The sequence below is a fragment of the Mycolicibacter sinensis genome (assembly GCF_001667375.1).
Lineage (GTDB): Bacteria > Actinomycetota > Actinomycetes > Mycobacteriales > Mycobacteriaceae > Mycobacterium > Mycobacterium sinense_A.
The window spans coordinates 1-57,671 of sequence record NZ_LZIN01000013.1; the positions used below are offsets into that span (position 1 = coordinate 1).

The 57,671-nt window shown below is 69.5% G+C and carries 50 protein-coding genes and 2 riboswitches (1 of these 52 running past the window's edge); of the genes, 20 read left to right on the forward strand and 30 right to left on the reverse strand.

Annotated elements, in window-relative coordinates; translation table 11 throughout:
• The 3 genes from A5771_RS01880 to A5771_RS01890 form a co-directional block, all read right to left on the reverse strand.
• Positions 1-1,173, reverse strand: a 1,173-nt coding sequence (locus A5771_RS01880; protein WP_109400991.1) for a PPE family protein, incomplete at its 3' end; no start/stop codon positions are given.
• A gap of 33 nt (positions 1,174-1,206) precedes the next feature.
• Positions 1,207-1,390: riboswitch (cobalamin riboswitch) on the reverse strand.
• The gene (locus A5771_RS01885; RefSeq protein ID WP_064853509.1) at positions 1,385-2,998 is read right to left on the reverse strand and encodes a PPE domain-containing protein; all 1,614 of its coding nucleotides are present in this window, start codon (positions 2,996-2,998) and stop codon (positions 1,385-1,387) included. It overlaps the preceding riboswitch by 6 nt.
• 159 nt (positions 2,999-3,157) lie before the next feature.
• A complete protein-coding gene (locus A5771_RS01890; RefSeq protein ID WP_064853510.1) occupies positions 3,158-5,392 on the reverse strand; it encodes an NADP-dependent isocitrate dehydrogenase in 2,235 nt (744 codons plus the stop codon).
• A 142-nt stretch (positions 5,393-5,534) separates the two neighbouring features.
• Positions 5,535-5,655, forward strand: a riboswitch (SAM riboswitch).
• Positions 5,656-5,786: 131 nt separating this feature from the next.
• Between A5771_RS01890 and A5771_RS01895 the strand changes: the two genes are divergently transcribed.
• The 4 genes from A5771_RS01895 (at position 5,787) to A5771_RS01910 (ending at position 9,613) form a co-directional block, all read left to right on the forward strand.
• A complete protein-coding gene (locus tag A5771_RS01895) occupies positions 5,787-7,109 on the forward strand; it encodes a bifunctional o-acetylhomoserine/o-acetylserine sulfhydrylase (RefSeq protein WP_064853511.1) in 1,323 nt (440 codons plus the stop codon).
• Between the two features lie 11 nt (positions 7,110-7,120).
• Positions 7,121-8,260: a homoserine O-acetyltransferase MetX gene (metX, locus tag A5771_RS01900; RefSeq protein WP_064853512.1), complete on the forward strand. Its 1,140-nt coding sequence runs from the start codon at positions 7,121-7,123 to the stop codon at positions 8,258-8,260.
• Positions 8,257-9,003 carry a class I SAM-dependent methyltransferase gene (locus A5771_RS01905; RefSeq protein WP_064853513.1) on the forward strand — a complete coding sequence of 249 codons (747 nt, stop codon included), beginning with the start codon at positions 8,257-8,259 and terminating at the stop codon, positions 9,001-9,003. The genes metX and A5771_RS01905 overlap by 4 nt, the downstream gene beginning before the upstream one ends.
• Before the next feature lie 130 nt (positions 9,004-9,133).
• A complete protein-coding gene (locus A5771_RS01910; RefSeq protein ID WP_165606135.1) occupies positions 9,134-9,613 on the forward strand; it encodes a DUF732 domain-containing protein in 480 nt (159 codons plus the stop codon).
• 58 nt (positions 9,614-9,671) lie between these two features.
• Here A5771_RS01910 and A5771_RS01915 read toward each other — a convergent pair whose 3' ends face one another.
• Together A5771_RS01915 and A5771_RS01920 are read right to left on the reverse strand one after the other, a co-directional pair.
• Positions 9,672-9,956: a DUF3017 domain-containing protein gene (locus A5771_RS01915; RefSeq protein WP_064853515.1), complete on the reverse strand. Its 285-nt coding sequence runs from the start codon at positions 9,954-9,956 to the stop codon at positions 9,672-9,674.
• A complete protein-coding gene (locus A5771_RS01920) occupies positions 9,953-10,801 on the reverse strand; it encodes a bifunctional methylenetetrahydrofolate dehydrogenase/methenyltetrahydrofolate cyclohydrolase (protein ID WP_064853516.1) in 849 nt (282 codons plus the stop codon). The genes A5771_RS01915 and A5771_RS01920 overlap by 4 nt, the downstream gene beginning before the upstream one ends.
• A gap of 39 nt (positions 10,802-10,840) precedes the next feature.
• On the opposite strand from A5771_RS01920, the gene A5771_RS01925 reads away from it, so the two are divergent.
• Together A5771_RS01925 and A5771_RS01930 are read left to right on the forward strand one after the other, a co-directional pair.
• Entirely contained in the window at positions 10,841-12,025 is a 1,185-nt protein-coding gene (locus tag A5771_RS01925; RefSeq protein ID WP_064853517.1) for an NADH:flavin oxidoreductase, read from the forward strand.
• Between the two features lie 63 nt (positions 12,026-12,088).
• Positions 12,089-14,761, forward strand: coding sequence for an ATP-binding cassette domain-containing protein (locus A5771_RS01930; protein ID WP_064853518.1), 2,673 nt, complete (start codon positions 12,089-12,091; stop codon positions 14,759-14,761).
• Between the two features lie 2 nt (positions 14,762-14,763).
• Here the strand turns inward: A5771_RS01930 and A5771_RS01935 are convergent, their stop codons facing one another.
• From A5771_RS01935 to A5771_RS01955, 5 genes are read right to left on the reverse strand one after another with little or no spacing between them, the layout of a single operon-like run.
• Positions 14,764-15,336, reverse strand: a complete 573-nt coding sequence (locus tag A5771_RS01935) for a pentapeptide repeat-containing protein (RefSeq protein ID WP_064853519.1) — start codon at positions 15,334-15,336, stop codon at positions 14,764-14,766.
• Complete coding sequence (locus A5771_RS01940) at positions 15,333-15,911, reverse strand: GTP-binding protein (RefSeq protein ID WP_064853520.1); 579 nt, start codon at positions 15,909-15,911, stop codon at positions 15,333-15,335. Before A5771_RS01940 ends, A5771_RS01935 begins: the two co-directional genes overlap by 4 nt.
• Positions 15,889-16,269, reverse strand: coding sequence for a DUF742 domain-containing protein (locus A5771_RS01945; RefSeq protein ID WP_064853521.1), 381 nt, complete (start codon positions 16,267-16,269; stop codon positions 15,889-15,891). The genes A5771_RS01940 and A5771_RS01945 overlap by 23 nt, the downstream gene beginning before the upstream one ends.
• Before the next feature lie 12 nt (positions 16,270-16,281).
• Positions 16,282-16,728, reverse strand: a complete 447-nt coding sequence (locus tag A5771_RS01950) for a roadblock/LC7 domain-containing protein (protein WP_064853522.1) — start codon at positions 16,726-16,728, stop codon at positions 16,282-16,284.
• Positions 16,725-19,517, reverse strand: a complete 2,793-nt coding sequence (locus A5771_RS01955) for an ATP-binding protein (protein WP_064853523.1) — start codon at positions 19,515-19,517, stop codon at positions 16,725-16,727. The genes A5771_RS01950 and A5771_RS01955 overlap by 4 nt, the downstream gene beginning before the upstream one ends.
• A 268-nt stretch (positions 19,518-19,785) precedes the next feature.
• Between A5771_RS01955 and A5771_RS01960 the strand changes: the two genes are divergently transcribed.
• On the forward strand, positions 19,786-20,250 hold the full coding sequence (locus A5771_RS01960; protein ID WP_064853562.1) for a tRNA (cytidine(34)-2'-O)-methyltransferase: 465 nt from the start codon (positions 19,786-19,788) through the stop codon (positions 20,248-20,250).
• Between the two features lie 31 nt (positions 20,251-20,281).
• Here A5771_RS01960 and A5771_RS01965 read toward each other — a convergent pair whose 3' ends face one another.
• Genes A5771_RS01965 through A5771_RS01975 form a run of 3 tightly spaced genes read right to left on the reverse strand, consistent with a single transcriptional unit; the run spans position 20,282 to position 25,302 of the window.
• A complete protein-coding gene (locus A5771_RS01965; protein ID WP_064853524.1) occupies positions 20,282-20,929 on the reverse strand; it encodes a nitroreductase family protein in 648 nt (215 codons plus the stop codon).
• 16 nt (positions 20,930-20,945) lie between these two features.
• Positions 20,946-21,944, reverse strand: a complete 999-nt coding sequence (locus A5771_RS01970; protein WP_064853525.1) for an MOSC domain-containing protein — start codon at positions 21,942-21,944, stop codon at positions 20,946-20,948.
• A 43-nt stretch (positions 21,945-21,987) separates the two neighbouring features.
• Entirely contained in the window at positions 21,988-25,302 is a 3,315-nt protein-coding gene (locus tag A5771_RS01975) for an error-prone DNA polymerase (RefSeq protein ID WP_064853526.1), read from the reverse strand.
• A 112-nt stretch (positions 25,303-25,414) separates the two neighbouring features.
• Here A5771_RS01975 and A5771_RS01980 point away from each other — a divergent pair, with 112 nt between their 5' ends.
• The gene (locus A5771_RS01980; RefSeq protein ID WP_064853527.1) at positions 25,415-25,846 is read left to right on the forward strand and encodes an MmpS family transport accessory protein; all 432 of its coding nucleotides are present in this window, start codon (positions 25,415-25,417) and stop codon (positions 25,844-25,846) included.
• A complete protein-coding gene (locus A5771_RS01985) occupies positions 25,843-28,749 on the forward strand; it encodes an RND family transporter (protein ID WP_064853528.1) in 2,907 nt (968 codons plus the stop codon). The genes A5771_RS01980 and A5771_RS01985 overlap by 4 nt, the downstream gene beginning before the upstream one ends.
• A 9-nt stretch (positions 28,750-28,758) precedes the next feature.
• On the opposite strand, the gene A5771_RS01990 is transcribed toward A5771_RS01985, so the two are convergent.
• Positions 28,759-29,619 carry a universal stress protein gene (locus tag A5771_RS01990; protein ID WP_064853529.1) on the reverse strand — a complete coding sequence of 287 codons (861 nt, stop codon included), beginning with the start codon at positions 29,617-29,619 and terminating at the stop codon, positions 28,759-28,761.
• A gap of 70 nt (positions 29,620-29,689) precedes the next feature.
• On the opposite strand from A5771_RS01990, the gene otsB reads away from it, so the two are divergent.
• Positions 29,690-30,778 carry a trehalose-phosphatase gene (otsB, locus tag A5771_RS01995; RefSeq protein WP_064853530.1) on the forward strand — a complete coding sequence of 363 codons (1,089 nt, stop codon included), beginning with the start codon at positions 29,690-29,692 and terminating at the stop codon, positions 30,776-30,778.
• A 70-nt stretch (positions 30,779-30,848) separates the two neighbouring features.
• On the opposite strand, the gene A5771_RS02000 is transcribed toward otsB, so the two are convergent.
• Positions 30,849-31,718 (reverse strand): MaoC/PaaZ C-terminal domain-containing protein, encoded by an 870-nt coding sequence (locus A5771_RS02000; RefSeq protein WP_064853531.1) that lies wholly within the window; start codon positions 31,716-31,718, stop codon positions 30,849-30,851.
• Between the two features lie 106 nt (positions 31,719-31,824).
• Here A5771_RS02000 and A5771_RS02005 point away from each other — a divergent pair, with 106 nt between their 5' ends.
• The 3 genes from A5771_RS02005 to A5771_RS02015 are packed head-to-tail and all read left to right on the forward strand — an operon-like array spanning position 31,825 to position 35,570.
• Complete coding sequence (locus A5771_RS02005; protein WP_064853532.1) at positions 31,825-32,529, forward strand: histidine phosphatase family protein; 705 nt, start codon at positions 31,825-31,827, stop codon at positions 32,527-32,529.
• A gap of 55 nt (positions 32,530-32,584) precedes the next feature.
• Positions 32,585-34,615, forward strand: a complete 2,031-nt coding sequence (locus A5771_RS02010; protein WP_064853533.1) for an SDR family oxidoreductase — start codon at positions 32,585-32,587, stop codon at positions 34,613-34,615.
• Position 34,616: 1 nt separating this feature from the next.
• Positions 34,617-35,570: a nucleoside hydrolase gene (locus A5771_RS02015; RefSeq protein WP_064853534.1), complete on the forward strand. Its 954-nt coding sequence runs from the start codon at positions 34,617-34,619 to the stop codon at positions 35,568-35,570.
• A 114-nt stretch (positions 35,571-35,684) separates the two neighbouring features.
• On the opposite strand, the gene A5771_RS02020 is transcribed toward A5771_RS02015, so the two are convergent.
• The 3 genes from A5771_RS02020 to guaA form a co-directional block, all read right to left on the reverse strand.
• Positions 35,685-37,280, reverse strand: coding sequence for a DNA polymerase Y family protein (locus tag A5771_RS02020; protein WP_082947007.1), 1,596 nt, complete (start codon positions 37,278-37,280; stop codon positions 35,685-35,687).
• Between the two features lie 11 nt (positions 37,281-37,291).
• Complete coding sequence (locus A5771_RS02025) at positions 37,292-37,987, reverse strand: hypothetical protein (protein WP_064853536.1); 696 nt, start codon at positions 37,985-37,987, stop codon at positions 37,292-37,294.
• A 501-nt stretch (positions 37,988-38,488) separates the two neighbouring features.
• Positions 38,489-40,051: a glutamine-hydrolyzing GMP synthase gene (guaA, locus tag A5771_RS02030; RefSeq protein ID WP_064853537.1), complete on the reverse strand. Its 1,563-nt coding sequence runs from the start codon at positions 40,049-40,051 to the stop codon at positions 38,489-38,491.
• 88 nt (positions 40,052-40,139) lie between these two features.
• Here guaA and A5771_RS02035 point away from each other — a divergent pair, with 88 nt between their 5' ends.
• A complete protein-coding gene (locus A5771_RS02035; RefSeq protein WP_064853563.1) occupies positions 40,140-40,877 on the forward strand; it encodes a beta-phosphoglucomutase family hydrolase in 738 nt (245 codons plus the stop codon).
• 10 nt (positions 40,878-40,887) lie between these two features.
• Positions 40,888-43,248: a glycoside hydrolase family 65 protein gene (locus tag A5771_RS02040; RefSeq protein WP_064853538.1), complete on the forward strand. Its 2,361-nt coding sequence runs from the start codon at positions 40,888-40,890 to the stop codon at positions 43,246-43,248.
• Between the two features lie 3 nt (positions 43,249-43,251).
• Here A5771_RS02040 and A5771_RS02045 read toward each other — a convergent pair whose 3' ends face one another.
• Genes A5771_RS02045 through guaB form a run of 3 tightly spaced genes read right to left on the reverse strand, consistent with a single transcriptional unit; the run spans position 43,252 to position 47,811 of the window.
• A complete protein-coding gene (locus A5771_RS02045) occupies positions 43,252-44,985 on the reverse strand; it encodes a GMC oxidoreductase (protein WP_064853539.1) in 1,734 nt (577 codons plus the stop codon).
• A gap of 56 nt (positions 44,986-45,041) precedes the next feature.
• Positions 45,042-46,178: a GuaB3 family IMP dehydrogenase-related protein gene (locus tag A5771_RS02050; protein WP_064853540.1), complete on the reverse strand. Its 1,137-nt coding sequence runs from the start codon at positions 46,176-46,178 to the stop codon at positions 45,042-45,044.
• A gap of 58 nt (positions 46,179-46,236) precedes the next feature.
• Entirely contained in the window at positions 46,237-47,811 is a 1,575-nt protein-coding gene (guaB, locus tag A5771_RS02055; RefSeq protein WP_064853541.1) for an IMP dehydrogenase, read from the reverse strand.
• A gap of 146 nt (positions 47,812-47,957) precedes the next feature.
• Here guaB and A5771_RS02060 point away from each other — a divergent pair, with 146 nt between their 5' ends.
• Positions 47,958-48,362 (forward strand): DUF5319 domain-containing protein, encoded by a 405-nt coding sequence (locus A5771_RS02060; RefSeq protein ID WP_064853564.1) that lies wholly within the window; start codon positions 47,958-47,960, stop codon positions 48,360-48,362.
• Positions 48,363-48,372: 10 nt separating this feature from the next.
• Here A5771_RS02060 and A5771_RS02065 read toward each other — a convergent pair whose 3' ends face one another.
• Positions 48,373-49,173 carry a tetratricopeptide repeat protein gene (locus A5771_RS02065; RefSeq protein WP_064853542.1) on the reverse strand — a complete coding sequence of 267 codons (801 nt, stop codon included), beginning with the start codon at positions 49,171-49,173 and terminating at the stop codon, positions 48,373-48,375.
• 258 nt (positions 49,174-49,431) lie between these two features.
• Here A5771_RS02065 and A5771_RS02070 point away from each other — a divergent pair, with 258 nt between their 5' ends.
• The 3 genes from A5771_RS02070 to A5771_RS02080 all read left to right on the forward strand — a co-directional run bounded on the left by A5771_RS02070 (position 49,432) and on the right by A5771_RS02080 (position 51,179).
• Positions 49,432-49,722: a WhiB family transcriptional regulator gene (locus A5771_RS02070; RefSeq protein WP_064853543.1), complete on the forward strand. Its 291-nt coding sequence runs from the start codon at positions 49,432-49,434 to the stop codon at positions 49,720-49,722.
• A gap of 96 nt (positions 49,723-49,818) precedes the next feature.
• Entirely contained in the window at positions 49,819-50,049 is a 231-nt protein-coding gene (locus tag A5771_RS02075) for a hypothetical protein (protein ID WP_064853544.1), read from the forward strand.
• Between the two features lie 173 nt (positions 50,050-50,222).
• A complete protein-coding gene (locus tag A5771_RS02080; RefSeq protein ID WP_234782905.1) occupies positions 50,223-51,179 on the forward strand; it encodes a PE-PPE domain-containing protein in 957 nt (318 codons plus the stop codon).
• Here A5771_RS02080 and A5771_RS24245 read toward each other — a convergent pair.
• Positions 51,163-51,285, reverse strand: coding sequence for a hypothetical protein (locus tag A5771_RS24245; RefSeq protein ID WP_267887454.1), 123 nt, complete (start codon positions 51,283-51,285; stop codon positions 51,163-51,165). The genes A5771_RS02080 and A5771_RS24245 overlap by 17 nt on opposite strands.
• Before the next feature lie 141 nt (positions 51,286-51,426).
• Between A5771_RS24245 and A5771_RS02085 the strand changes: the two genes are divergently transcribed.
• Positions 51,427-52,425: a PE-PPE domain-containing protein gene (locus A5771_RS02085; RefSeq protein WP_234782906.1), complete on the forward strand. Its 999-nt coding sequence runs from the start codon at positions 51,427-51,429 to the stop codon at positions 52,423-52,425.
• Between the two features lie 48 nt (positions 52,426-52,473).
• On the opposite strand, the gene A5771_RS02090 is transcribed toward A5771_RS02085, so the two are convergent.
• The 7 genes from A5771_RS02090 to tsaE form a co-directional block, all read right to left on the reverse strand.
• Positions 52,474-52,755 (reverse strand): hypothetical protein, encoded by a 282-nt coding sequence (locus tag A5771_RS02090; RefSeq protein WP_064853567.1) that lies wholly within the window; start codon positions 52,753-52,755, stop codon positions 52,474-52,476.
• 13 nt (positions 52,756-52,768) lie between these two features.
• Positions 52,769-53,068 carry a GlsB/YeaQ/YmgE family stress response membrane protein gene (locus tag A5771_RS02095; protein ID WP_064853545.1) on the reverse strand — a complete coding sequence of 100 codons (300 nt, stop codon included), beginning with the start codon at positions 53,066-53,068 and terminating at the stop codon, positions 52,769-52,771.
• A 175-nt stretch (positions 53,069-53,243) separates the two neighbouring features.
• Complete coding sequence (gene groL, locus A5771_RS02100) at positions 53,244-54,857, reverse strand: chaperonin GroEL (protein ID WP_064853546.1); 1,614 nt, start codon at positions 54,855-54,857, stop codon at positions 53,244-53,246.
• A 98-nt stretch (positions 54,858-54,955) separates the two neighbouring features.
• Positions 54,956-55,258, reverse strand: coding sequence for a co-chaperone GroES (gene groES / locus A5771_RS02105; RefSeq protein WP_019736720.1), 303 nt, complete (start codon positions 55,256-55,258; stop codon positions 54,956-54,958).
• Positions 55,259-55,528: 270 nt separating this feature from the next.
• Entirely contained in the window at positions 55,529-56,554 is a 1,026-nt protein-coding gene (gene tsaD / locus A5771_RS02110; RefSeq protein WP_064853547.1) for a tRNA (adenosine(37)-N6)-threonylcarbamoyltransferase complex transferase subunit TsaD, read from the reverse strand.
• Positions 56,551-57,627 (reverse strand): bifunctional tRNA (adenosine(37)-N6)-threonylcarbamoyltransferase complex dimerization subunit type 1 TsaB/ribosomal protein alanine acetyltransferase RimI, encoded by a 1,077-nt coding sequence (locus A5771_RS24595; RefSeq protein WP_064853568.1) that lies wholly within the window; start codon positions 57,625-57,627, stop codon positions 56,551-56,553. Before A5771_RS24595 ends, tsaD begins: the two co-directional genes overlap by 4 nt.
• Positions 57,624-57,671, reverse strand: partial view of a tRNA (adenosine(37)-N6)-threonylcarbamoyltransferase complex ATPase subunit type 1 TsaE gene (gene tsaE / locus A5771_RS02120; protein ID WP_064853548.1) — the 3' end only. It continues 408 nt past the right edge of the window; only the last 48 of its 456 coding nucleotides appear in the window; its start codon lies beyond the right edge, outside the window; its stop codon occupies positions 57,624-57,626. Before tsaE ends, A5771_RS24595 begins: the two co-directional genes overlap by 4 nt.

The following is a 57,671-nucleotide window of genomic DNA, read 5'->3' on the forward strand; positions in this document are numbered from 1 at the left end:
GGACCCGGCCGGGGGGGGGGGGGCCGCGGCAGCCAGGTGGTGCGCCATCGCCCCGATCCCCAGGCCGCCGAGCACCCCGGCCGGGGCCAGCACGGTCGTGGCGGCCAGCGCCGGTATCAGCGCCGGTATCAGCGCCGTTTGGGTGATCAGGTAGTTGAGCGCCTGGATGGTGTTGCCCATGGTCGCCCCGACGATCTCGACCATCGCCATCGGGATGACCAGGCCGAGGCCCTGGGGATTGAACAGTGCGGTGTACATGATCGCCAGCAGGTCGTCGATGATCACGATGCTGGTGAACGCGAAATACGACCCGGGGTCCAGTGGCACCGAGAAGATGTAGGCCAGGTTCGCCGGGTTCAAATAGCTCAGCGGGTTGCCGGTCCAGGCCAGCCACGATCCGGGCACCCCGGGTGGCGGCAGCGCCCCCGACCCGTTGAGCCCGGCGAACCACTCGGCCAGCGGGTCGGAGATACCGGTGAAGCCGATCTGTTTGAAGAACTCCGTCAGCTGCGCATACAGCGGGTACTGACTGCTGTCGGGGTAGGGCGGATGCGGGACGAGTCCTTCGAGCCATTTCCCGAAGTCGATGAACCACTGCGGCGGCTGGGGTGGTGTCGCATCGGCGCTGCCGGGAGTCTTGAGCACGGTCGGCGCCGGCTCGAGCTGCGGGGCTGACGCCACCGCAGTGGCCGCTGTCGCCTGGTAGCCGGTCATCACGGTGGCGGCCTGCAACCACATCCGGGCATAGTCGGCCTCATTCAGCGCGATCGGAATCGTGTTGATACCAAAGAAATTTGTGCCCGTCAGCACGGCGTGGGTGACGTGGTTCGCCACCAGTTCGGCCATCGTCGGCATCGCCGCCAGTGCGCTGGTGTAGCCGGCGGCCGCGGTCTGCTGCTGGGCGGCTGTCGCGGTCGCAGTAGCACCGGCGCGTACCAACCAGGCCAGGTACGGCGCGTTGGCGGCCACGAACGCCTCCGCCGACGGCCCGTGCCATACCCCGGGCTGCACCGCGCCCAGCAACGCGGTCAGCTCATCGGCGGTGGCGGTGTACTCGGCGGCCAGCGCGGTCCACGCCGCGGCCGAGGCCAGCAGCGGGCCGGCACCGGGACCTGCCGACAATAACGTTGAATGTACTTCTGGCGGAGACGCCATCCAGATAGGCGCGGTCACGTCGACCAGCTCTCTCGGGGTACACCGCCCCGGGTAGCAGGATGCGACGACGTGAGTGTCCTGACTCTCGGATCAACGCTCGCCTCGCCTTCCAACTCCGCAAAGAGCCGTGGCTGTTGAGGGTCGCTCCCCGATCACAGTGGCGGGACCGTGCCGGATTTACACCGGCTTCCTGCACCGTCGTTGCCTTACCGGCGCATTATCGCACGCGTCAAGGCGTCTGCTCGCGCTGCGCCCGCGTCCAGGTGCCCGGCGTCATCGGGATGACGGCACCGCCGCCGAACGCATCCCCGGCCAGGGCGGTGAGTCCGCTGGGCAGCACGTCCGCCGGTCCCGCAGCGCTCGCGGCGTCTTCCAGATCCATGTATTCATAGCCGCGGCCCAGCATGCCGGTCTTCGCCTTGCGGCGCCGGCGGGCCCTGGCCTGCCCCTCGACAGCGGCCGCTGGGGCGGGAACCTCGACGGCATCGGGCTCGGGCGCTTTGCGGCGGCGGGCGCTGGTGCCCGCCGCGCGGCGGGCTTGCTGGCCCAGGCCGGCAACCAGATACATGGCGGACAGGCCGTCCACCGGGGCCAGCGGCGGTGCGGGCGCGGGCGGTGGGGCACCCGGCGCGGCAGGCGCCGGGGCCGCAGGGGGTGCCGGAGCCGGCGCGGGAGCGGGGGCGGACGCCGGGACCGGCGGTGTGGGTGCCACCGTCAGACCGGCGAACGGCGGCGGCGCCGGGATCAGCGGCACCGGCACGGCGTGCGGGGCCGCCAGACCGGACAGCCCCGCCAAACCGGCCAGCGGCGCCACGGTCAACGGCGCCAGCGCGGCGGTCATCATCGGCAGCATCACCGGGATCAGCACGATGGCCTGCTCCAGCAGCGTCTTGAGCAGGGCGATCACGTCGGTGATGATGGTGCCGATCGCCTCTACCGCGGTGAACAGCAGTGTCGAGGCGATGGTGCCCGGGTTACCGGAGGCGAACGCCGCGGTGAGGTCCGCGCCGATGAAGGCGAACGTCTGCGACAGGTAGGCGGCAAACGATCCGAAATCCATCGGGTAGCCCAGCGCGAACGCCACGTTGTAGGGGCTCAAAAAGCTCAGCGGATTTCCGGTGATGGTCAGCCAGGGGTCGAACCCGGCGAAGATCGACTGCAGGTAGGGGTTGGCCGCCAGCTGCTTGATCATCGGCTGCAGCACATTGTTGTAGAAGTCGGTGTAGCCGCTGTTCTGCAGCCACTGCATGATGTCGTTCTGCCGGTCCGGCGGCAGCGCTGGTTGGCTCGCGTCGGCCGATTCGGCCTTGGCGATTTGCGGTGCGGCGACCGTTTGCGGACTCGATGCCACCGCCGCCCCGGCCACGGCCTGATAGGTGGCCATCACTGCGGCGGCCTGGAACCACATCCGGCCGTAGTCGGCCTCGTTCAGCGCGATCGGGATGGTGTTGACGCCGAAGAAGTTCGTGCCCACCAGCACCGCGTGGGCGGTGTGGTTGGCCGCCAGCTCCGCCGGCGTGGGCATCGCCGCCAGCGCGCCGGTGTAGGCCGCGGCCGCGGTCTGCTGCTGGCCGGCCATCACCGCACTGGCGGCACCGGCCTGGGTCAACCAGGCCAGATACGGAGCGTTGGCCGCCACATACGCCTCGGCGGACGGGCCCTGCCACGCCCCGGTCTGCACCGCAGCCAGCAGCCCCGACAGTTCGTCGGCGATCGCGGCGTACTCGGTGCCCAGCGCGCTCCACGCCGCCGCCGACGCCAACAGCGGGCCGGGACCGGGGCCGGCCGACAGCAACGTCGAATGGATTTCCGGAGGGGATGCGATCCAGATCGGCGCGGTCACGTTCGTCAGCTCTCTCGGGGAGCCCCACCCCGAATCGACAGCGTCATCGCCTTACCGGCGCATTGTCGCACGCCAGGCGTGCCTAATCGCCGCCGAGCGTGAAATTGCCTTCACGCTCGGAGTCCGACAGTGAAGCTAACTTCACGTTCGGCGGGGCCCTCAGACCTCGGCGTCGATCGCGGCGTTCAGCGTCGGGCTGGGCCGCATCACCGCCGCCGTCATGTCGTGGTCCGGCTTGTAGTAGCCGCCGATGTCCACCGGCTTGCCCTGCACCACGGTCAGCTCGTCGAGTATGACGTCCTGGTTCTTGTTCAGGGCGTCGGCCACCGCGGCGAAGTGCTTGGCCAGCTCGGGGACCTCGGTCTGCGCGGCGAGTTCCTCCGCCCAGTATTTGGCGAGGAAGTACTGGCTGCCGCGGTTGTCCAGCTCACCGGCCTTTCGCGACGGGCTCTTGTTGGCGTCGAGCAGCTTGCCGATCGCCGCGTCCAGCGTCGACCCCAGGACCTTGGCGCCCACGTTGTCAGCCTTGACACCCAGGTCGTCGAAACTGGCTGCCAGCGCGAGGAATTCGCCGAGCGAGTCCCAGCGCAGGTGGTTCTCCTCCACCAGCTGCTTGACGTGCTTGGGCGCCGAACCGCCCGCGCCGGTTTCATACATGCCGCCGCCGGCCATCAGCGGCACGATCGACAGCATCTTGGCGCTGGTGCCCAGCTCCAGGATCGGGAACAGGTCGGTGAGGTAGTCGCGCAGGATGTTGCCGGTGACGGCGATGGTGTCCTGACCGCGGATCAGCCGCTCCAGGGTGTAGCGCATGGCCCACACCTGCGGCATGATCTGGATCTCCAGGCCCTCGGTGTCGTAGTCCTTCAGGTAGGCCTTGACCTTCTTACGCAGCTCCGCCTCGTGCGGGCGCTCGGTGTCGAGCCAGAACACCGCCGTCATGCCCGAGGCCCGGGCCCGCTGGACGGCCAGCTTCACCCAGTCCTGGATGGCGGCGTCAGTCACCCGGCACAGCCGCCAGATGTCGCCGGCTTCCACGTTCTGGGTCAGCAGCACCTCACCGGTGGCCAAATCGACGATGTCGGCGACACCGGACTCGGGCACCTCGAACGTCTTGTCGTGGCTGCCGTACTCCTCGGCCTTCTGCGCCATCAACCCGACGTTGGGGACGGTTCCCATGGTGGCCGGGTCGAATTGGCCGTGCGTCTTGCAGAAGTTGATCAGCTCCTGATAGATGCGGGCGAAGGTCGACTCGGGGTTGACGGCCTTGGTGTCCTTCTGCCGTCCGTCGGCGCCGTACATCTTGCCGCCGGCCCGGATCATCGCCGGCATGGAGGCGTCCACGATCACGTCCGACGGCGAGTGGAAGTTGGTGATGCCGTTGGCCGAGTCGACCATCGCCAGCTCGGGGCGGTGCTCGTGGCAGGCGTGCATGTCCTCGATGATCTCCTCGCGTTGCGAGGCCGGCAGCGTCTCGATCTTGCTGTAGAGGTCGGACAGGCCGTTGTTGACGTTGACGCCCAAATCGTCGAAGAGCTTCTGGTGCTTGGCGAACGCATCCTTGTAGAACACCTTGATGGCGTGGCCGAACACGATCGGATGGCTGACCTTCATCATGGTCGCCTTGACGTGCAGCGAGAACATCACACCGGTCTTGCGGGCGTCCTCCATCTCCTCTTCGTAGAACTCGCGCAGCGCGGCCACACTCATGAACATCGAGTCGATGATGTCGCCGGCCAGCAGCGGCACCTTCTCCTTGAGCACAATCGTCTTGCCGCTCTTGGTCTTCAGCTCCATCTTGATGTCGCGGTCGCGGTCCAGCGTCATCGACTTCTCGCCGTGGTAGAAGTCACCGCCGCGCATGGTGGCCACATGCGTGCGCGACGCCATCGACCACTCGCCCATGCTGTGCGGGTGCTTGCGCGCGTACTCCTTGACCGCCTTGGGTGCGCGCCGGTCCGAGTTGCCTTCCCGCAGAACCGGGTTCACCGCACTGCCGAGGCACTTGCCGTAGCGGTCGTGAATGTCGCGCTCGTCGTCGGTCTTCGGGTCCTCGGGATAGTCCGGCAGGTTGAATCCCTTGCCCTGCAGTTCCCTGATGGCGGCCACCAGCTGCGGCACCGAGGCGCTGATGTTGGGCAGCTTGATGATCGTGGTGTCGGGCAGGTGGGTGAGCCGACCGAGTTCGGCCAGATTGTCGGGCACCTGCTGGGCCTCGGTCAAAACGTCGGGGAACTGGGCCAGGATGCGCGCCGCCAGCGAGATGTCACTGGGCTTGACGTCGATTCCCGCCGGCCCGGTGAAGGCCTGCACGATCGGCAGGAACGAATACGTCGCCAGCAGCGGCGCCTCGTCGGTCAGCGTGTAGATGATGGTCGGCTGGTCGGCGCACATGGCTGTTCTCCCGGCGTCAGGGTTCGTGTGTGGTTGTGCTCCGCGTTGTACACGGCGGACCCAGTATCTCGCACCGCGCAATGGCGGCCACCGGCGGTGATCAGGTGGCGGCACCTCCACGGGATGAGATAGGCTGCGAGGCGGTCATGAGTGCCAGCGCTAAGCCCCGGCTTGCTGGCCGGCAACCCTCCAACCGCGGTGGGGTGCCCCGGGTGATTGACCGGGTTGAGTAGCCAGCACCGGCTACACGGCAAGCGCGGGTCCGCCACCACGGGCCCCCCGAGTAGACAGGGGAACCTGATGCGTGCCTCTTTGTGCCCGCTCGCCCGTTGCTGTTGTCACTGACTCCACCTCTGCGCCAGCGATAACAACTCACGGAAGAAAGCATTCACACATGACCGCCGGTAACAACTGGTCGTTCGAGACCAAGCAGATCCACGTCGGCCACGCCGGTGACCCGGAGACCGGGTCGCGCGCCCTGCCGATCTACCAGACCACGTCGTACCTGTTCCGCGACACCGACGAGGCCGCGGCCCGCTTCGCGCTGGCCGAGCCGGGCAACATCTACACCCGGCTGACCAACCCGACCAGCGCGGTCATCGAGGAGCGCATCGCCGCGCTGGAGGGCGGGGTCGCCGCGGCCCTGCTGTCCTCGGGACAGTCGGCCAGCACGTTCGCGATCTTGGCCCTGGCCGAGACCGGCGACCACATTGTGGCCAGCCCGCGGCTGTACGGCGGCACCTACAACCTGTTCCGCTACTCGCTGCCCAAGCTGGGTATCGAGGTCAGCTTCGTCGAGGACCCCGACAGCCTGGAGTCCTGGGCCGCAGCGGTACGGCCCAACACCAAGGCGTTCTACGCCGAGACCATCTCCAACCCGAAGATCGACATCCTCGACACCCCGGGGGTCTCGAAGGTGGCCCACGACCACGGTGTGCCGCTGATCGTCGACAACACCATCGCCACCCCGTATCTGATCCAGCCGATCAGCCAGGGCGCCGACATCGTGGTGCACTCGTGCACCAAGTTCCTGGGTGGGCACGGGACCGCGATCGCCGGCGTGGTCGTCGACAGCGGCAACTTCGACTGGACCCAGGGCCGCCACCCGGTCTTCACCACCCCCGACCCCAGCTACAACGGCCTGGTCTACGCCGACCTGGGCCCGCCGGCGTACGCGATCAAGATCCGTGCCCAGCTGATGCGCGACTACGGGTCGGTGGCCTCGCCGTTCAACGCCTTCCTGATCGCCCAGGGGCTGGAGACGCTGAGCCTGCGGATCGAGCGCCACGTCGCCAACGCGCAGCGGGTGGCGGAGTTCCTGGCCGCCCGCGACGACGTGCTGAGCGTCAACTACGCCGGGCTGGCCGACTCGCCGTGGCACCACCTGGCGCAGCGGCTGGCTCCCAAGGGCGTCGGCGGTGTGCTGTCCTTTGAGGTGGCCGGCGGTGTCGAGGCAGGAAAGGCCTTCGTCAACGCGCTGAAGCTGCACAGCCACGTCGCCAACATCGGCGACGTGCGCTCACTGGTGATCCACCCGGCGTCCACCACCCACAGCCAGCTCTCCGGGGACGAACTGCTGTCCACCGGGGTCACCCCGGGCCTGGTGCGGCTGTCGGTCGGCATCGAGGGCATCGAGGACATCCTGGCCGACCTGGAGCTCGGGTTCGCCGCGGCCTCGGCACAGCTCGGCGAATCGTCGGCGCTGGCGGCGCGTTGAGGCGGTCGGCCATGACGATCTCCGACGTGTCCAGGCAGGTGCTGCCCGCCGAGGGCGAGACCGGGGTGGTCGGCATCGGCTCGCTGCGCTTGGAGAGCGGGGCGGTGCTCGACGATGTCAGCATCGCCGTGCAGCGCTGGGGCGAGCTGTCGCCGCGGCGCGACAACGTGGTCATGGTGCTGCACGCGCTGACCGGCGACTCCCACGTCACCGGGCCCGCCGGGCCCGGGCATCCCACCGCGGGCTGGTGGGATGGGATCGTCGGGCCGGGCGCCCCGATCGACACCGACCGCTGGTGCGCGGTGGCCACCAACGTGCTGGGCGGCTGCCGCGGCTCGACCGGCCCGAGCTCGCTGGCCCGTAACGGAAAGCCTTGGGGCTCACGGTTTCCCGCCATCTCCATTCGCGACCAGGTGGAAGCCGATATCGCCACGCTGGCCGCGCTGGGCATCACCGAGGTGGCCGCGGTGCTGGGCGGTTCGATGGGCGGCGCCCGCGGCCTGGAGTGGATGATCGGCCACCCGGAGAAGGTGGGCGCGGGCCTGCTGCTGGCGGTCGGGGCCCGGGCGACCGCCGACCAGATCGGCACCCAGAGCACCCAGATCGCCGCGATCAAGGCCGACCCGGACTGGTGCGGCGGCGACTATTACGGCACCGGCCGCAGTCCCGAGGCCGGGCTGGCGGTCGCCCGGCGCATCGCGCACCTGACCTACCGCGGCGAGGCCGAGCTGGACCGTCGGTTCGGCAACGCCGCCCAAGAGGGTGAGGACCCCGCTGCCGGCGGGCGCTACGCCGTGGAGAGCTACCTGGGCTACCAGGGCGGCAAGCTGGTGTCCCGGTTCGACGCGGGCAGTTATGTGACGCTGACCGATTCGCTGTCCTCCCACGACGTGGGGCGCGGCCGGGGTGGCGTCGCGGCGGCCCTGCGCGGCTGCCGGGTGCCGGCGGTGGTCGCCGGGATCACCTCCGACCGGCTGTATCCGCTGCGCCTGCAGGCCGAGCTGGCCGACCTGCTGCCCGGCTGCGACGGCCTGCAGGTGCTCGACTCCGAGTACGGGCACGACGCCTTCCTGCTCGAGACCGACCGCGTCGGCGCGCTGATCCGCCAGACCCTGGACTTGGTGGGCCCGGCCGGGGACCGCCGGCGGTGAGCCCCCAGGCGCGGCACGACCGATCGCTGTCGTTCGGCTCGCAGGCCGCCGCCTACGAGCGGGGCCGGCCGTCCTATCCCCCGGAGGCCATCGACTGGCTGCTGCCGCCGGGCGCCCGCGACGTCCTCGACCTAGGCGCCGGCACCGGAAAGCTGACCGCCCGGCTGGTGGAGCGCGGCCTGGACGTGGTGGCCGTGGACCCGATCGCCGAAATGCTCGAGGTGCTGGCCGCGGCGCTGCCGGGAACCCCGGCCCTGCTCGGGACGGCCGAGCAGATCCCGTTGCCGGACAACAGCGTCGACGCCGTGCTGGTGGCCCAGGCCTGGCACTGGTTCGACGCGGCGCGGGCCATCCCCGAACTCGTGCGGGTGCTGCGGCCCGGCGGCCGGCTGGGCCTGGTGTGGAACACCCGCGACGAACGGCTGGGCTGGGTCAAGGAGCTGGGCACGATCATCGGCCGCGAGGACGCCCGCGACGCGGTGGATGCCGGCGTGCACCTACCCGAACCGTTCGGCGACATCCAGGGCCACCAGGTGGAGTGGACCAACTACCTGACACCGCAGGCGCTGATCGACCTGGTCGCCTCCCGCAGCTACTGCATCACCTCACCGGACGCCGTGCGCACCAAGACGCTGGACCAGGTCCGCAGGCTGCTGGCCACCCATCCGGCGCTGGTCGGTGCGACCGGTCTGGCGCTGCCCTACGTCACGGTGTGCGTGCGGGCAACGCTGTCGGACTCCTGAAAGCCAGTCGACCCACCGCACTGTGCACCAAGCGTGACCTGCCCGTGTCACCGTCGTGACTGCGCTCCTGAAGTGTTCTTACCGACGGGCGGCCATCGAGCCGCCCGCACCGCAACGGAGGGGGACGGACATGGAGTACAGCCGCGCGAGATCAGCGGTGCCCACGGCGACGGCGATGACCGCGGCCGGGACGGTATGGGCGGGCCTGATCGCCTCCGTGTGGCTGGCGGCGCCGGCGCAGGGCAGTCCGGTGGACACGTCGTTCCTGTCGGATCTGACCGGGGCGGGCGTCCCGGTCGGCGACCCGGCCGCGACCGCGGCGTTGGGCCAGTCCGTCTGCCCGATGCTCACCGAACCCGCCGGCACGGCCGCCTCGGTGGCGGCGCCGGTCGCCGGCCTGGGCAGCGGTCCCGCGATGTCACCGGAGATGGCGCAGCTGTTCACCGAGATCGCTGTGCAGGTCTACTGCCCGCAGATGCTGTCCCAGCTGGCCAGCGGCCAGGTGCCGGAGCTGCCGATGATCCCGGGCATGCCGGGCGGCGGCATTCCGGGGCTGTCCGGCGGCATTCCCGGGCTGCCCGGGGGGATCCCGGCCATCCCGGGCGCTTAGCCGGTAGCGCCGGCGACCGGCCCGCGCTCGAGGCCATCGAGCTAGCCCAACCGCAGGATCAGCTGGTGCCCAGCGGGTCGATGGTCGCGGCGATGTAGAGCATCACCGTCGACATGGCGGCCATGGTCGCGAAGTCCAGACCCCGGTCACGCAGCACCAGCAGCCCAGCCCGATCCGGCGACAGCACCAGCCGCAGCGCGGCCGCCACCCCGGCGCCGATGCCGATCAGCAGCGCGCCGCGGCGCCAGAAATTGGCCCCGGCCAGCGCGAACGCGGCGACGAAGACTAGGCCGACCACCACGATCGGCCACTGGGCGGCGAGCACCCGGCGAACCCGCGTCACAGTGCGCTCTCGACCCGTTCGACGACATTGGTCAGCAGGAACGCCCGGGTCAGCGGGCCCACGCCGCCGGGGTTCGGCGAGACGTGCCCGGCCACCTCCCACACGTCGGGGTGCACGTCGCCGACCAGTCCGGCGTCGGTGCGGCTGACACCGACATCGACGATGGCCGCCCCCGGACGCACCATGTCGGCGGTGAGCATGTGCGGGACCCCGACCGCGGCGACGATGATGTCGGCCTGCCGGGTCAGCGCCGGCAGGTCAAGAGTTGCGGTGTGGCACAACGTCACGGTGGCGTTTTCCGAGCGGCGGGTCAGCAGCAGTCCCAGCGGGCGGCCGACGGTCACGCCGCGCCCGATCACCACGACATGAGCGCCGGCGATCGGCACGTCGTAGCGGCGCAGCAGGTGCACGATTCCGCGCGGCGTGCACGGCAGCGCCGCCGGCGTGCCCAGCACCAGCCGGCCCAGGTTGGTCGGATGCAGTCCGTCGGCGTCCTTGGCCGGGTCGACGCGCTCCAGCGCGGCGTTCTCGTCGAGCTGCTTGGGCAGTGGCAGCTGCACGATGTAGCCGGTGCAGTCCGGGTTGGCGTTCAGCTCGTCGATGGTGTCGTTGAGCTGCGCCGTGCTGGCGTCGGCGGGCAGGTCGCGGCGGATCGAGGTGATGCCGACCTTGGCGCAGTCGGCGTGCTTGCCGCGCACGTAGGCATGTGAGCCGGGGTCGTCGCCGACCAGGATGGTGCCCAGCCCGGGCGTACGGCCCGCGGCGGCCAGCGCGGCCACCCGGTCTTTCAGGTCGACGAAGATCTCGTCGCGCGTCGCCTTGCCGTCCAACGTGATCGCACCCACGCGGACAGTCTGGCATGACCACCCGCGTACTCTCCCGATATGCCCGCTCCCGACGTCTTCAGCCCCGCCAAGCTCGGCCCGATCACGCTGCGCAACCGAGTCATCAAGGCGGCCACCTTCGAGAACCGCACACCCGGTGCGCTGGCCTCCGACGACCTGATCGAATACCACCGCCTGCCGGCAGCCGGCGGGGTGGGCATGACCACGGTCGCCTACTGCGCGGTCTCCCGAGGCGGCCGCACCTCCGACGACGGGCTGTGGATGCGTCCGGAGGCCGTTCCCGGGCTGCGCCGGCTCACCGACGCCGTGCATGCCGAGGGCGCGGCCGTCAGCGCCCAGATCGGCCACGCCGGCCCGGTCGCCGACGCCCGCTCCAACAAGGCCCGCGCCCTGGCCCCGGTGCGGTTCTTCAACCCGATCGGCATGCGGTTCGCCAAGAAGGCCACCCGCGACGACATCGACGAAGTCACCAAGCAGCACGCCGACACCGCCCGCTACGCTCTCGACGCCGGCTTCGACGCCGTCGAGATCCACCTCGGCCACAACTATCTGGCCAGCTCGTTTCTTTCTCCGCTGATCAACCGCCGCTCCGACGAGTTCGGCGGTTCGTTGGCCAACCGCGCCAAGGTGGCCCGCGGGATCGTGCAGGCGGTCCACAAGGCGGTGGGCGGTCAGATCGCGGTAACGGCCAAGCTCAACATGTCCGACGGCGTGCGCGGCGGCATCAGCCTGGACGAGTCGCTGACTACCGCGAAGTGGCTGCAGGACGACGGCGGCTTGGACGCCCTGGAACTGACCGCCGGCAGCTCCCTGGTCAACCCGATGTACCTGTTCCGCGGGCACGCGCCGATCAAGGAGTTCGCGAGTGTCTTTCCCCCACCGCTGAGTTGGGGCATGCGGATGACCGGCAAGAAGTTCCTGCGCGAATACCCCTACACCGACGCCTACCTGTTGGAACACGCCCGGCTGTTCCGCGCCGAGCTGTCGCTGCCGCTGATCCTGCTGGGCGGCATCACCAACCGCGAAACGATGGATCAGGCGATGGCCGAGGGCTTCGAATTCGTCGCGATGGCCCGCGCGCTGCTGGCCGAACCGGACCTGATCAACCGGATCGCCGCCGAGCCGGCGACTTTGTCGGAATGCATCCACTGCAACCAGTGCATGCCCACGATCTATAAACGCACCCACTGCGTGGTCACCGGCGCGCCGGACTCGATTCGCTGACGATCTCGACTCGCGGCCCGGTAGACAAACCACCCCTTCACTGCGCCCGATACAGTTGATCCGATGAGTCACCCTGTTCCGCCGGTGCTGACCGTGCGCTACGACGGGTCGCAAGGCACGTTCTCCGCAGGCCACGATGTGGTCATCGGGCGTGACCTGCGCGCCGACATCCGCATCCCCCATCCCCTGGTTTCGCGCGCGCATCTGTTGCTGCGCTTCGAGCAGGGCAGATGGCTGGGGGTCGACAACGGCTCCCTGAACGGCATCTACGTCAACGGCCAGCGGGTGCCGGTCGTCGAGGTCCGCGACGGTCAGGCCGTCAATCTCGGCAACCCGGACGGGCCGCGGGTGTCCTTCGAGGTCGGGCGCCACCAGGGCCAGGCCGGCCGCCCGCCGCAGACCGTCTCGATCCAGCTGCCCCAGCCGGGCCAGCCAGGAATAGCCCGCCCGGTCCGGCCGCCGCAGCCGCCGGGCCGGCCGTCCCATCCCGACCCGGCGCTCTACCCGGACCCGCGTTCGGCCGGGCACCCCGGCGTGCAGCAGCCCTACCGGGCCGCCCCGCCGCCGCAGCAGGCGCCTCCCACCCACCGGCAACCGGCCTACCCCGGCAGCTCGGCCGGCCCGGCGGGTTCGGCGGGCGAGGCCGCATTGCGGCCCGGCTACCAACCGCCCGCGCCACCGTCGTCGCCGGCCGAGGTGTTTCCGCTGCGGCAGCCGTCCACCCGGATGGCGCCGGTGGCGGCCAAGCCCCCGGAGGTCGGCAACCTCGCCACCCGGATGATCGACATCCTGCGGCCCGCCGCCGCGCCGCCGGAGGCACCCGCCGGTGCGATGACCATCGGGCGGGCCACCGACAACGACGTCGTCATCTCCGACGTGCTGGCCTCCCGGCACCACGCGATGCTGATCTCGACCCCGCTGGGCACCGAGATCCGCGACAGCCGCAGCATCAACGGAACATTCGTCAACGGCGTCCGGATCGGCTCGGCGATCCTGTCCGAGGGCGACGTGGTCACGATCGGCAACGTCGACCTGGAATTCACCGGCGGCACCCTGCTGCGCCGCACCGAGGCCGCGACCCGCAGCGGCGGCCTGGAAGTTCGGGACGTCTGCTTCGACGTCGAGGGCGGCAAGCGACTGCTCAACAACATCACGCTGACCGCGCGGCCGGGCACCTTGACCGCGATCATCGGCGGCTCGGGTGCCGGCAAGACGACGCTGTCGCGCCTGATCGCCGGCTACACCAAGCCGACCGCCGGTTCGGTCACCTTCGAGGGCCACAACATCCACACCGAGTACGCCTCGCTGCGCAGCCGGATCGGGATGGTGCCGCAGGACGACGTGGTGCACCGCCAGCTCACGGTTAACCAGGCGCTGGGCTACGCCGCCGAGCTGCGGCTGCCCCCGGACAGCACCAAAGCCGACCGGGACCGGGCGGTGGCCCAGGTGCTCGAGGAACTCGAGTTGACCAAGCATGCCGACACCCGGGTCGACAAGCTCTCCGGCGGCCAGCGCAAACGCGCGTCGGTGGCGTTGGAGCTGCTGACCGGGCCGTCGCTGTTGATCCTCGACGAGCCCACCTCGGGCCTGGACCCGGCCCTGGACCGCCAGGTGATGCTGATGCTGCGCGGGCTGGCCGACGCCGGACGCGTGGTGCTGGTGGTCACCCACTCGGTGTCCTACCTGGACGTCTGCGACCAGATTCTGCTGGTGGCGCCCGGCGGCAAGACCGCCTACTGCGGCCCGCCCAAAGAGGTCTTCCCGGCGATGGGCGCCGACAACTACGCCGACATCTTCGCCAACGTCGGCGCCGACCCCGACGAGGCCAACCGACGTTTCCTGGAGCGCGAAGGCGGCCACCAGGGCACCGCCGCCCCGGTGCCCGCCTCGCCGCCGGTCGATTTGGGCAGCCCGCCACCGGAGAGCCTGCGAAAACAGCTGTCGACGATCGCGCGCCGCCAAGTCCGGCTGATCGTCTCCGACCGGGGCTATTCGATCTTCCTGGGAGTGTTGCCCTTCATCGTGGGCGCCCTGTCGCTGACGGTGAAAGGCAAAGGCGGGCTGGGTATGCCGGGGCCCGACGCGCCGACCGAGCCGCAGTACATCATGGTGCTGCTCATCATCGGCGCGGTCTTCATGGGCACCGCGCTGACCATTCGAGATCTGATCGGGGAGCGCCCGATCTTCAAACGAGAACAGGCCGTCGGCCTGTCGACGGTCGCCTACCTGCTGGCCAAGGTCGCAGTCTTCTGCGCGTTCGCCACGGCGCAGGGCGCGATCGCCACCCTGATCGTGATTCTGGGCAAAGGCGGGCCGACGCAGGGCGCGGTGATGTTCGGCAGCGCGAACTTCGACCTGTTCCTCGCGGTCGCCGGAACCTGTGTGGCCTCAGCGATTCTCGGGCTGGCGCTGTCGTCGTTCGCGCAGTCCAACGAGCAGATCATGCCGATGCTGGTGGTATCGATCATGTCGCAACTGGTGCTGGCCGGCGGCATGATCCCGGTGACCGGACGAGTCGGGCTCTCCCAGGCCGCCTGGGTGACGCCGGGCCGGTGGGGCTACGCCGCGGGCGCGTCCGCGATCGACTTCAACAAGTTGGTCAACGTGCCGCAGATCCCCAAAGACCACCTGTGGGACCACACCAAGGGCATCTTCCTGCTCGACATGGCGATGTTGGCCCTGCTGTCGGTGTTCTACACCGTGGTGGTGTGGTGGAAGATCCGGCTCAAGCGCTGAGCTCAGCGCTGGTCGGGCTCGCTGTCCAAGCGCAAACCGTGGGCGAGCGCATACGCCATCGCCTGTCCGATATCGATGCGCGCGCCGGTCAGCGACGCGGTGGTCCACAGCGTCGCGTCGACTCGCGCCCCGCGCAGATCCGCCTGGTCCAGCCGGGTGCTGCTGGTGCGGGCGCCGGTCAGATCGGCCCCGCGCAGTACCGCCTTACGCAGGTCGGCCTCCACCAGATTGGCTTCTCGCAGCCGGCAGCCGCTGAGGTCCACGCCGCGTAGGTCGCTGCCGCCGAGCCCGGCCAAGGTGAAGTCCACATCCTCGAGCACCAGCGGCCGCATCCGGCACTGCACGAACGATGAGCCCAGCATGCTGCACTGGGAGAACGCGGTGTGCCACAACGAGGCCCGCTCGAATCGGCAGTTGCGGAACGCCGACCCGCGGTGCTGCGACTCGGCGAAATTCGCGCCGCTGAAGTCGCAGCCGTCGAACACCACCCGTTCGGTGCGCAGTCGCGAGAGGTCCTCGTCGCGAAAGTCGTGGCCCGCGAATTCCCGCCCGGACCACAGCGGCGCCTCGCTCAACCGTTGGAGACCAAACTGGCCAGCGCGTACTCGCTGATGGCGATCAGCGCGTCGCGGGCCGACCGCTGGTCGCGCGCGTCGACGGTGATCACCGGGATGTGCTCCGGCAGGGCGAGCGCCTTGCGCACGGCGGCGACCGGGTAGCGCGGGGCGCCCTCGAACTCGTTGACCGCGATCAAAAACGGTAGGTTGCGGTGCTCGAAGAAGTCGACCGCGGCGAAGCTGTCCTGCAACCGCCGGCAGTCGGCCAGGATGATCGCACCGATCGCGCCGCGCACCAGGTCGTCCCACATGAACCAGAACCGGCGCTGGCCGGGCGTCCCGAACAGGTACAGCACCAGGTCATCGGCGAGCGTGATGCGGCCGAAGTCCATCGCCACCGTGGTGGTCCGCTTGTCCGGGGTGGGCTCCAGGGTGTCGACGGCCGCCGAGGCATCGGTGACCAGCGCCTCTGTGCGCAACGGCATGATTTCGGAGACCGCGCCGACGAACGTGGTCTTGCCGACCCCGAACCCGCCCGCGATGACGATCTTCGTCGAGGTGGCGTCGTGGCTAGCCGAGCGCTCGTAGGCCACGCAGCGTCCTTCCTATCAGTTCTCGGCGTTCGTCCCGGGTGGACGCCTCGTTCAGCGTGCGACGCACCCGAAGGTAACCCGAGGTGACCAGATCCCCCACCAGGACGCGCGCAACACCCAGCGGCAGGTCCAGCCGAGCGGAGATCTCGGCAACCGACGGGCCAGTCTGACACAGTTCGACGATCCGGCCGCGCGGATCGCTGGCCGGCCACTGGTTGGGTTCCGCCGGCCGCACGGTCTGCACCGGGGCTTCCAGCGGAAGCCTGACGTCGGTATGGGTCCTACCGGCGGTCAGCGTATACGGGCGTACCAGATGCGCTTCGGCCTCCGGGCTGTCGGCGTGCTCAGGACTGTCCATTTCAGCGGGTCCTTACGAGTGCCGGCCCGGTGCCGACGACGCATTGCGGCGCGCCGACTGGACCACCGCGCCGACCCGTTCCACCAGGACCGCCATCTCGTAGCCGATCTGACCGATGTCGCAGGAGGAGCTCGCCAGCGTCGCCAGGTGCGAACCGTCGCCGACCCGCATCAGCAGCAGGTAGCCGTGCTCCATCTCCACCACCGACTGCAGCACCCGCCCGCCCTCGAACAACTGGGCCGCTCCACCGGCCAGGCTGGCCAATCCGGACGCCACCGCGCCGAGCTGGTCGGCTCGCTCCTTGGGCAGGTGCTCGCTGGCCGCGACGGTCAGTCCGTCGACCGACACCAGCACCGCGTGCGACACCCCGGGCACCTCGCGAGCGAAGTTGGTCACCAGCCAGTCCAGCGAGCCTTCGGGGGCGCGCCGCTGGTCGCTGGGATCGGTGGGAAAAGTCATTGCTGGTGGTGTCCCTGGTCGGTGTCGAGGCCAGTCTCGAGGCCGGTGTCCCGGGCGCGCGACCTCGCGGCGCGCACCCCGCTGAAGTGGCTGCTGATCGAGGCGCGGATCGCCGCAGGATCCCGCTCCGGTGCCTCATGGGCGGGCCCGCGCGGCACGCCGTTGGATGCTACCGGCTCCTCGGTGCCGCCGGGATCGTCCGGGCCCCGCGGCGGTGTCTCGGCTTCGGCCGAGCCGGGCACCAGTCGGGCGCCGGGTTCGCGGACCGGCAGGCCGTGCTCGGTGTGGGCGGCGACGGGGATGTTCTCCACTTCGGCGGCCACCGACCAGCCCCGGTCCCACACCGACTGCCAGTCCAGGTCGGCGCGCAGATCGGGGTCGTTGGGATCGCCACCCAACGCTTCGGAGAGCATCCGCTGATAGATCGTGTCGGTGTCGGGGTCATCGTCGGTGCGCTCGACGCGGGCCCGCGCCGCGAAGTAGGCCGACGTGTCTGCCGGCGAGGTCTTTTCGACCACCGGCTCGGGCTCGCGGTAGTCCTCTTCGGCCGGTTCTGCTGCGGGTTCTGCCGCGGGTTGTTCGGAGGCCTCCCACCAGGGCTGCGGCAGTTCGCGGCGGACCCGGCCGGCGTCGGCCGGCTCGTGCGCCGGCTGATCGGTCGGCATGCCGGTGATGCCGCTGGAGCCCGGTGTGCGGCGCGGCAGCAGCGAGACGACGGGACCGGGCTCGGCGTCCTCGGGTGGCGCATATGGCTCGGGCTCGTCGGCCGGATAAGGCCGATAGTCCTGATAGTCCTGATAGTCCCGGGGTTCGGGCGGGTAGGACGGCGTCGCCGGCGGGGCGGTGGGAGCCGGATACTGCGGCCGGGCCGGCTCGTCGGCGGGCCGGTGGGTCAGCAAGTGCGCCGGCAGGTACACCTCGGCGGTGATGCCGCGCGAGCCCTGCGAGGCGGGGAACAGCCGGACCTCGATCCCGTGCCGGTGCGCCAGCCGGGAGATCACGAACAGACCCATGTGGCGGGCGTTCTCCGGACTGAACTCGCCGCCGGACGCCAGCCGCATGTTGGCCATCCGCAGGTCGGCGTCGGTCATCCCCAACCCGGCGTCGACCACCTCGACCACCACCCCGCCGTCGTTCTCGATACCGGCGACCACCCGCACCGGCTCCGTCGGGGCCGAGTAGCGCAAGGCGTTGTCGATCAACTCCGCGAGCAGGTGCACGCCGTCCGCCGCCGCGGCGCCGATCACCGAGATGTCGGGCACCAGCACCGTCTGCACCCGGTGATAACCCTCCACCTCCGAGGCGGCGGCACTGATCATCGTGGCCAGCGAGATCGGCCGGCCCCGCTCGTGCGGCACCCGCGCCCCGGCCAGTACCAGCAGGTTCGCCCCGTTGCGCCGCATCCGGGCGGCGAGGTGGTCCAGCCGGAACAGGCTCTCGAGGCGGTCCGGGTCGTCCTCGTTGCGCTCCAGCCGGTCGATGAGCGCCAACTGCTGGTCGACCAGGGACCGGTTGCGCCGCGACATCGTCTCGAACATCTCGTTGACCAGGCGCCGCAGCCGGGCCTCATCACCGGCCAGCAACAGCGCCTGCGCGTGCAGCTCGTCGACGGCGTGGGCGACCTGACCGACCTCCTCGGTGGTGTAGACCGGCAGCGGCGCAGGCTCGCGTTCGTCGCCGGCGCGCACCCGGGCGATCTCGTGTTCGAGGTCGCCATGGGCGATTTGCAGCGCGCTATCGCGCAGCGTGCGCAGCGGCCGCACCAGCGAACGCGCCACCAGGTACACCGCCAGCAGCGTGGCGACGATCGCGGCCAGCACCAGCGCGATGTCGCGGATGGCGGCGGCGCGGCGGTCGGCGGCGCGGTCCTCCACCGCCTTGGTCACCGCCCCGGTGTTCTCGGCGATCAGCCGCGCGGCGATCTGGTCGGTGGTGCGGATGGAGTCGCGCAGCACCGGGTTGTTGGGCAGCACTTGCTCGGGGTCGGACATGATCGCCATCCGGGTCACCAGCTGCTGCTGCAGGCTCTTGGCCTCCGGGGAGTCGACGCCGAGAACCTCGCTCATCCCGAACAGCGTCGACGGCTCGGTGCCGGCCAACGTCATCATCGAGGTGCGCAGTTCCGGGTCGGGAAGCTCCCCGCCCCGGTTGACCAGCAGTTCCTGCATCATCATCTGACCGCGGGCGCCGACGGCGCGGCTCAGGCCCTCGGTCTGCGACCGGATCCGTTCACTGTCCAGACGCACCGACCCGTTGATGGCGTCCTCGGCGGTCAGCAGGATCGGCGCGTAGCCGGTCACCTCGTCGCGCAGGCCGATGCCGATGGTCGACACCCGATCCAGCAGCCCCGCGCCGCGCTCGATCAGCGTGTCCACCCCGGAGCGCACGTCGGCCGCGACGTCGGTGTGCGACAGCCGCGAGGCCAGCTCGTACTTGCGGTTCTCGAAGTTCTTCCTGGCACCCTCGACGTCCCCGTCGGAGGAGACGGCCACCAGCGCATCGCCCAGTGCCGACATGTAATTGGTGATCGCCGGGACCATCTCGGCGCGGTCGGCGACCAGCCGGAGCTGGTTGGCCTCGGACAGCGCGCTGGAGACTCGGAGCCCGCCGAAAACGGCGGCCAGCAGCATCGGCAGCAGGGCGATCGCCAGCACCTTCCACCGCACCGGCCAGTTGCGCACCGACCACCGCGACGGCCGTTTCACCGCCACGGCGTCCGGCTCTTCCGCATAGTTCTCGAGGTCCTCGAGTGCTGAGTCCACCCCGTCCGGGTGGTCGAAGAGCGTCACCGCTCGGCGGCCGGATCGCCGACCGCTCGGCTGAAATTCACCGTTTGCGCCTTCATTCGTCGGAGCTTCCGGCGTATCGCACCCGCTGAACCGTGAGCGGTGTGAGACCCGCCTTGATCTAGGCCGTCCCTACGTCGGCAATTCGACGAGTATGACAGTCCGCGCGTGCCACCACCATAGCCTTTACCGAAAAGGCACAGCTCCCGAGATGGTTTCGTGGCCGGTGGCCGCTCCCCCGGGCGACGGCCCACGCCGTAACCTCAGCTGCGTGTTCCGGGTGCTGTTCTATTCGCCGCGCATCCCGCCCAATACCGGCAATGCGATCCGGATGGTCGCGGCCACCGGCGCCGAGCTACATCTGGTGGAGCCGCTGGGCTTCGACCTGTCCGAGCCCAAACTGCGCCGCGCCGGGCTGGACTATCACGATCTGGCCGCGGTCACCGTGCACCCGTCCTTGCCGGATGCCTGGGCCGCCCTGATGCCGGCCCGGGTGTTCGCCTTCACCGCCCACACCGCAACCTCGTTCGCCGAGGTGCGCTACCAAGCCGGCGACGTGCTGATGTTCGGCCCGGAGCCCGAGGGGCTGGATCCGGCAACGCTGGCCGATCCGCACATCACCGGGCAGGTGCGTATCCCGATGCTGCCCGGCCGGCGCTCACTGAACCTGTCGAACGCCGCCGCGGTCGCCGCTTATGAGGCCTGGCGCCAGCACGGGTTCGCCGGTGGAATGTGACCCGAATTCACCAGCTCCGCCGCGCTTGCGATCACCAACTGTCCCAGTGCGCCACCTGCTCGGCCGGCAGTCGCTTGGCCGGTTTGAAGTCGGTGCCCTTGGTGTAGGCGATCGGGAATAGCCCGCCCTGGCTGTACTCCTCGTAGGGAATGCCGAGCACCTCGGCGGTCTGCTTCTCGCCGTCCTCGAGCAGGTGCAGCGTCGTCCAGCAGGAGCCGAGCCCGCGGTTGCGCAGCGCCAGGCAGTAGCTCCAGGCGGCCGGGAACAGCGAGGCCCAGAACGACGCGCTGAGCCCCAGCGGCGCGTTCTCCGGCCGTCCCTCCAGACACGGAATCAGCATCACCGGCACCTCATGCAGATGCTCGGCCAAGTATTTGGCCGAGCCGCTGACGAACTCCATCCGCTCGCCGCGGACGTCGCCCTCGCCGTAGTCGGGCCGCAGCCGGTCCAGATACGGCAGGGCGTTGGTGCGGTAGATGTCGGCGATCGCCTGCTTCTTGACCGGGTCGGTGATGAACATCCACTGCCAGCCCTGGGCGTTGGAGCCGGTGGGCGCCTGCAGGGCGATCTCAAGGCACTCCATCAGCACCTCGCGCGGAACCGGCTTGTCGAGGTCGAGTCGCTTGCGGACCGATCGGGTGGTGGTCAGGACTTCGTCTGCGGACAAGTTGAGGTTCATCTGTGCAGGCTAACTGCTAACTCTGCCGAAGTTTCAGACCGCGCGATATCGCCGTGGTGCCGGCCTTCATCAGCAGGCGTTTGACCCGCAAGGCGCCCGCTCCCGCGGCGGAGGCCAGGATCGACCGATCCGATGGGACGAACTCAAGCGGATCACCTTCGCGCAGTTGCCCATTGCGGACCACCGTGCCGTAGACACCGAGGCAGTGATTGCTGTGGGCAGCGATGCTGCGGGTGATCTGCCGGTCGCGACTCAACTCAGGCTGGGGGTGCGAGGGCATCACGCAGCGGACGGTGGGCAGCAGCGGTTTGACGGCGGCCAGCGGCGCCTCCAATGTCCCTCCGCACCAGTCGGTCTCGGGATGGCCGGAAGCCCCGGAAGTGCTAGCCGCATCGACCAGGATCGTGGGGCGAAAGCGCCGAACGTCGAAGTCGGAGCCCGGGGTGAGCCCGGCCATCGTGCGCAGGGTCTGCTCGGTGACCACATGCACCGGATAGGCGTCGACATAGCTGCCGACCGGGGTGATGTAGCGGCTCAGCTCGGCGAGCTTCTTGACCGGAAACATCGACAGATCCGGCAGGGGTTCGTCCTCGTCGAGACCGAAGTACTGGTGCAGATCGGCCGCGCTGGCCATGCTCCCGCGATACTGGTCGCGGTCCGCGATCGGCGGCAGCGGCCGCAGTTCGACGTCTCGGTCGAGATACGACGAGAGTGCGGCGTGGACGTGCGGGTCGGAGCTGGAGATCTCGCTGCCGTCGGGGAATTCGATGATCACCTCCGGCGCGTGGCCGGGACCGGCTTCCGGTGGCGGCGGCAGCGCATAGCGCGCTGTGCATAACAGCAGCCCCGCCAGGCGCTTGGCGCTGGTGGTCGCGTTCTTCTCCAGGTCGCGGACCGCCCAGGTCCGGTCCGCGTGCAGCCCCAGTTTGCCGACCCCGGCGGTGGTGACGCGCTGTCCGGCCATGGATTTCACCGGGTAGCGCCAAATGCCGGTGATTCGACCGACCTCGTCCATACTCTGCAGAGCGTAATCGGCCGAGCGCGGGGCAGGTCCGGTGTCACCGGAAGTCGCGGGAGCGCGACCCCACCACCAGCTCGAGTGCGCCCAGTCGCTCGGCCAGCACGGTGACCGCCCCGCTGGCGTTCTGCACCCGCCCGCGGATCAGCAGCGCCGTCGCGGTCTGGGCCAACCGGCGATGCCGCGTCCACACCCCCGGCGTGCACAGCACGTTGACCATCCCGGTCTCGTCCTCGAGGTTGACGAACGTCACCCCGCGGGCGGTCGCCGGCCGCTGTCGGTGCGTCACCGCACCGGCCACCAGCACCCGGGTGCCGTCGGGGACGGCGGTGAGCTGGTCGGCCGGGATGACCCCGGCCGCGTCGAGATCGGCGCGCAGGAACTGGGTCGGGAAGCTATCCGGTGAGACCCCGGTGGCCCACACGTCGGCGGCGGACAGTTCGATCTCGCTCATCCCGGGCAGCGCCGGCGTGTGCCCATCCCAGCCGGACACCCCCACTCCGGGCAACCGGTCCGGCCGCTGGCCCGCCGCCGCCCCGGCCGCCCACAACGCCTCGCGCCGCGAGGTGCCGAAGCAGCCGAACGCCCCGGCGGTTGCCAGCGCCTCGGCCTGCGGGACGGAAAGTTGCACCCGGGCGGTCAGATCCAGCATCGAGGCGAACGGACCATGAGCCTCGCGGTCGGCCACCAGTCGCTCGGCGAGGTCCTCACCGATGCCACGAACGGCACCCAACCCGAGCCGCACCTGGGTGCCGTCGCGCTCCAGCGTGGCGTGCGCCAGGCTGGCGTTGACGTCTGGGCCGTGCACCACGACGCTGTGCCGGCGAGCGTCGGCGACCAGCGACTGCGGCGAATAGAAGCCCATCGGTTGCGCCCGCAGCAGGGCGGCGCAGAACGCGGCCGGGTGGTGCAGTTTGAACCAGGCCGAATAGAACACCAGTGACGCGAAGCTCATCGCGTGACTCTCCGGAAACCCGTAGTTGGCGAAGGCTTCCAGCTTTTCGTAGATCCGGTCGGCGGTCGCGCCGGTGATGCCGTGCAGCTCGGCCATGCCGCCGTAGAACCGGTCCCGCAGCCGGCGCATCCGCTCCGGGGAGCGCTTGGAGCCCATCGCGCGGCGCAGCTGGTCGGCTTCGCCTTCGGTGAATCCGGCGCAGTCCACCGCCAGCGTCATCAACTGCTCCTGAAACAGCGGCACTCCCAGGGTCTTTCGCAACGCCCGCTCCATGGACGGATGCTCGTAGGCCACCGGGTCGATGCCGTTGCGGCGACGAATGTAGGGATGCACCGATCCGCCCTGGATCGGCCCGGGGCGGATCAGCGCCACTTGCACCACCAGGTCGTAGAACACCCGGGGGCGCAGTCGCGGCGAAGTGGCCATCTGCGCACGCGACTCCACCTGGAACACCCCGACCGAGTCGGCGCGGGTCAACATCTCATACACCGCCGGCTCGGACAGATCGATTGCGGCCAGGTCCACCTCGATGCCCTTGTGCTCGGCCACCAGGTCGATCGCGTAGTGCAGCGCGGAGAGCATGCCCAACCCCAACAGGTCGAATTTCACCAGACCGATTGCCGCGCAGTCGTCTTTGTCCCACTGCAGCACACTGCGGCCGGGCATCCGCGCCCATTCCACCGGGCACACGTCGGCGATCGGGCGGTCGCAGATCACCATGCCGCCGGAGTGGATACCCAGATGCCTTGGCAGGTCGGCGATCTGGGTGGCCAAGTCGATCACCTGCTCGGGGATGCCCTGGGTATCGGCGTCGTCGGCGCAGCTCAATGCGCCCCACCGGCCCAGCTGCTTGCTCCAGGCGTCCTGCTGGCCCGGCGAGTAGCCCAGCGCGCGGGCCATGTCCCGCACCGCGCTGCGACTCCGGTAGGTGATGACGTTGGCGACCTGGGCGGCGTGGTCGCGGCCGTATTTGTCGTAGACGTACTGGATCACCTCTTCGCGGCGATCCGACTCGATGTCGATGTCGATGTCGGGCGGGCCGTCGCGGGCCGGGGACAAAAACCGCTCGAACAGCAATTCATTGGCCACCGGGTCGACCGCCGTGATACCCAGGGCGTAGCAGACCGCGGAGTTGGCCGCCGATCCCCTGCCCTGGCACAGGATGTCGCTTTCCCGGCAGAACCGGGTGATGTCGTGCACCACCAGGAAGTAACCCGGAAACCCCAGCTGCGCAATGACTTCCAGTTCACGATCGATCTGGGCGTAGGCTTTTCGAGCCCGCGGCCCGCGCCCGGGCGGGCCGTAGCGGCCCGCGGCGCCGGCCAGCGTCAGCTGCCGCAGCCAGCTGTCCTCGGTGTGGCCGTCCGGAACGGCAAACGGCGGCAGCTGCGGGGCGATCAGCGCCAGCGAGAACGCGCACTGTTCGCCGAGTTCGGCCGCGGCCGGCACCGCCGACGGGTGCGCCGCGAACAGCCGGGCCATCTCCGCGCCGGAGCGTAGATGAGAGCCGCCCAGCGGGGCCAGCCGGCCGGCGGCGGCATCCAGCGACTGCCGGGCCCGGATCGCCCCCATCGCCATCGCCAGCCGGCCCCGGTCCGGCCCGGCGAAATGCGCTGCGGTGGTGGCCACCACCGAAACCCCGAACCGGGGCGCCAGCGCCGCCAGGGCCGCGTTGCGCTCGTCGTCGCAGGGATCGCCGTGCCGGGTCAGCTCGACACTGACCCGCTCGGCCCCGAACCTGTCGACCAGATCGGCCAGCGCCGTCGCCGCCGCGTCCGGGCCGCCGGTGGCCAGCGCCTGGCGGACGTGCCCCTTGCGGCATCCGGTCAGGATGTGCCAGTGCCCGCCCGCCGCGTCGGTCAGCGTGTCCAGATCGAAACGCGGCCTGTCCTTTTCGCCGGCCAGGTGCGCGGCGGCGATCTGCCGCGACAACCGCCGGTAGCCCTCCGGGCCGCGGGCCAGCACCAGCAGGTGCGGGCCGGGCGGATCCGGGTCGTCGGTGCGGGCCGTTCCCCCCCCGGCGCCCCCCAGCGACAGCTCGGCGCCGAAGACGGTGGCTATCTGGTGTCCCGCGGCGGCCAGTTCAGCGGCCGCCTCGGCGAACCGCACCACCCCGTACAAACCGTTGTGGTCGGTCAGCGCGATCGCTCGCAAGCCCAGCCGGGCGGCCTCGGCGACCAGCTCCTGCGGCGTGCTGGCCCCGTCCAAGAAGCTGTAGGCCGAGTGCGCGTGCAGCTCGGCATAAGGGACCGGCGCCCCGGCCGGCCGGGGCCGCTCGGGGCGCGGCGCCGACCGGCCGCGACCGGCCGACACACCGGCCGGCTGACCGGTGTGACGAGGCTTACCATTGAGCACTCGCTCCATTTCCGCCCAGCTCGGCGGCCCACTGCCCCAGCCCATACCCACCCACGATATCGAACGTGTGTGCGATTCGTGCACCCTTGGGTGTTGGAAAGAACTTTGATGCACTAATCTGTGTCAGATTCCGGCACCACCCGAAAGGCAATTCTTGATGTTCGGCGTTGTCAGACGCGCGTGGTTACCGCTGCTCATCGTGATGGTTCTGGTGGTGGGGGGATTCGTCGTGCATCGCATTCGCGGCTATTTCGGCGGTGATGACAGCGGCAGCAGCGCCGTCCCGTTCGAGGACACCAAGCCGTTTCACCCCAAGGTCGTGGTCTACGACATTTTCAGTCCGGACGGGAGCTACGCCGACATCAACTATCTCGACTTGGAAGCTCTCCCGCAGCGGGTCGACGGCGCCACCCTGCCGTGGTCTCTGACCCTGTCGACCACCAACCCGGCGGTGAGCCCGAACATCGTCGCGCAGGGTGACGGCAGCACCATCGGCTGCCGGGTCACCATCGACGGCGAGCTCAAAGACGAACGCATCTCCAGCAGCCCCGTGAGCGCCCAGACCTTTTGCATTGTGAAATCAGGATGAGCAAACACCTCAGCGACGACACCCCGACCGACACGCTGCCGGCGGCGCAGCCGCCTCACCGCGGCGCCATAGCGACATGGATCCGCCGGCTGGCGGTACCGCTCATCCTGGCCTGGTTGGCGATCACCGTGTTGGTGAACGTGATCGTGCCGCAACTCGACGAGGTCGGGGCGATGCGCGCGGTGTCGATGAGCCCCAAAGACGCCCCGTCGATGATCTCGATGATGCGCATCGGCAAGACCTTCGACGAGTTCAAGTCCGACAGCTCGGCGATGGTGGTGCTCGAAGGCGACGAGCCGCTCGGCGACGACGCGCACAAGTACTACGACGAGCTGGTCGCCAAGATGGAGGCCGACACCGAGCACGTCGAGCACATCCAGGACTTCTGGAGTGACCCGCTGACCGCGGCGGGGTCGCAGAGCCCGGACGGCAAGGCCGCCTACGTGCAGGTGTACCTGGCCGGCAACATGGGCGAGACCCTGGCCAACGACTCGGTCCAGGCCGTCCAGCAGATCATCGCCGACACGCCGGCGCCCCAAGGGGTGCATGCCTATGTCACCGGTCCCTCGGCACTCAATGCCGATCAGCACATCGCCGGCGACAAGAGCCTGAAGGTCATCACCGGACTGACATTCGTGGTGATCATCGCGATGCTGCTGAATTTCTACCGGTCGATCGGCACGGTGCTGCTGGTGCTGGGCATGGTGGTGTTCGAACTGGCCGCGGCCCGCGGCGTGGTGGCCGTACTCGGCTACTACAACGTCATCCTGCTGTCGACATTCGCGGTGAACCTGCTGGTGACGCTGGCCATCGCCGCCTCGACCGACTACGCGATCTTCCTGCTCGGCCGCTACCAGGAGGCGCGGTCGCTCGGCGAGGACAAGGAGTCGGCCTTCCACACCATGTATCACGGCACTGCGCACGTGATCCTGGGCTCGGGGCTGACCATTGCCGGCGCGACCTTCTGCCTGTCGTTCACCCGATTGCCCTACTTCAAGTCACTCGGTGTCCCGCTGGCGATCGGCATGGTGGTGGTGACGTTCGCGGCCCTGACCTTCGGTGCCGCGGTGGTGACAGTGGCCAGCCGCTTCGGAATGCTCGAGCCCAAGCGGGCGATGCGGATCCGGGCCTGGCGTCGGCTCGGCGCGATGATCGTGCGCTGGCCGGGGCCGGTGCTGGTGGCGACCACCGGGGTCTGCCTGGTCGGGCTGCTCACCCTGCCGGGGTATGAGACCAACTACAACGACCGCGTGTACATGCCGGACTACGTGCCGGCCAACATCGGCTACGCCGCCGCCGACCGGCACTTCTCCCAGGCCCGGATGAATCCGGAACTGCTGATGATCGAGTCCGACCACGACCTGCGCAACCCGGCCGACTTCCTGGTGATCAACCGGATCGCCAAGCGGGTGTTCGAGGTATCGGGTGTCGGACGGGTGCAGACCATCACCCGGCCGCTGGGCACGCCGATCGAACACACCACGATCCCGTTCGCGATCAGCATGCAGGGCACCACCCAGCAGCTGAACATGAAGTACCAGCTCGACAGCATGAAAAACATGCTGAAAATGGGTGAGGACATGCAGGTTTCCGTCAACGCCATGAAGGACATGCTGCAAGTCACCCGCGAGATGTCGGCGACCACCCACAGCATGGCCACCAAGATGCACATCATGCTCAGCGACATCCAGAAGCTGCGCGACGAGATGGCCGACTTCGACGACATGTGGCGCCCGATGCGCAGCTACTTCTATTGGGAGCCACACTGTTTCGACATCCCGATCTGTTGGTCGATCCGGTCCATCTTCGACATGATGGACGGCATCGACGCGATGACCGAGGATTTCGAAAAGGTGCTGCCCGACATCGACAACCTCGACCGGCTGATGCCCCGAATGCTCGAGATCATGCCGCCGATGATCGAGACCATGGAAAACATGCGGACCACCCAGCTGAAGATGCAGTCCACCATGGAGGGCCTGCAGCTGCAGATGGAGAAGATGATGGAGGGCCAGAACGCCATGGGTAAGGCGTTCGACGACTCCAAGAACGACGACTCGTTCTATCTGCCGCCCGAAGCGTTCGACAACCCCGACTTCAAGCGCGGGATGAAGATGTTCCTGTCCCCGGACGGGCATGCGGTGCGGTTCATCATCTCCCACGAGGGCGACCCGATGTCCCCGGAGGGCGTCAGCCACATCGAGCCGATCAAGCACGCCGTACACGAGGCACTCAAGGGCACCCCGCTGGAGGGTTCCAGGGTGTATCTGGCCGGCACCGCGTCGGTGTTCAAGGACATGAAGGACGGGTCGGCCTGGGACCTGATGATCGCGGGCATCGCCTCGCTGTGTTTGATCTTCATCATCATGCTGCTGATCACCCGGGCGGTGGTGGCCTCGGCCGTGATCGTCGGCACCGTGCTGCTCTCGCTGGGCACCTCATTCGGGATCTCGGTGCTGGTCTGGCAACACATCATCGGGCTACATCTGCACTGGATGGTGCTGGCGATGAGTGTCATCATCCTGTTGGCGGTCGGCTCGGACTACAACCTGCTGCTGGTCTCCCGGATGAAGGAGGAGATGCACGGCGGGCTCAAGACGGGCATCATCCGCGCCATGGGCGGCAGTGGTTCCGTCGTGACCTCGGCGGGCCTGGTGTTCGCCTTCACCATGATGTCGATGCTGGTCTCCGACCTGCGGGTGATCGGCCAGGTGGGCTCCACCATCGGGCTGGGCCTGATCATCGACACCCTGGTGATCCGCTCGTTCATGACGCCGTCGATCGCCGCGCTGCTGGGCCGCTGGTTCTGGTGGCCGCAGCGGGTGTTCTCGCGGCCGAGTCCGGTGGCGCAGCAGGTCTCGCCGGCCGCACCCACCAGCCCGGTGTCCATCAGCCGGGTCTGAGCCCGACGCTTAGGACTCCGGGCGCACCACCAGCACCGGCGCATGCGCCGACTGCACCACCGCCAAGCTGACCGAGCCCAGCAGCATGCCGGTGAAGCCGCCGCGGCCGTGGCTGCCCACCACCACCAACTGCGCCTGTTGGGACTGCTCGACCAGTTGGTCGGCCGGCCGGTCGCAGACCACCACGCGGCGCACGGTGACGTCGGGATAGCGCTCCCGCCAACCGGCCAGCCGCTCGGCCAGGGCCAGTTCACCGTCGGATTCCATTGCAGCCGCGTTGATCCCGGGGAAATCGAGCACGCCGGTGTCGTGCCAGGCGTACACCGCCACCAGCTCCACCCCGCGCAGCGACGCCTCCTCGAACGCCACCGCTGTCGCGGCCTCCGAGACCGGGGAGCCGTCAATGCCGATCACCACCGGTGCGGTGTCGGAGCGCTCTTGCTCGTCGTGCAGGACCACGACCGGGCAGTGCGCATGCCGGACCAGCGACGAGCTGACCGAGCCGAGCAGGCTGCGACGCAGCAGCCCGTGCCCACGAGACCCGACCACCAGCCGGGCGGCGTCGCGGCTCAGGTCCACCAGCACCGGAACCGTCGAGCCGACCACGATCTCGGCATCCACCGGCAGATCCGCGCCCTGGGTCGCGGCGATCGCGACGGCTTCGCGCAAGTGGCGTTCACCCTGTTCGTGCTGCCATTCGGTGTAGCCGGGCGGCATCGGCGTCTCGGGGAACGTCATCACCACCGGCGGGGCCAGCACATGGACCAGGGACAGCGGCAGGTTGTGCAGGACAGCGTCGCGGGCCGCCCACTCGACCGCAGCATTCGACGACGGCGATCCGTCGACACCGACGAGGATTCCGGGGTTCACCCCTCCACGCTAAGCGGTGTGACACCGTGGTGACTAGCCACCGTTGAACTCAAGGAAGGCGGTCCGCACGTTGTCCATCACCATCGATCCACGCCGGCACGACGCGGTGCTGCTGCGCCTCGACGGCGGCGCTGCGGCGCTGATCGAGCGGCTGCAGCAGGCGGGGGTGCGGGCGCAGCCGGTGGCGTCGAGCGCCGAGCTGGTGTCCGCGGCCGCCGAATTGCGGGTGCGGCCGGGCCGGTGCGTGGTGCTCACCGACTCGGAATCGGACGTGAGCACGGCTCGCGGTGCGGGTTTCGCCCTGGTGATCGGCGTCGGGTTCGACGGCGCGGACGCGGCGGTGGCCGACCCGAACCAGGTCGCGGTGCGCACCGGCGACCGGCCGATGTCAGCGTTGCCCGACGCGATGACCGCCCCGGAGCTGGGCGAGCTCACTCGCCCAGCGGTGTTCTTCGACTTCGACGGCACGTTGTCGGAGATCGTCGACGATCCCGACGCGGCCCGGCCGGTTGCCGGCGCGCTGGATGCGTTGGCCGCGTTGGCCGCCCACTGCCCCGTCGCGGTGCTGTCCGGCCGCGACCTGGCCGACGTGCGCGGGCGGGTCGGACTGGACGGGATCTGGTATGCCGGCAGTCACGGCTTCGAGATGACCGGACCCGATGGCACCCATCACCAGAACGACACCGCCGCGGGCGCGGTGCCGGTGCTGGCCGGTGCGGCCGCGTCCCTGCGGGCGGGACTTGCGGAGATCACGGGGGTCGTGGTGGAGCACAAGCGATTTGCCGTCGCGGTGCACTACCGCAACGCCGCCCGGGATCGGGTCGGAGAGGTGCTGGCGACGGTACGCGAGGCCGGCCGGCAGCGCGGCCTGCGGGTGACGACCGGGCGCGAAGTGATCGAGCTGCGCCCGGAGATCGACTGGGACAAGGGCCGCACGCTGCACTGGATCCTGGAGCAGATGGAGCCGGTGACGCCACTGTTCCTCGGCGACGACATCACCGACGAAGACGCGTTCGACGCGGTGGCCGAGCTGTCCGGTGCCGGGATCGTGGTGCGGCACAGCGACGACGGCGACCGCGCCACCGCCGCCCGGTTCGCACTGGACAGCCCGGCCCGGGTGGCCGAGTTCACCGCCCGATTGGCTGAGCGGCTGGCCTGAGGGTGCGGTTTCATCCGCCCCCCGCGGCGCGTCACGGATGAAACCGCACGCTCGACGCAACGAATGGGCCTCAGTCCCGGTATTCAGCCGCCCCGTCGTCAAGCACCACCCGCGCATTATCACCGTCAGGACCGGCGGCCTCGGTGCGGAACACCGCCTTACCCGGCTCGGTCCGCCAGATCGAGGTGGTCAGCGTCTCCCCTGGGAAGACCGGGTCGGTGAAGCGCGCCGCGATCGCGCTGACCCGCCGGGCGTCATCGCCGCCGAGTTCGGCGACCAGCGCGCGGCCGGCGAAGCCATAGGTGCACAACCCGTGCAGGATCGGCTTGGGGAAACCGGCCAGCGTGGTGGCGAACCAGGGGTCGCTGTGCAGCGGGTTGCGGTCGCCGGAGAGCCGATACAACAGCGCCTGATCCTCCCGGGTCGCATAGGCGATGCGGGCATCGGGCTCGGAGTCCGGTATCTGCGGGGCGGCCGACCGCTGCCCCGGCTCCCCGCCGAAGCCACCGGCCTTGCGGATAACCAGGGTGGTCAGCGTCTCGGCGATCGGCTCGGACGTCTTGGGGTCGGTGCCGCGTGCCCGCAGCATCACGACGGCGTTCTTGCCCTCCCCCTTGTCCTGGATATCGGCGACCTCGGCGACCACCTGCAGGCTGCCGGCGGACGGCAGCGGCGCGAACAGCCGCACCTCCTGGGAGCCGTGCAGCAGCATCGCCGGGTTGAAGGTGCCGATCTTGCCGGCGGCCGCAAAACCCATGCAGCAGACGACGGCGTAGGTGGGCAGCACCTGCTGGGGGATGTCGTGACTGTTCTCGGTGGTGAACGCCAAATCAGCCGTACCGGCACCGACCCCGAGGGCATAGAGCATGGTGTCGCGATCGGTCCATTCGACCAGCACCGGATCGGTGGTCACGCCGATGGCTGTCGGGTCCAGTGCCATGGGTTCTCCTTACGGCGGTTATCGGCGGCGATTCGCCCTCACCATTTCAGCAGAACCGGCCGCGTCGGCGCCGTCGACACGGCAGGCTGTCGCCATGGGGACGCGTATGGGGAACCGCAGCAGTAAGTTGTTCGCGATGGTGGCGGCCGCGCTCGCCGCGGCCCTGGTGCTCGGCGGCTGTTCGGGGACACCGCATACCCGCACCATCACCCTGACCTTGATCCGGCACGCGGAATCCGAAGCCAACGCCGCCGGGATCGTCGACACCGCGGTGCCCGGTCCGGGGCTGACCGAGAAGGGCCGCGCCGACGCCCAGGAGTTCGCGGATCAGCTCTCGCGCCATCACTACGACGGCGTCTACACCTCCTCGATGGCGCGCAGTCAGCAGACCGCCGCCCCGCTGGCGCGCGAGCTGGGCCGGCAGGTGCAGATCCTGCCCGGCCTGCGCGAGATCAGTGCCGGCTGGTTCGGCGACAAGCCCGGCTCGGTGGCCCAGGCGCCGTATCTGCTGGCTCCGCAGGCCTGGATTCACGGTCAGCGGACCGCAGCCATACCCGGTTCGATCGACGGCAACCAGTTCAACGACGAGTTCAGCGCCGCGGTGCAGCAGATCTACGACAGCGGCGACACCAATCCGGTGGCGTTCTCGCACTCGGCGTCGATCATGACCTGGACCCTGATGAACGTCAAGAATCCGCGTGACGAGCTGATGACCGACCACCCGCTGCCCAACCTGGGCCGGGTGGTGCTCAAGGGCAGCCCGGGCACCGGCTGGAAGCTGGTGGACTGGGACGGTATTCGCGCGTTCTGAGTTTTGGGCCGGCCGCCCTGTTGACGTGGCCGCCGGGAGCGGCCACCATGACCGAATGCGTTATGTCGTTACCGGCGGTACCGGGTTCATCGGACGGCGGGCGGTGACCCGAATCCTGGAGCACGGTCCCGATGCGCAGGTGTGGGTGCTGGTGCGCCGCGCCTCGCTGAGCCGCTTCGAGCGGCTCGCAGCAGACTGGGGCGAGCGGGTAAAACCCCTGGTCGGCGACCTGACGGCGGAGAACCTCGGGCTGACCGACACGGTGATCGCCGAACTGGGCAACGTCGATCACGTGCTGCACTGCGCGGCGATCTACGACATCACCGCCGGCGCGGCCGAACAGCAGGCGGCCAATGTCGAGGGCACTCGCGCGGTGATCGGGCTGGCGAAACGGCTCGACGCCACCTTGGCGCACGTGTCCTCGATCGCGGTGGCCGGTGACTACGCCGGTGATTTCACCGAGGCCGACTTCGACATCGGCCAGCAGTTACCGACCCCGTATCACCAGACCAAGTTCGAGGCCGAAGCGCTGGTGCGCTCGACGCCGGGACTGCGCTACCGGGTGTACCGGCCGGCGGTGGTGGTGGGTGATTCGCGCACCGGTGAGATGGACAAGGTCGACGGGCCGTACTACTTCTTCCCGCTGCTGGCCAAGCTGGCAGCGCTGCCCCGGCTCACCCCGATGGCGGTGCCGCACACCGGACGCACCAACGTCGTTCCGGTCGACTACGTCGTTGATGCGCTGATCGAGCTGATGCACGCCGACGGCCCATCCCCCTCCTCCTGGGACGGGCGCACCTTCCACCTGACTGCGCCGAAATCTATTGGGCTGCCCGAGATCTACCGGGCCGTCGCCCGAGAGGCCGGGCTGCCCCCGCTGCGCGCCACACTGCCCGGCGCGATGGCGGCCCCGGTGCTCAACGTCGGCGGGCGAGCGCGGGTGTGGCGCAACATGCTGGCCACCCAGGTGGGCCTTCCCGGCGAGGTCCTCGACCTGGTGAACCTGCGGCCGACGTTCGTCGCCGACGCCACCCACGCGGCGCTGAACGGCGCCGTCCGGCTGCCCGAGTTCGCCGACTACGCGCCGAGGCTGTGGCGGTACTGGGCGGCGCACCTGGATCCCGACCGCGCCCGCCGCGACGATCCGGCCGGCCCGCTGGTCGGGCGGCACGTCGTCATCACCGGAGCCTCCAGCGGCATCGGCCGGGCGTCGGCGATCGCCGTGGCCGAGCGCGGCGGTGTCGTCTTCGCGCTGGCCCGCAGCGGCGAGGCGCTCGACGGGCTGGTGGCCGAGATCCGGGCCGGCGGTGGAGCGGCCCATGCGTTCACCTGCGACGTCACCGACTCGGCGTCGGTGGAGCACACCGTCAAGGACATCCTGGGCCGGTTCGGGCACGTCGACTACCTGGTGAACAACGCCGGCCGGTCGATCCGCCGCTCGGTGGTCAATTCCACCGACCGACTGCACGACTACGAGCGCACCATGGCGGTCAACTACTTCGGTGCGGTGCGGATGGTGCTGGCGCTGCTGCCGCACTGGCGCGAACGCCGGTTCGGCCACGTCGTCAACGTCTCCAGCGAAGGCGTGCTGGCCCACAGCCCGAAATACAGCGCGTATGTGCCCACCAAGGCGGCGCTGGACGCGTTCGCCGACGTGGTGTCGACCGAGACGCTGTCGGATCACATCACGTTCACCACCATCCACATGCCGCTGGTGGCCACCCCGATGATCGCGCCGACCGGAAAACTGGTTCCGATGGGAGCGATCAGTGCCGAGCACGCGGCGGCCATGGTGGTACGCGGTCTGATCGAGAAGCCGGACCGGATCGACACCCCGCTGGGCACGTTGGCCGACGCCGGCAACTATTTCACTCCCCGGCTGGCGCGCCGGCTGCTGCATCAGCTCTACCTGGGCTACCCGGACTCGGCCGCCGCGCGCGGGGTGGCGCCCGCTGAAACCGTTGCATCCGTTGCGGCACAACCGGTACGACGTCACCCGAAGCGACCGGCCCGGGCGATCGCCCGGCTGCGGATGCCCCGCCCGGTCAAGCGGGCGGTGCGGTCGCTGCCCGGCGTGCACTGGTGATGTGAGCCTCCCGGTCTTCGCCGACCTGCACACCGGTGTCGACGACGCGGTCGCACTGGTGTATCTGCTGGCCAGCCCGGATACTGAACTCGTCGGTCTGGCCTGCACCGGCGGAAACGTTGCGGTGCACCAAGTCTGCCGCAACAACCTGGCCCTGCTCGAGCTATGCGAGGCAACCGGGGTTCCGGTGTCGCGGGGCGCCGACGCACCGCTGAACGGTCCGGTCCATACCGCGGAGAACATCCACGGGCCGCAGGGCCTCGGATACGCCGAGTTGCCGGCCGGCAGCGGCCAGCTCACCGGATACGACGCCGCCACAGCGTGGGTCGCTGCCGCACGGGCACACCCCGGGCAGCTGATCGGGCTGGCCACCGGCCCGCTGACCAACCTGGCCCTGGCGCTGCGGGCCGAACCCGCACTACCCACGCTGCTGCGCCGGCTGGTGATCATGGGCGGCGCGTTCTCCGGCGAACGGGCCGAGCGGTCCGAGTTCAACATCGGGTTCGACCCGGAGGCGGCCGCCGAGGTGTTCACAGCCTGGACAGCTGTTGCACCGCAACGACTTCCGATCGTGTGCGGGCTGGATCTGACCCGTCAGATCGCGATCACGCCGGCGATCTTGGGTCAGCTGCCGGCACCGGCGGACAATCCGGTGGCCCGCTTGCTCGATGACGCGCTGCGGTTCTATTTCGAGGCGCACGACGCCCGCGGCCACGGATACCTGGCGTATCTACACGATCCGCTGGCCGCGGCGATCGCGCTGGAGCCCGAACTGGTGAGCACCCGCCCGGCCGCAGTACACATTGAGGTCGAACCCGCGGCGGTGCGCGGGCGGACGATTCCCGACTGGGACGCCGCGCTGCCCAACGCGCTGATCGGTGTCGGTGTCGACCCGCCCGCGTTCTTCGACCGGTTCGTGCAGCGAGTCGGCGCATTGGCCCGCCGGCTGGGCTGAGTGCCCCGCCCCAATCCCACCTGCATCCCGCCGAGCGTGTAATCACTGCGATTTTCGGGGCGGCGGATTTGCGCAGTGGTTACACGTTCGGCGGAGAAGTGGCCAAGCGCCTCGTCACTCATAGCTGCCCTCCAGATACCAGCGCCGCAGCCGGTAGCACAGCAGCAGTGCCGCGCCGGGCGCGCCGTCATCCGGCGACTCCTCCAACAGCGCCTGGACCCGGGCGGTGCGCCCCGATCCCGGGCCTTCCCGCTGCGGGTCCCACCACCGCTCGTCGAGGAGCCAGGGCCCGGCCCACCAGCGCAGCCGGTCGTCACGACCCCGGGTGACCAGCCATACCGGGTCGGCGGAGAACAGCCCCCGGCCGGTCACCCGGATCGGATTACGTTCGGCGTCAAGCAGTTCCACCGGGTCATCGAGCAGCACCGACGGCGACGGCTCGGGGAGCCGGCCGGGCCACGGCTGGCGCGGGTCGGCCAGCGGCACCGGCTCATCGCCCAGCGGGGTCAAGGTGATGCGCTCCGCCGGGCCGCGGCCACCGGACAGCACCGGCACCCGCACCGCCTCCGGGCCGAGCAGGCCCTGTACCCGCACCAGCGCCCGGCGGGCACGCAGCCGGTCCTCCTCGCCGAGCCCTCCCCACAGCGGCAGCTGCAGCGCCTCGGTCGCCGAGAGCACCTCCACCGGCTGCAGCCGCAGCAGCGTGATCGGACCGGTGGGCCGATCCCTGCTGACCCGGCTGTTCAGCCAGCCGTCCAGCTGCCAGCGCACCCGGTCGGCGGTGGCGTCCTCGGTCAACGGCTCGGCGCAGCGCCACACCCGGGTCAGCTCTTCCCCGGTGTCGGTGACGGCGTGAATGGCCAGCCGGGTGCAGCCGACGCCGGCGGCCATCAGCGTCCGGTGCAGCACACCGGCCAGCGAGCGGCTCGCGAACGCCGCGGCGTCGACCCGGTCGATCGGCGGATCGCAGTGCAGCACGGCATCGAGATCCGGTGCCGGCTCCCGCCCGGACGGCCCGCGTTCCGGCTCGCCGCGGGCGAACCGGTGCGCGATGAGCGCATCGGGACCGAACCGCGATGTCACGTCCGGGCGCGGTAACGCGGCGAATTGCCCGATGGTACGAATACCCAAGCGCCACAACAGATCGACGAGGCTGTCGCGCCCGGGCCCGGACAGGCTGGGCTCGGCGGCCAGTTGCCGGATCGACAACGCCGACAGGAATCGGGCGTCTCCCCGGGGCGGCACCACAGCGCCGGCGCGCGCGGCGAGCACCGCGGCGGAGAGCCCATCGGCGATCCCCACCTGGCATTCGACGTCGGCGGCGGCCACCGCGTCGACGAGGCGTTCGGCGGCTTGTTCCTCGGAGCCGAACGCCCGGACCGCCCCGCGCACCGACACCACCAGCAGCCCGGGCCGCAACACCTCGGCGGCCGGCACCAGTTCATCGACCGCGGCCAGGACCGGCTCGAACAGCCGGGCGTCGCGGTCGGTGTCGGCGGCCACCACATGCAGCGGCGGACAGCGAGCCGCCGCCTCGCGGCGCCGCAGCCCGCGCCGCACCCCGGCCGCGCGGGCACCCGCCGAGCAGGCGATCACCCGGTTGGCCAGGGTGACCGCGATCGGTGCGGTGGCCGGCAGGCCCGCCGCGACCGCCGCGGCAACGGCGGGCCAGTCCATGCACCAGAGCGCCAGTACTCGGGAGTCGGCCATGAGAAGCCCCGCTACCCGGCCCTGGTTCGCCCGGCCGCGCCCCCGCGGGCCTGCACCTCGAGCCGCACCGCGCCGATCCGCCCGAAGCCCGGGCGCGCCGCACAGCCCCCGCTTGTCACCTCGTAGCCGCTCACCCGGGCGTCCAGCCGCAGCGCCGCGCCCTGCCAGTCACCGCCGGAGATCAGCAGGGCGCAGCCCCGGTGGCGGGCCCGGGCCAGCACCACCCGGGTGCGCGCCGGCGGTACGCAGCGGCCGCCCAGGCCGAGCACCACCAGATCCATGCCGTCCATCAGCACCGTGGCCACCTCCACCGGATCGTTGCCGGGATCGGGGATCACCGCGAGCCGGCTCAGGTCGGCGCCCATCTCCGCTGCGGCCAGCAGGCCGGTGTCCGGCTGGCCGACGATGGCCGCGTTACCCCCGGCCGCCGTCACCGCGGCCACCATGCCCAGCATCAACGAGCGGGCCCCCGACAGCACCGCCACCGTGCCCCGCGGCAATCCCGCGGGCAGCACCCCGGCCAGCAGCGGCGGGACCGGCAGCGCGGCCTCGAAAACCTGGCCGGCCGGAGCAGCCGAGACCACTCCCCGCCGCCCGGCGCCCACTTTCCCGGCCACCGCCGCCATCTGCCGGCGCAGCTGTTCCAGCTGGTCAGCACGATTTTCAGGGCTGCTGGGACGTTGCCCCGAGTCCACCGCCGCCGTCATGATCGCCCTCCGGGAAAACTCGCCTCAGTTCGAAACTATGTTCGATAAGCCCGAGTGAACACTTCCCCACCGACAACCGTCAAGCCGGGCCACCTCAGGGGGCATCACCGGCCCCGGGAGTCACATCCGCACCGCGTCAGGAGGTATTAGATCTTTCCGAAACGGCTAGCGCATGCGCTATCGCGAAGGGGTACCGGCGGCCATCGCCCGATACCCTTCTCGCACGCTCGGGTAGCAAGGCGCCCGGCCCGCGACCGCGCGGAAACGCGCTTTGCTGACCCGTAGTGATCTGGTCATCGATGTGTTGCGATCCCCGAGCAGAAGGGCCAACCGGCCCGGCCCGGCGAGCCACGGTTTGGCGCCGACGGCCGCGGCCAGCGCTTGGGTGAACCGGAGACTGGTGATATCACCGGCGCAATCCGATGTGAACTCATCACACCCCAACTCCGCGGGTGCGCAAGTGACGGCTGTTACTCGTGCAGGGCAAGCTCGGCCGGGAAATCACTCCCACTCGATGGTTCCCGGCGGTTTGCTGGTGACGTCCAGCACCACCCGGTTGACCTCGGCCACCTCGTTGGTGATCCGGGTGGAGATGCGCTCCAGCACCTCGTAGGGCACCCGGGTCCAGTCGGCGGTCATGGCGTCCTCACTGGACACCGGCCGCAGCACGATCGGATGTCCGTAGGTGCGGCCGTCGCCCTGCACCCCGACCGAGCGGATGTCGGCCAGCAGCACCACCGGGCACTGCCAGATCTGGTGGTCCAGGCCCGCGCTGGTCAACTCCTCGCGGGCGATCGCGTCGGCCTGACGCAGCGTCGCCAACCGCTCAGAAGTGACCTCGCCGACGATCCGGATCCCCAACCCCGGGCCCGGGAACGGTTGGCGCTCAACGATGTCCTCCGGCAGCCCCAATTCGCGTCCGACCGCCCGCACTTCGTCTTTGAACAGCAACCGCAGCGGCTCGACGAGAGTGAACTTCAAGTCGTCCGGCAGCCCGCCGACATTGTGGTGGCTCTTGATGTTCGCGGTGCCGGCACCCCCGCCGGATTCCACCACGTCCGGATACAGCGTGCCCTGCACCAGAAAATCTGCGCCTTTGCCGGCTTCGCCGGCATCCAGATCCCGCACCGCGCCCTCGAAAGCGCGAATGAACTGCCGGCCGATGATCTTTCGCTTGCCCTCGGGGTCAGACACCCCCATCAGCGCGTCGAGGAACACCTCCGCGGCGTCCACCGTGACCAGCCGCGCCCCGGTGGCGGCGACGAAGTCCTCCTGCACCTGCTCGCGCTCCCCGGCGCGCAACAGCCCGTGATCGACGAACACACACGTCAGCCGGTCACCGATGGCACGCTGCACCAGCGCCGCGGCCACCGCGGAATCCACTCCGCCGGACAGCCCGCAAATGGCGTGGCCGTCACCGATCTGCGAACGCACCTGCTCGATCAGCGCGTCGGCGATGTTGGCCGGCGTCCAGGCCGCGTCGATGCCGGCGAACTCGTGCAGGAACCGGCTGAGCACCCGTTGCCCGTAGGGGGTGTGGATCACTTCCGGGTGGTACTGCACACCGGCCAGCCGGCGGGCCCGGTTCTCGAACGCGGCCACCGGGGCGCCGGCGCTGGCGGCCACCACCGCGAACCCGTCCGGGGCGTCGGTCACCGCGTCGCCGTGACTCATCCACACCGGCTGGGTGACCGGAAGGCCCGAATGCAGTTCGCCGCCGGTCACTTTCAGCTCGGTACGGCCGTATTCACTGGTTCCGGTGCGCTCGACGGTGCCGCCGAGTGCAGCCGCCATGGCCTGGAAGCCGTAGCAGATGCCGAACACCGGCACCTCGAGGTCGAACAGCGCCGGATCGAGCCGGGGGGCGCCTTCGGCGTAGACACTGGCCGGCCCGCCGGACAGCACGATCGCCCGCGGGTTGCGCGCGGCGATCTCCTCGACGGTCGCGGTGTGCGGGACGACTTCGGAGAACACCCGCGCCTCGCGGACTCGGCGAGCGATCAGTTGGGCATACTGCGCACCGAAGTCGATGACCAAAACAGGACGAGACGATGGGGACGACACCGCAGAGAGTTTAGTGGCCGCAAAACTCAGCCGATCCGACGGCGGGCATGGTGGAGTGGACACCAGCCCGAGCCGGAAGGGAGCCGCCATGGCGCTGGGACTGCCCGAAACGGTGCGCGCCTGCCTGTTCGACCTCGACGGCGTGCTCACCGACACCGCCAGCGTGCACACCCGGGCCTGGAAGGCGATGTTCGACGGGTACCTGTCGGCGCGCGCCGAGCGCACCGGAGCGCCGTTCGTGCCGTTCGACCCGGTGAACGACTATCTGCGATTCGTCGACGGCCGCAAACGCGACGACGGGGTGCGCGCCTTCCTGGCCAGCCGCGACATCGTGCTGCCCGACGGCGCCGACGACGACCCGCCGGACGCCGAAACCGTGCACGGTCTGGGCAACCGCAAGAACGCGGCGTTCCAGGCAACGCTGCAGGCCGACGGGGTGGACGTCTTCGAGGGGTCCCGGCGCTACCTGACGGCGGCCACCGCGGCGGGCCTGGCCACCGCGGTGGTATCGGCCAGCGCCAACGCCGGCGAAGTGCTGGCGATCACCGGCCTGGATACGTTCATCCAGCAGCGCGTCGACGGCATCACCCTGCGCACCGAACACCTCGCGGGCAAGCCGGCTCCGGACTCGTTCCTGCGGGCGGCGCAGCTGCTCGACATCGCCCCCGCCGGCGCCGCGGTGTTCGAGGACGCGCTGTCCGGGGTGGCGGCCGGGCGGGCCGGCGGGTTCGGTTTCGTGGTGGGTGTCGACCGGGTCGGTCAGGCCGAAGACCTACTGAGCCATGGCGCCGACGTCGTTGTCACCGATCTGGAGGAACTTCTGTGAAGGCAGACCGATGATCCCTGAGGACTATTTTCCGATCGAACCGTGGCAGATCCGCGAGACCCACCTCGACCTGGATCTGCTCGGGCAGACCGAATCCCTGTTCACGCTGTCCAACGGGCACATCGGGTTGCGCGGCAACCTCGACGAGGGCGAGCCCTACGGCCTGCCCGGCACCTACCTGAACTCGTTCTATGAGGTGCGGCCGCTGCCCTACGCCGAAGCCGGGTTCGGCTATCCGCAGGCCGGGCAGACCGTCGTCGACGTGACCAACGGCAAGATCATCCGGCTGATGGTCGACGATGAGCCGTTCGACGTCCGCTACGGCGAGCTGATCGACCACGAGCGCATCCTCGACCTGCGGGCGGGCACCCTGACCCGCCGCGTGCACTGGCACTCCCCGGCCGGCAAACAGGTCAAGGTGCACTCGACCCGGCTGGTGTCACTGGCCCAGCGCGGCGTCGCGGCGATCGAATACATCGTCGAGGCGGTCGACGAATTCGTGCGTGTGACAGTGCAATCCGAGCTGGTCGCCAATGAGGACCAACCGCCGACCTCCGGCGACCCGCGGGTCGCGGCGATCCTGGACAACCCGCTGGAGGCCGTGGAGCGGGAGACCACCGACCGCGGGGCCGTGCTGGTGCACCGCACTCGGGCCAGTGAACTGATGATGGCCGCGGCCATGAATCACGAGATCGAGGTGCCCGGCCGAGTCCAGGTCAACACGATCGCGATTCCCGATGTGGCGGCCACCACCGTGGTGTGCGGGCTGCGCCCGGGGCAGAAACTGCGGATCGTCAAGTACCTGGCCTACGGCTGGTCCAGCGAGCGGTCCCGGCCCGCGCTGCGTGACCAGGCCGTCGCCGCGCTGACCGGCGCCCTCTACAGCGGCTGGCAGGGGCTGCTCGACGCCCAGCGGAACTACCTCGACGAGTTCTGGGACGGCGCCGATGTCGAGGTCGACGGCGACCCCGACTGCCAGCAGGCGGTCCGCTTCGCACTGTTCCACCTGCTGCAGTCCAGCGCGCGCGCCGAACGGCGGGCGATCCCCAGCAAGGGCCTGACCGGTACCGGCTATGACGGCCATACCTTCTGGGACAGTGAGACTTTCATCATCCCGGTGCTGACCTACACCGTGCCGCACGCGGCGGCCGACGCGTTGCGCTGGCGGGCATCGACACTTGATCTGGCCCGCGACCGGGCGGCCGAACTCGGGCTGGCCGGGGCGTCGTTCCCGTGGCGGACGATCCGCGGCCAGGAGTGCTCCGGGTACTGGCCGGCCGGCACGGCCGCCTGGCACATCAACGCCGACATCGCGGCGGCGTTCGAGCAGTACCGGGTCGTCACCGGGGACGGCTCCCTGGAGGCCGAGTGCGGGCTGGCGGTACTGGTCGAGACCGCACGGCTGTGGCGGTCGCTGGGACACCACGACCGGCACGGGGTGTGGCACCTGTCGGGGGTGACCGGCCCCGACGAGTACACCGCGATCGTGCGGGACAACGTGTTCACCAATTTGATGGCCGCCCACAATCTGCGCACCGCAGCCGAGGCGTGCGCCCGCCACCCTGATGCCGCCCACGAGCTGGGGGTCAGCACCGAGGAGATGGCCAGCTGGCGCGATGCCGCCGACGCCGCGCACATCCCCTACGACGAGGAGCTCGGCGTGCATCCGCAGTGCGAAGGCTTCACCTCCGCCGCGGAGTGGGACTTCGACAACCGGGCCACCTATCCGCTGCTGCTCAACGAACCCTATGTCCGGCTGTACCCGGCCCAGGTGGTCAAGCAGGCCGACGTCCTGCTGGCCATGCACTGGCGCAGCCATGCATTCACCCCCGAAGAGAAGGCCCGCAACGTCGACTACTACGAGCGGCGCACGGTACGCGACTCCTCGCTGTCGGCCTGCACCCAGGCAGTGATGTGCGCCGAGGTGGGACACCTGGAACTGGCCCATGACTACACCTACGAGACGGCGTTCGTCGACCTGCGTGATCTGCACGACAACACCCGCGAGGGACTGCACCTGGCGGCACTGGCCGGGACCTGGCTCGCGCTGGTGGCCGGGTTCGGTGGCCTGCGTGACGACGGAGGCGTGCTGGCACTGAATCCCGCACTGCCCGAAGGGATCTCCCGCCTACGGTTCCGGTTGCGCTGGAGCGGGTTCCGCGTCACGGTAAGCGCCACCGACGACGAGGTCACCTACACCCTGCGCGACGGGCCCGAGGGCCGGCTGACGATCCACCATGCCGGCAAGGAACTCGAACTGTCCACCCAGTCACCCACGACGGTGCCCGCCTGCCGCCGCGAACCGCTACTGCCGACACCGCAGCAACCGCCCGGGCGCGCTCCGCGCCACCGGCACCACGTCGCCCGGTGAGGCTCAGGCGATCCCGGAGGCCCAACGCAGCGCGCCGACGGCCTGATCGGGTACCGCCGGGTTCTTCGGCGCGATCGGCTCCAGCCGCCGGTAGGGCTCGCCCTGGGCCGGCCGCTGGTCGGTCTCGCCCTTGTTCGGCCACAGCGACGCGGCCCGCTCGGCCTGGGCGGTGATCGACAGCGACGGGTTGACGCCGAGGTTGGCCGAGACCGCCGCGCCGTCCATCACCGCCAGCGTCGGGTAGCCGTACACCCGCTGGTAGGGGTCGATGACGCCGTGCTCGGGGCTGTCGCCGATCGCCGCCCCGCCCAAGAAGTGCGCGGTGAGCGGGATGTTGAACAGTTCGCCCCAGGTGCCCCCGGCCACGCCGTCGATCTTGGCGGCGATGCGCCGGGTGACCTCGTTGCCGACCGGGATCCAGCTCGGGTTCGGTTCACCGTGGCCCTGCTTGCTGGTGTAGCGGCGGAAGCCCAGCCTGCCGCGTTTGGTGAAGGTGGTGATGGAGTTGTCCAGGTGCTGCATCACCAGCGCGATCACGGTGCGCTCGCTCCACTGCTTCGGGTTGAGTAGCCGCAGGATGTGGCGGGGATCTTCGCGGGCCTGATCCAGCAGCTGCCGCCAGCGCGGGACATCGGTGCCTTGCGGACCCGCGCCGTCGGTCATCAGGGTCTGCAACAGACCCATCGCGTTGGAGCCCTTGCCGTAGCGGACCGGTTCGACGTGGGTGTCGGCGGTGGGGTGGATCGAGGAGGTGATCGCCACGCCGTGGGTCAGGTTCAGGCCCTCCTTGACGTCCAAAGTGGCTGCGCCGACGATGGATTCGGAGTTGGTGCGGGTAAGTACCCCGAGCTTGCTGGAAAGGTTGGCGAGCTTTCCTTTATCGCGCATCTTGAACAGCAGCCGCTGGGTGTTGTAGGTGCCGGCGGCCAGGATCAGATACCGCGCGGTGAAGGTCTTGCGATGCCGGCGTGCGCGCAGGCCGGTGCGCACCGTGCGCACCTGCCACAGGCCGTCGTCGCCCTGCTCGAACCCGGTCACCGTCGTCATCGGATGCACCTGTGCGCCGGCCGATTCGGCCAGATACAGGTAGTTCTTCACCAGGGTGTTCTTGGCGCCCCAGCGGCAGCCGGTCATGCACTCGCCGCACTCGAGGCAGCCGGTGCGCTGCGGGCCGGCGCCGCCGAAGTACGGGTCGGGCACCGTCTTGCCCGGGGTCTTCTCGCCGCCTTCACCGAAGAACACCCCGACCGGCGTCGGCACGAACGTGTCGCCGACCCCCATGTCGTCGGCGACCTGCTTGACGATGCGGTCGGCGTCGGTGAACGTCGGGTTCTTGACCACTCCGAGCATCCGCTGCGCCTGGTCGTAGTGCGGCATGAGCTCGGCACGCCAGTCGGTGATGTGCGCCCACTGCTTGTCGGCGAAGAACGGCTCCGGCGGCACGTAGAGGGTGTTGGCGTAGTTCAGCGAGCCGCCGCCCACCCCGGCACCGGCCAGCACCATGACGTTGTTGAGCAGGTGGATGCGCTGGATGCCGTAGCAACCCAGCTTCGGCGCCCACAGGAAGTCGCGCAGGTGCCAGGAGTTCTTGGCGAAGTCCGGGTCGGCGTAGCGGCGTCCCGCCTCCAAAACGCCGACGCGATACCCCTTCTCGGTCAGTCGCAGCGCGCTGACGCTGCCACCGAAACCGGAACCGATGATCAGGACGTCGTAGTCAGGTTGGTAATCCCGCTCCATAGCCAGCAAGTATGGGCTACCCGCTGGTAACTTGCCAGATAGGCTGCCCTTACTTGTCAGCTCCCGACGGTCAGCCCGACCTTTTGGAACTCCTTGAGGTCGCAGTAGCCGGCCTTGGCCATCGACCGGCGCAGCCCGCCGACCAGGTTCAGCGAGCCGAACGGGTCATCGGAGGGGCCGTCGAGCACCTGCGTCAGACCCGGACGCTCCCCGTAGGCGACCTGCATCAGCGCACCGCGCGGCAAGGACGGGTGCGCGGCCGCCGACGGCCAGTACCAGCCGTCGCCCTGCGCTTCGGCCGCCGCCGCCAACGGCGTGCCCAGCACCACCGCGTCGGCGCCGCAGGCGATCGCTTTGGCCAGGTCCCCGGAGGTGTGGATGTCGCCGTCGGCCAGCACATGCACGTACCGCCCGCCGGTCTCGTCGAGGTATTCGCGGCGAGCCGCGGCGGCGTCGGCGATCGCGGTGGCCATCGGCACCGAGATGCCCAGCACCTCATCGGAAGTGGTCACCCCCGAGGTGGAGCCGTAGCCGACGATCACCCCGGCCGCGCCGGTGCGCATCAAGTGCAGCGCGGTGCGGTGGTCGATCACGCCGCCGGCCACCACCGGGATATCGAGCTCGGAGATGAACGTCTTGAGGTTCAGCGGCTCCCCGTCGTTCGCGACCCGTTCGGCGGAGATGATGGTCCCCTGGATGACCAACAGGTCGACACCGGCGGCCACCAGTGCCGGGGTCAGCGCCGCGGCGTTCTGCGGGCTCACCCGCACCGCGGTGGTCACGCCGGCCGCGCTGATCCGCGCCACCGCGGCACCGAGCAGCTCGGGGTCCAGCGGTGCGGCGTGCAGCTGCTGCAGCAGCCGGATCGCCGCCTCCGGCTCAGACGCCACCGCCGCCTTCTCAATGACCTGGGCGACCTTGGCCTCGATGTCGGCGTGCCGGCCGATCAGCCCTTCGCCGTTGAGCACCCCCAGACCGCCGAGCCGGCCCAGCCCGACCGCGAACTCCGGCGATACCAGCGCGTCGGTGGGGTGAGCCACCACCGGGATCTCGAAGCGGTAGGCGTCGAGCTGCCAGGCTGTGGACACGTCCTTGGAGGAGCGGGTGCGCCGGGACGGCACGATGTTGATGTCGTCGAGCTCGTAGGTGCGACGGGCGGTGCGGCCCATGCCGATCTCAACCATGTCACGCATGACGGGTCAGCCTCGTTTCTGTTTCGCTACGCGAGAATGTGCCGGGACGGACGTCTGCTCAGCGCACGTAGTAGTTCGGCGCTTCGACGGTCATGGTGATGTCGTGCGGGTGGCTTTCCTTCAGGCCCGCGGCGGTGATCCGCACGAACTGCGCCTGCTGCAGCGCTTCGATGGTCGCCGATCCGGTGTAGCCCATCGCCGCCCGCAGGCCGCCGGTGAGCTGGTGGATGACGGTGGTCAGGGGGCCGCGGAACGGCACCCGGCCCTCGATGCCCTCGGGCACCAGCTTGTCCTCGGAGAGCGCGTCGTCTTGGAAGTAGCGGTCCTTGGAGTAGGACTTGGCTCCGCCGCGACCCTGCATGGCCCCCAGCGAGCCCATGCCGCGGTAGCTCTTGAACTGCTTGCCGTTGACGAAGATCAGCTCGCCGGGCGATTCGGCGGTGCCGGCCAGCAGCGAGCCGAGCATGGCCGTCGACGCGCCGGCGGCCAGCGCCTTGGCGATGTCCCCGGAGTACTGGAGCCCGCCGTCGGCGATCACCGGCACCCCGGCCGGCGCGCAGACCGCGACTGCCTCCATGATCGCGGTGATCTGCGGGGCACCCACCCCGGCGACCACCCGGGTGGTGCAGATGGAGCCCGGGCCCACGCCGACTTTGACCGCGTCGGCGCCGGCCTCGACCAGCGCGGCGTCGCCGGACCGGGTGGCCACGTTGCCGCCGACCACGTCGACCCGCTCCCCCACTTCGGCCTTGAGCTTGCCGACCATGTCGAGCACTCCCCGGTTGTGGGCGTGCGCGGTGTCCACGATCAGCACGTCGACCCCGGCGTCGGCCAGCGTCATCGCCCGCACCCAGGCATCGGCGCCGACGCCGACCGCGGCGCCGACCAGCAGCCGGCCGTCGCTGTCCTTGGTGGCGTTGGGGTGCTGTTCGGTCTTGACGAAGTCCTTGACGGTGATCAGGCCGGTCAGCTTGCCGCGGCCGTCGACGATCGGCAGCTTCTCGATCTTGTGCCGGCGCAGCAGGCCCAGCGCGGCGTCGGCGGAGACGCCCTCCTGGGCGGTGATCAGCGGCGCCTTGGTCATCACCTCGGCGACCGGCTTGTTCTGGTCGACCTCGAAGCGCATGTCCCGGTTGGTGATGATCCCAACGAGTGAGCCGTTCTTATCGACGACCGGCAGCCCGGAGATCCGGAACCGCGCGCACAGGGCGTCCACCTCGGCCAGGGTGTTCTCCGGGGTGCAGGTGACCGGGTCGGTGACCATCCCGGCTTCGGAGCGCTTCACGGTCTCGACCTGGCCGGCCTGCTCGGTGACCGGCAGGTTGCGGTGCAGCACGCCCATGCCGCCGGCCCGGGCCATCGCGATCGCCATCCGGGCCTCGGTGACGGTGTCCATGGCGGAGCTGACCAGCGGCACCTGGAGCCGGATCTTGCGGGTCAGCCGGCTGGAGGTGTCGGCGGTGGCCGGCACCACGTCGGAGGCCGCCGGAAGCAGCAGCACGTCGTCGAAGGTCAGGCCCAGCATGGCGATCTTGGCCGGGCGCTCGCCGGACGGGCCGCCGGTCGGCAGATCATCGTGCGGGCCCATGGCGGGATGGGAAATCGTCGGGGCGCTGGCATCACCAACGGACATCGGGAGCCTCCACTACGCAGCCGGGGTAGAAGTCCATCCTAATCGCGGCGTACAGCGGCTTTCGTTCCCCACCACCTTGGCTGCGATTATGCGCCCCGCAGAACGGCCGCTGGCGTTCTGTCCTGGGGTCTGCGTACCCTATGGGCGTGCGTGACCACCTGCCACCCGGTTTGCCGCCCGACCCGTTCGCCGACGATCCCCACGACCCGTCCGCTGCGCTGGACGCCGTCGAACCGGGCCAGCCACTGGATCCGCAGGAGCGGACCGCGGTCGAAGCCGACCTCGCCGACCTCGCGGTCTACGAAGCACTATTGGCGCACCGAGGAATCCGCGGCCTGGTGGTGTGTTGCGACGACTGTCAGCAGGACCACTACCACGACTGGGACATGCTGCGCGCCAACCTACTGCAGCTGCTCATCGACGGCACCGTACGCCCGCACGAGCCAGCCTACGACCCGGAGGCGGACAGCTACGTGACCTGGGATTACTGCCGCGGTTACGCCGACGCGTCCCTCAACGGGGCGACCTCGGAGGCCGACGGCTACCGCTGAGCCGGCCCCGTTAAAGGTGCTGCCACTGTCCGCCGCGGTACCGCACCAACTCGGCAGCCTCATCCCGCAGGCTGCACAATTCCTCCCCCGTTCGGCTCGGACTGCCGACATCGATCAACATGCACGCCAGCGCCCATCGCAACGGAACCAGGCCCAGCCGCCCGGTGTCCTGCAGTGCGGCCTCAGCCACGCCGCGCGCGCGGTCGACGTTCCCCGCGCAGCACAGCGCGCCGGCCAGCACCACCTGACTTTTCACCCGGTGGCGCACCATGTCTTCGCCGGCGTCCGCGACCAGCTCCAGGGCCTGTTCGGCGTGCCGCACCGCGGTAGCCCCGTCCCCGGTGACCATCGCCAGTTCGGCCCTCACCCAGTTCCGGCGCACCGCCAGGCGTGCCGGGGACGGCGGTTCGGGAACCTGCCGGGTACGGGCCAGCAGGGCCGCCGAGGCCGCGAAGCGACCGGTCCCCAGGGCGTCGGCGGCCAGCCCCACCAGGGCGTCGGCGGTGGCCTCGGGATCCTCGCCGGCCAGGTCCAGTGCCCGGCCGTCAAGGCCCCGGGCGAGATCGTGCCCGCCCAGTTGGCGCAGGAACGACGCCCGCGTGCTGTGGGCCAGGGAGGCCAGCGGCCCTTTGGGTACGTCGCGTAGCAGTGCCGCCAGATCGGCGGTGGCGGCGGCGTAGCGGCCCTGGCCGCCGGCGGCGACGGCACGCAGCCAGCGCTGGCGGGGCGTGGTCGCGGCGGGCAAGGGCCAGCGGCCCGGTGCATCGCCGAACGCGGCGGCAGTCAACGTCGCATCTGGGTCCTCGGTCATCGCTGAGCGACGTTACGCGGGCCCGGTCACCGCCTCGGCGTCCGCCCGCGCGCCCGTACGTCCGTACGTCCGGAAAAAATCCCAGGGAATGTCCATCGGCTTAGGCCAGCCTTTCTTAACCGTTACGTAGGCCTAACTTCAGACGCTTTGGCTACGGTCCCCACAGCGCCGGATTCCGCCGGCGCTGTTTTACGCGCACCGCCAGACACCTCAACGGCCGCAACAGTTCCGGCCGACCAGCGTTTGAGAGGGGTTCCCATGCCACTGGTTGAGCAACTGCCCGGCCGCAATGCGGACGTCTGGGATTGGCAGCTCCAAGGAGCCTGCCGGGGGGTCGACTCGTCGGTGTTCTTCCCACCCGACGGGGAGCGCGGCCGGGCCCGAGCGCAGCGGGAGCAGAACGCCAAGAAGTGGTGTCGCAACTGCCCGGTATTGGAACAATGCCGTCAGCACGCACTCGCCGTCGGCGAGCCCTACGGCATCTGGGGCGGCATGTCCGAGGCCGAGCGGCACGCCGCGCTCCGCTGCAACCTGCGGGCCAGCGGCTGAGCCCGCCGGACCGACGCCTCAACGAACAGCCCCCGGCGATCCGGGGGCTGTTCTCGTTCCCGCGGATTGTCGGACCGGTCGGGTTGGATCACGGGCATGCGTGCATTCCTGGCAGTACTTGTCGCCGGTCTCGGCGTGGCCGCGCCGGCCCACGCCGATCCGGCCAGCTGTTTCGACCAGCGGCTCTGCGGCGATCTGAGCGATGTCTACTTCTGTCCCGACACCGGCGCGGTGGTGGGCGCGTTCGGCGCCTGCCCCTCGCTGGTGACCGGCCCCTATGCGCCCGGTGGTCTACGGCCCAACCAGGGGTTGTCGCCGTTGGGTTGAGATTGCGCAGCAGGACACGCTCTGACCGTCCCGGGATAGCGGAAAAAGCCCGGCCAGCTTCGACGGGTGTGTCAATTATTAATGCTCGCAAAACCTGTGGGTTCCATATCAGCGTGTGCTAAGCACATGCGATGAGAACGCGGGGAGCAGCAGTAAAAACATCGGTTGCCCACGTGGCCGTCGCCGGCATGATGGCGGCCGCGGCCGGGGTGGGGATCAGCCAAACCGTCAGTGCCGCAGCCACGCTGTTGGCCTCCACCGGTCCGCTGGCCGGCAGCGTCACGGCGCTCATCCTCGGCGGCACCACCGAGCCGACCCCGTCGCCTGAATTCGCGCGGTCCGCCGAGAACCTGTATCTCAACCCACTGGGATTCAACGGCGGCTCAACCGATTCCACGGTCTGCTACATGGACGGCACCGACCCGTGCAGCGCCCCACTACAGGTCCTCACCACCCCGGAACTGATCCAGCAGGGCCCGAGCAGTCTCACGGCCGCGTCCGCCATCGTCCTGGCCGTCCAGAACCAGTTCGACGCCAACCCCGGCGCATACGACGCCGAGCACCCGCTGACCATCTTCGGGTACTCCCAAAGCGCCACCGCCGAATCGATCGCCATGACCCGGCTTGCCGAGCTCGGCATCCCCAACAGCGCATTACATTTCGTGTTCATCGGCGACCCGTCCACACCGGTCACCGGCGCGTGGTCCAACATCGAAGCGGCCATGGTAGCGACCCTCGGTCCGGATCTGACCAACTGGCTGCTCAAGACCTTCGGCTTGACCGAGGTGCTCGGCAACGTGACGCCAAACGATTTGTACGCGGCGACCATCTACAGTCTGCCGGGCGATCCGGTCTCCAACTTCTCCGGCGTCTTTGCAGACAAAGGCCTGTGGGGCGCGCTGCTGGACATCCTGTGGCCGCACGTGTGGTACCTGGGCCTGACACCCGAGCAGGTCGCCGACGCGACCACCACGGTCGACGGCAACCTGACTTTCGTCGACATCAACGACAGCGACATCAACGGCTTGAGCGCCTGGCTTGACGCGGTCTTCGTCGGCGGGGCGGCCAATAGCGGACTGTTCGAAAGTCTCTGGCAGTCACTAGAACTGTTGTTCAACGACTTCTTCTGATCGCGCCCACGGTGACCCCGGCGGCGTCTTCCAGCACCTTGACGTTCGCCGCGATTCCGCCGGCTGCCAGGGTGGCGTGGTTGCGTTGCGCCGCAGCGCTTCCCATGGTCGTCGGGTCGACGCCGACGCCTGCAATTCTTGGCGACGGTCTCGGCGGGGTTGCGACCCGTCGTGAAAGACAGTGAGAACCCTAGACTCGAATTTGAGAACGGGATAATCTCATCCAACACACAGCGGGGAGGAAGTGATGACTCAGGTAAAGGTTGGCAAGGCGTCCAAGGCGGTCGCCCAACTCGCGGTCGCCGGGCTGATGGTCGCCGCGGCCGGCGTGGGAGTCAGCCAAACGGTCAGCGCCGCGGCCACGCTGCTCGCCTCCACCGGGCCGCTGGCGGGCAGCCAGACCGCGCTCATCCTCGGCGGCACCGGCCAGCCGACACCCTCACCGGAATACGCGCGATCCGCCGAGAACCTGTATCTCAACCCGCTCGGCTTCAATGGCGGCTCGACCGACTCGACGGTCTGCTACATGGACGGCACCGACCCGTGCAGTGCCCCACTACAGGTGCTGACCACGCCGGAGCTCTTCCAGCAGGGCCCGAGCAGCCTCACCGGTGCGTCGCTGATCACGCTCGCCGTCCAGAACCAGTTCGACGCCAACCCGGGCGCATTCGACGCCGATAACCCGCTGACGATCTTCGCCTATTCCCAGAGCGCCACCGCAGCGTCGATCGCCATGTCCAGACTCGCCGAAGCAGGCATACCCGCCGATTCGCTGCACTTCGTGTTCATCGGCGACCCGTCGGCTCCGGACGGCGTCTGGCAGTACCTGGAAGCCGCCATGTACGCGACGCTGGGCAAGGACCTCTCGGACTACCTGCTCAAGCTGCTCGGCATGACCGAGGTGCTGGGCAACCTGACGCCCAACGACCTGTACTCGGCGACCATCTACGGCCTTCCCGACGACCCGGTCTCCAATTTCGCCGACGCGTACGACAACTACGGCCTGTGGGGGGCGCTGCTGGGCATCTTCGGCCCCCACGTGGAGTACCTGGGCCTGACCCCCGACCAGATCGCCGACGCGACCACCACCGTCGACGGGATGCTGACCTACATCGAGATCGACAACAGCGAGATCAACGCCTTCGACGCTTGGCTCAGCGCGCTACTGTTCCACGGGGTCGCCACCAGCGATCCGTTCCAGGCTGTGTTCGACTCGATGAATCTGCTTTTCAGCAACTTCTTCTAAAGCCGTGCACAGCCTGGAACGAATCGTGTTGGACCGACAAATCTCCGATCAGCCGTGCGGGGCCTCGGATATCTTGCTGTCCGGAGTTCCCACCGTCTTGCAGTAGGTCGACACCGACAGCCGGGTCGCAGAAATCTCCAGATTGGAGGGATCCGCGCCGCTCTTGTCTTTGAGCATCTTGCTGATTTCGTCGTCCTGCTTCTTCTCGTCCTGCTCGACGAAATCCTTGCACCTGGTGTCGCCACCGGTGTTGATCACCTTCGATGCCGAGCACCCGCTGGACAGCAGCACACCCAGGGCCATGGCTCCAACCGCAACGTTTTTCATCATCATTGCTCGCCCCTTACGCCTCGCGCCCGAACATGCGCAGCAGCCAAAGCAGGATGACCGCGCCCAGAATGGCGGTGAACAATGTGAACCACCAGCCCCCGCTTGCCGTGTCAACGACGAAGCTGAGCAGAAAACCACCGATCAAAGCGCCGACAACGCCGACGACGACATCGGTGAGCAGGCCGTACTTGGTTTTCATAATCATGCCTGCGATCCAGCCGGCAATGGCTCCGATAATGATGTAGCCGATCCATCCGACACTGGTCAACGTGCTAGAGCGGGCTAGAAATTCAGTAGCCGCCAGTGGGTCCATGGTGATCTCCTTTACAGCGCCTTCAATACACCGTCCTGATCGACGACGCGATGAATCAATACCCGTTTTGCGCGGTTATAAACCGCCGAATCCAGGCCGCCGAGAAGACGCGAAAGCCCCCATTTCGGAGCCGAAATGGGGGCGTTCGCTTCTTGTCGCGCGGTAAGCGCCGTAGCTAGTGCGCGTGCCCGTGGTGCCCGTGCGCGTGGCCGGCCTCCTCGGCCGGCTTCTCCACCACCGCGGTCTCGGTGGTCAGCACCATCCGCGCCACCGAGGCGGCGTTGAGCACCGCCGACCGGGTCACCTTGACCGGGTCGACGATCCCGTCGGCGGCCAGGTCACCGTAGGACAGCGTCGCAGCGTTGAAGCCCTGCCCGGCCGGCAGCTCGGCCACCTTGCTGGTCACCACCGCGCCGTCGACGCCGGCGTTGGTGGCGATCCAGTACAGCGGCGCGCTCAGCGCGGCGGCGAACACCTGGACGCCCAGCGCCTCGTCACCACTGAGTGCGAGCTCCGACAGCGCCGCGCGGGCCTGCACCAGAGCGGCGCCGCCGCCGGGGACGATGCCCTCCTCGACCGCGGCCTTGGCCGCCGCCACCGCGTCCTCGACCCGGTGCTTGCGCTCCTTGAGCGCGGTCTCGGTGGCCGCACCCACCTTGATCACCGCCACGCCGCCGGCCAGCTTGGCCAGCCGCTCCTCGAGCTTTTCGCGGTCCCAGTCGGAGTCGGTCGCCTCGATCTCGGCGCGCAGCTGCTTGACCCGAGCGGCCACCTGGTCCGGCCCGCCGGCTCCATCGACGATGACGGTGTCGTCCTTGGACACCACCACCCGGCGGGCGGAGCCGAGCACGTCGAGACCGGCCTCGCGCAGCGTCAGGCCGACGTCGGGGTTGATCACCTGGGCGCCGGTGACGACCGCGAGGTCCTCCAGGAACGCCTTGCGCCGGTCGCCGAAGTACGGTGCCTTGACCGCGACGGCCTTGAGGGTCTTGCGGATCGCGTTGACCACCAGCGTCGACAGCGGCTCGCCCTCGACGTCCTCGGCGATGATCACCAGCGGCTTGCCCGCCTCGACGACCTTCTCCAGCAGCGGCAGCAGGTCGGGCAGCGAGCTGATCTTGTCCCGGTGCAGCAGGATCAGCGCGTCCTCCAGGACGGCCTCCTGCGCGTCGAAATCGGTGACGAAGTAGGCCGACAGGAAACCCTTGTCGAAGCCGACACCGTCGGTGATCTGCAGCTCGGTGGACAGCGTCGAGGACTCCTCCACGCTGACCACGCCGTCGCTGCCGACCTTGGTCATCGCCTCGCCGACCAGCTCACCGATCTCCTCGTCGCGTGAGGATACGTTGGCCACCTGCGCGATCGACTCCTTGCCGGAGACCGGGGTGGCCGCGGCCAGCAGCGCCTCCGACGCGGCGTCGGCCGCCTTGGCGATACCGGCGCCCAGCGCGATCGGGTTGGCGCCGGCCGCGACGTTGCGCAGCCCGGCGGAGATGATGGCCTGGGCCAGCACGGTGGCGGTGGTGGTGCCGTCGCCGGCCACGTCGTTGGTCTTGGTGGCGACCGACTTCACCAGCTGGGCGCCGAGGTTCTCGAACGGGTCTTCCAGGTCGATCTCACGGGCCACGGCGACGCCGTCCATGGTCACCGTCGGGCCGCCGAACGACTTGGCCAGCACCACGGTGCGGCCGCGCGGGCCCAGGGTGACCCGGACCGCGTCGGCGAGCTTGTCGACGCCGGTTTCCAGGGCCCGGCGGGCAGCCTCGTTGAACTCAATCTGCTTGCTCACGGATGTCCAAGCCTTTCTTTACGCGTGCCGCCCCGGAGATCGCCCCCCAAACCAGGTTGGTACGGGGATCTCCGGGGCGGGCACGGTGGTTCTTGTGGCTACTTGCCGACGATGGCCAGCACGTCGCGCGCCGACAGGATCAGGTACTCCTCGCCGGCGTACTTGATCTCGGTGCCGCCGTACTTGCTGTAGATGACGACGTCACCTTCCTTGACGTCCAGCGGAATCCGCTTGTCGCCATCCTCGTCCCACCGGCCGGGGCCGACGGCGACGACGGTGCCTTCCTGCGGCTTCTCTTTGGCAGTGTCCGGAATGACCAGACCGGAAGCGGTCGTGGTCTCGGCCTCGTTGGCCTGAACGAGGATCTTGTCCTCGAGTGGCTTGATGTTCACGCTCGCCACGATTGGAGCCCTCCACATTGTCTGGATGCGACCCGGCGCTCGCCGGGCCCATCGGAACGTACTTACTTAAGGTGTTCGGCATTCGTGCGCGTCCTTGCGTCGTCGTCGCGGGTGCCGAGCAGGGAATCGCCCGATTGCCACCTAGCACTCTATACATGAGAGTGCTAGCACTCAAGGTGGGCCCGGTGCGAACCGCAACTTCAGCGTGAACGTGCACGGTGGTACGCCCGCACCGGCGTGTCGCGGTACAAACACTTTCGCCGGGCGTTGTCAGGCGACCTGGCCCTGCACCACCGGCAGGCCCGGGTTGGTGGCTACGTCCAGCGGCGACGGCGCCACCCCGGCGGAGATCAGATGCGCCGCGAACGACGCGATCATCGCCCCGTTATCGGTGCACAACCGCAGCGGCGGGATGCGCAGCGTCAAACCGGCTGCCACACAGCGCTGCTCGGCCAGCTCACGCAGCCGGGAGTTGGCGGCCACGCCGCCGGCGATCAGCAGGGTGCCGACCCCGAGATCGGCGGCCGCCCGCACCGCCTTGGCGGTCAGCACGTCGGCGACCGACTCCTGAAAGCCGGCCGCCACATCGGCGGGGACGAAATCGGGGTTGCGCTCCACATAGCGGGCCACCGCGGTCTTGAGCCCGGAGAAGCTGAACACGTAGGGGTCATCGCGCGGGCCGGTCATCCCGCGCGGGAATACCACCGCATTCCGGTCGCCGGTGCGGGCCAGCTCGTCGAGCACCCGCCCGCCCGGATAGCCCAGCCCAAGCAGCCGGGCCACCTTGTCGTAGGCCTCCCCGGCGGCGTCGTCGACGGTGCTGCCCAGCTCGACGATCGGCTCCCCCAGCGACCGCACGTGCAGCAGGTGGGTGTGGCCGCCGGAGACCAGCAGACCTACGCACTCCGGCAGCGGGCCATGGGCGTAGACGTCGGCGGCCAGGTGCCCGCCCAGGTGGTTGACGGCGTAGAACGGCACCTCCCAGGCGGCCGCATAGGCCTTGGCCGCGGCCGCGCCCACCAGCAGCGCCCCGGCCAGTCCCGGTCCGATAGTGGCCGCCACCACGTCGGGCTTGTCCACCCCTGCCGTCGCCAGCGCCCGGCGCATGGTCGGCCCCAAAGCCTCCAGGTGTGCCCGCGAGGCGATCTCGGGCACCACCCCGCCGAACCGGGTGTGCTCCGCCACGCTGGAGGCCACCTCGTCGGCCAGCAACGTCAGGGTGCCGTCGCGTTCCAGCCGGGTGATGCCGACACCTGTTTCGTCGCACGAGGATTCGATGGCGAGCACGATCGTCATGAACAGGCCTCCCGTCGCATCATGTAGGCGTCCGCGCCATTGCGGTAGTAGCGCTTACGCAGCCCCGTCTCGACGAAGCCGACAGCGCGGTAGAGCGCGATCGCCGCGGCGTTGTCGGTGCGGACCTCCAGGTGTACGACGCCGCCCTCGGCGTAGGCCAGCAGGTCGGCCAGCAGCGTGCGGCCGATCCCGCGGCCCTGGTGGGCCGGATCCACTCCGATGGTGTGCACCTCGAACTCGAACGGCGGGGTGCGCCCCAGCCGCGAGATCCCAGCGTAGCCCACGACTGTGTCGCCGATGCGGGCTGCGACGTAGTGGTGGTCGCGGGCACTGATCGCGCGGCGGAACGCCGCGGCCGGCCATGGGTCGTCGCCGCCGAACAGCTTCGCCTCCAGTTCGGCGCAGCGCGCCGCATCGCTTTCGACCAATGGGCCGAGGGTGACCAGCGGCGTGGCCGAACCCGACGGTTTGGCGTCGGGCCGGCGCAGGTACATCGGCACCAGCGGCGGTGGATCGGCAACCCAATCACGCACCGCGGCAACCAGTCCCGCAGGCGTCGGATAGGTCACGTCAAGCGCCGGCAGGTCGAACAGTCCGGCGTGCGCGGGCGAGCCCGCTACCGCGACGGCGTCACCGGGATCGACGGCGGCCGGGGCGCTCACCGCCGGACCGGCCACCCCGTTCCCGTCGCGGTAGCGCGCCCAGTAGACCTCGCGGCGCCGGGCGTCGGTGACGACCAAGGTGGCGCCGGTGGTGCACACCCCGATCGCGTCCAGGCTGCACACGCCGAACACCGGTATACCCAGGGCGTGCCCGTAGGCGGCAGCGCTGGCCATCCCGACCCGCAGACCGGTGAACGGCCCCGGCCCGCAACCCACCACCACCGCGGCCAGCGCGGTCATGCTCAGCCCGGCATCGGCCAGGGCGGCAAGCACATTGGGGGTGAGCCGCTCGGCGTGCGCGCGGGCATCCAGGGTGACCCGCTCCGCCAATACGGTGCGCCGGTCAGCGGCCACCAAGCCCGCGGTAACCGCCGGCGTGGCGGTGTCAATGGTCAGGATCGCCCCGGTCATGGCAGCTGCCACCGCCACGTCGCGGTGCGCGCCTCGGATTCGAC

Bases quoted from the DNA above. Each gene is read 5' to 3' on its own strand.
- A5771_RS01890 (WP_064853510.1), bottom strand. From the start codon at position 5,392: ATGTGCGCCGACCAGCCGACCATCATCTACACGCTGACCGACGAGGCG.
- A5771_RS01895 (WP_064853511.1), top strand. From the start codon at position 5,787: ATGACCGCCGGTAACAACTGGTCGTTCGAGACCAAGCAGATCCACGTC.
- metX (WP_064853512.1), top strand. From the start codon at position 7,121: ATGACGATCTCCGACGTGTCCAGGCAGGTGCTGCCCGCCGAGGGCGAG.
- A5771_RS01910 (WP_165606135.1), top strand. From the start codon at position 9,134: ATGGAGTACAGCCGCGCGAGATCAGCGGTGCCCACGGCGACGGCGATG.
- A5771_RS01925 (WP_064853517.1), top strand. From the start codon at position 10,841: ATGCCCGCTCCCGACGTCTTCAGCCCCGCCAAGCTCGGCCCGATCACG.
- A5771_RS01930 (WP_064853518.1), top strand. From the start codon at position 12,089: ATGAGTCACCCTGTTCCGCCGGTGCTGACCGTGCGCTACGACGGGTCG.
- A5771_RS01945 (WP_064853521.1), bottom strand. From the start codon at position 16,269: ATGGACAGTCCTGAGCACGCCGACAGCCCGGAGGCCGAAGCGCATCTG.
- A5771_RS01950 (WP_064853522.1), bottom strand. From the start codon at position 16,728: ATGACTTTTCCCACCGATCCCAGCGACCAGCGGCGCGCCCCCGAAGGC.
- A5771_RS01965 (WP_064853524.1), bottom strand. From the start codon at position 20,929: ATGAACCTCAACTTGTCCGCAGACGAAGTCCTGACCACCACCCGATCG.
- A5771_RS01970 (WP_064853525.1), bottom strand. From the start codon at position 21,944: ATGGACGAGGTCGGTCGAATCACCGGCATTTGGCGCTACCCGGTGAAA.
- A5771_RS01975 (WP_064853526.1), bottom strand. From the start codon at position 25,302: ATGGGCTGGGGCAGTGGGCCGCCGAGCTGGGCGGAAATGGAGCGAGTG.
- A5771_RS01980 (WP_064853527.1), top strand. From the start codon at position 25,415: ATGTTCGGCGTTGTCAGACGCGCGTGGTTACCGCTGCTCATCGTGATG.
- A5771_RS01985 (WP_064853528.1), top strand. From the start codon at position 25,843: ATGAGCAAACACCTCAGCGACGACACCCCGACCGACACGCTGCCGGCG.
- A5771_RS02000 (WP_064853531.1), bottom strand. From the start codon at position 31,718: ATGGCACTGGACCCGACAGCCATCGGCGTGACCACCGATCCGGTGCTG.
- A5771_RS02005 (WP_064853532.1), top strand. From the start codon at position 31,825: ATGGGGAACCGCAGCAGTAAGTTGTTCGCGATGGTGGCGGCCGCGCTC.
- A5771_RS02010 (WP_064853533.1), top strand. From the start codon at position 32,585: ATGCGTTATGTCGTTACCGGCGGTACCGGGTTCATCGGACGGCGGGCG.
- A5771_RS02020 (WP_082947007.1), bottom strand. From the start codon at position 37,280: ATGGCCGACTCCCGAGTACTGGCGCTCTGGTGCATGGACTGGCCCGCC.
- A5771_RS02025 (WP_064853536.1), bottom strand. From the start codon at position 37,987: ATGACGGCGGCGGTGGACTCGGGGCAACGTCCCAGCAGCCCTGAAAAT.
- A5771_RS02035 (WP_064853563.1), top strand. From the start codon at position 40,140: ATGGCGCTGGGACTGCCCGAAACGGTGCGCGCCTGCCTGTTCGACCTC.
- A5771_RS02040 (WP_064853538.1), top strand. From the start codon at position 40,888: ATGATCCCTGAGGACTATTTTCCGATCGAACCGTGGCAGATCCGCGAG.
- A5771_RS02045 (WP_064853539.1), bottom strand. From the start codon at position 44,985: ATGGAGCGGGATTACCAACCTGACTACGACGTCCTGATCATCGGTTCC.
- A5771_RS02050 (WP_064853540.1), bottom strand. From the start codon at position 46,178: ATGCGTGACATGGTTGAGATCGGCATGGGCCGCACCGCCCGTCGCACC.
- guaB (WP_064853541.1), bottom strand. From the start codon at position 47,811: ATGTCCGTTGGTGATGCCAGCGCCCCGACGATTTCCCATCCCGCCATG.
- A5771_RS02065 (WP_064853542.1), bottom strand. From the start codon at position 49,173: ATGACCGAGGACCCAGATGCGACGTTGACTGCCGCCGCGTTCGGCGAT.
- A5771_RS02070 (WP_064853543.1), top strand. From the start codon at position 49,432: ATGCCACTGGTTGAGCAACTGCCCGGCCGCAATGCGGACGTCTGGGAT.
- A5771_RS02075 (WP_064853544.1), top strand. From the start codon at position 49,819: ATGCGTGCATTCCTGGCAGTACTTGTCGCCGGTCTCGGCGTGGCCGCG.
- A5771_RS24245 (WP_267887454.1), bottom strand. From the start codon at position 51,285: ATGGGAAGCGCTGCGGCGCAACGCAACCACGCCACCCTGGCAGCCGGC.
- A5771_RS02085 (WP_234782906.1), top strand. From the start codon at position 51,427: ATGACTCAGGTAAAGGTTGGCAAGGCGTCCAAGGCGGTCGCCCAACTC.
- A5771_RS02090 (WP_064853567.1), bottom strand. From the start codon at position 52,755: ATGATGAAAAACGTTGCGGTTGGAGCCATGGCCCTGGGTGTGCTGCTG.
- A5771_RS02095 (WP_064853545.1), bottom strand. From the start codon at position 53,068: ATGGACCCACTGGCGGCTACTGAATTTCTAGCCCGCTCTAGCACGTTG.
- tsaD (WP_064853547.1), bottom strand. From the start codon at position 56,554: ATGACGATCGTGCTCGCCATCGAATCCTCGTGCGACGAAACAGGTGTC.
- A5771_RS24595 (WP_064853568.1), bottom strand. From the start codon at position 57,627: ATGACCGGGGCGATCCTGACCATTGACACCGCCACGCCGGCGGTTACC.